Origin of the sequence: Micromonospora sp. NPDC006766 (genome assembly GCF_040636055.1) — a bacterium.
Lineage (GTDB): Bacteria > Actinomycetota > Actinomycetes > Mycobacteriales > Micromonosporaceae > Micromonospora.
Genome location: NZ_JBEYIX010000051.1, coordinates 1 through 43,275, shown reverse-complemented (window position 1 = coordinate 43,275; position 43,275 = coordinate 1). Strand labels below are relative to the sequence as shown.

Sequence of the window (43,275 nt, the reverse complement as noted above, 5' to 3'; positions counted from 1 at the left end):
TGGCGTTCTACCCAGGTAAGGGTGGTGTGCCGCAGCCAGTGGGTGGAGATGCCCTGCGCGGCGACCCATGGCAGGCGCTCGCCGATGCGTCTCCACAGGTGGTCGTAGCGGCGGCTGCTGATCGGCTGGCCGTTGCGGTAGCGCAACAGCCGGTCGGTGGGCAGGACCGCGCCCCGAGCCTGGGCGTGCTCCTGAAGGCGGACGGCCAGGATCGGGGTGATGGGTTGCCACCGCAGGGTGCCGCCCTTCTCCGTGAGGCGGACCAGGCAGTGACGAGTGTCGAGGTCGACCAGGCGCAGCGCGAGGGCACCGCCGCGTCGGCAGGCGGTTTCGGTGTGCAGCCGCAGCAGCAGCGCGTCGAGGATGACGTCGTTGCCGCTGGTACGCGCCACGAGGTCGATGTCCTGCAGTTCCTCGGGCGTGAGCGCACGGCGGGGATTGGGCAGCCGGCGCGGCTTGGCGATCCGATGGGCCGGGCTGTCCGCAGCAGTGAGGTAGCCGTCGGCGATAGTACGGCGGTAGACGGCACGGGCGGCCGCGATGAGGTGCTCCCCCGCGTGCCGGCCCTGCCGGCCGGTGCGCCGGGACCGGGCGGTGGCGGTGACCTGCCGCATGAGGGCCTCGATGTCGCTGGCAGTCACCTCGTCCAACTGCAGATGGCCAAGCACAGCGACCATCCGATCCCAGTAGGTGCCGTAGGTGCGCCGAGTGCCCGGGCTGGCCGCAGCCGCAACGCGAGGCACGTACCCGGCGACTGTCGGCATCGTGCGGCCGGAGGTATCGGGGTAGCCGGCGAGGTCGGCCGGGGTGAGGCCGAGATGGGCGAGCATCTGCTGGGCGGTGACGATGCGTGACGGATCAGCCGGCATGAGAGGTGCCTCCGAGGGCGGTGGCGTGCAGGTCCGCGAGGAGCCGCGTGATGGTGTTCGAGGGGTGCACGACGAGCAGATCGCGCGCGGGGATCGCTGCCAGCAGCACCACCTGGTGCGAGGTGATGCCGCACATCTGCCGGGCCGCGGCGGGCAGCGGTAGTGCCCCGCGGGCGCCCACGACGTGCGCCCCGTCGGATGCGGCGGTGATCAGGAGCAGGCCGTCGGTGGCGTCGATGTGGAGGCGGTGACCGGACGGCCAGCGCAGCGCCCGCAGCAACGCCCGGGCGGCCACCCGGCCGTCGGCGTCCGGGCGGGCCACGTCGAAGACGAGGTCGTCGACCGGTTCCCGCGCAGGTAGGCGGGCTGCGGGCAGCGCCGGCATCGGAGCCGAGGGCGGTGCCGGGCGAGAAAGCGGGGTCGGGATGACCGCGCCGATGAGCTGCTCGTCGAGGCGTCGGCGGGGCGGTTGCCGGGCGGCCGTCATGGTGACCGCCGCAGCCGTTCGCGCGGCCTCAGCGCGTCGCGCTGAGAGCCCTGATCGTCGATGTGTGCACGGCTGCTACGCGGCGCCTTCATCGGGAGCCACCAGAGTGGTCAGCTCCCGTGACCTCGCACGAAGACTGGTGTCCGAGGGGGGATGAACACAAATTTGCAGCACCCATGCTCAGCATGGGTGCTCATGCCGTGATTTTAGCAGTGTGGCATCAGGGAGAAGGGCGCGTCGATGGCAACCCCCGACGCGGCGCTGAATCTCGGCAAGGGTGGGTCGTCGAGGTGGCGAGTGACCATACGGTTCGCCCGCCAGGAAATCCTCATCGAACTGCCCAGCCCACCGGCCCCCGATGACCTCAACCCGCTGATCTGGCGCCGCGGCGCGGAGGTCCGCCACCAGGACCGCCGCCAGGCCGCCGTCGTTACAGATGTCCGGGCCACCCCCACCAAAGCACGAAGGCGGCCAATCCGGTCGATTGACCTGTTCCCGCAGCCAGTAGGCAGCGACCTCGCGGACCTCTGCGGCTGGGTCGTTAAGCGCCTCGCGCACCACGTTCGCGTGCCGGTGGGAGTCCTTGCGCCACCACCGCAGCGACAGGATCGCCAGCCTCCGCACGGTGGTCCTGGCTGACGGTCTGTCCGAGAAGCGGAAGGACCCGCCGGGCGACGGCGGCACCGAGACGCCGTTCGCCGAGTACGCACACCGCGTGCCGACGGATGACGATGTGCAACGTGGTCAGCCCGGGGATCGCTTCGTCCACCTCGTCGAGAGTGATGTCGCAGTACCCCCGCCCCGGCTTGAGCTCTTCGGCCAGCGCCGGAACGTACGCCGGCCAGCGCTCGATGACGTCCTGCAGGGGCCGGTAGTCCAACCGCGGCGCGGCGACCGCCTGGTTGCGGAAGCTGGTATACGGTGCGGCGACGGCGCTGACCACGACCTCCCGCGGAAGACGATCGATCTTGTCCAGCACGAGGTCCAGCCGGCCCAGCCGCGCCAGCGCACAAGCAACCCACGACTGGTCCGGCCCCTCGCACCAGGTCAGCGCCACGTGCAGCGCGCGCACGTCGTCGTCGGGTCGGCCGATGTCGGCCAGCAGTTTGGCGGTCTTCCACGCCCGCCCCTTCTGAGCCTCGATCCACCGATGAATGTCGGGTCGGCGGGACCCCGGAGATAGAAAGTGCCCTCTGAGCTGGAAGGATAGGAGTTCTCACGCTTCTACCGTCTGGCTCGAGAGGGCACCTCGCCGGTGAGATTACGCCATGACGCGCCGGTGACGCGCGTCTCGTTCGATGATCCGAATCTGGTGTCGTGTGCCGGCCTCGCCCCGGTGATGCGCCTGGCCCAGCAGGCCGGTCTGCATGACGCGGTCACTGACCGGGTGCGGCTACCGACGGACAAGGGCGTCAACCCTGCCGGGAAGGTCGCCACGATCGTGGCCGGGATGCTCGCCGGCGCGGACAGCATCGACGACCTCGACATCGCCCGACACGGTGGCATGCCGTCGCTGTTCACGAGTGTGTACGCGCCGTCGACGCTCGGGTCGTTCCTACGCACGTTCACCCACGGACACGTGCGGCAGTTGCAGGCCGCCGCCCGTGACACCCTGATCGGCCTGGCCCGCCGGGCCCCGATCCTCGACGGCGCCGACACGCTGTGCTTTGTGGATATCGACTCGATGCTGCGTCGTGTCTACGGCAAGCAGAAGCAGGGCATCGGGTTCGGCCACACCAAGGTCGGCGGCTGCAACGTCTACCTACGCGGCTACAACCCGCTCGTCGCCACGCTGTCCACACCGCTGTCGGCGCCGGTGATCGCCGCGACCAGGCTACGTTCGGGTAACGCCGGGTCCGCCCGCGGCGCGGCGAGCATGATCGCCGAAGCGATCACGACCGCCCGATCGTGTGGCGCGGCCGGGGAGATCGTGGCGCGGGCCGACTCGGCGTTCTACGCCAAGACCGTCATCGGCACGTGCCGGCGCCGCAACGTCAGGTTCTCGGTCACCACACGTGTCGACGCGAAGATCCGCGCCGCATGCGACAGCATCACCGAACAGCAGTGGGTCGACATCAAGCACCCGCAGGCCGTCTGGGACGAAGACACCGGGCGGTGGATCTCCGACGCGCAGATCGCCGAAACCACCTACACCGCCTTCGAAAACACCCGGCACGCGGTGACCGCCCGACTGATCGTGCGGCGGGTCCGCCGCGACGACCCCGCCCAGGTCACCGGCCAGGAAGAACTGATCCCGGCCTACCGGTATCACGCGGTGTTCACCGACAGCCCGTACACCCTGGTGCAGGCCGAAGCCCAGCACCGCGGCCACGCGATCATCGAACAGGTCAACGCGGACCTGATCGCCGGGCCTCTGGCGCATCTGCCCTCCGGCCGATTCAGCGCGAACGACGCCTGGCTGACCTGCGCCGCGATCGCCCACAACCTCACCCGCACCGCCGGACACCTGGCCGCAGCACCTACCGCACCGCCCGGCCCGCCACGATCCGCACCCGCATCATCAACGTCGCCGCCCGCCTCGCGCACCGAGCCCGCACCATCCACCTGCACCTACCCGACCACTGGCCCTGGCAAGCCGCGTTCGACAACCTGTTCACCGCCGTCCAGACCGCCCCCGGCTGACCACACCCACCAGCAGAACCAGGCGGCCCGACCACGGGCCACAATCCCCATTCACCGCACAATCGCAACCGGAGCAAGCCGACCACCCGATCGGCGGCTACCGCACACCCACCGACTCACCCCACCCAGAAATGATCAACCGGTGATCGCAGCCAACCGCGGCGGTGGATCAAGGCTCAGCCAGGTAGCGGTACACGGTGGCTCGGGAGACCCCGAACCCGGCGCCGAGCAGGGTCGCGTCCTCGCCTTTGCGGAACCAGACGAGGACCAGGAGCGCCTGGTAGAAGCAGGTCAACGCGCGGGTGTCGCGCCGTGTCCCCTTGGCTCGGCGTTCCGTTGCAAGCAGCCGACCGAGGTACTGCACGAGTTCCCTGGGGACGTCGACCATTGCACGATATGCGATCACGTGGGGTCCTCACCGTGTGGGTGATCTTGTGGTGAGAACTACCTACCGAGGACCTTCCGCCCACTTCCAGCACCGTCCGATCTCATCACTTTCGCCCGTGCGCGCCAATCAACACTTTCGCGTCGCTGAGATCACCTCAGTGACAAATACGTGTATACCGGGATGCTCGTACTGGATTTCCTAAAGAGCATCGGAATCTCCGCCGCGTCCTGGATCATCGGTGGCGCCATCCTCGGGTACGCCCCAACCCGCAATCGTCGCAGTTGCCGGCAAACAACAGCAGCCGGCGTCAGCCGAGTCCGCCATCCAGCTACTGATCCCCGCTGCGCCGACGACGTCAGCAAGGCGCTCACCGTCGTTTCGGCCTTGTCCTAGTGGGCTGGTAGGACGATACCGTCTGGCTGTACTGATCATTATCGTTCGGATGTTGGAAGAGTCTTTTTGTTGGTCGGCTGTTCCGGGAGGAGTTCAGTGACGACTGCGGAGTCAGTGCTGTCGGCTGGAAAATGGCGCCGCCGCAAGCTCATTCAGCGGTGGGTGAGCGCATTGTCGGCATCGGACCCCGACATTTCGTTGGTGGAAGAGGTCTACCTGACCGCAGCCACGCCGATGCTGCCACCGCGCGACGGCCTCGACGCGGCGGACGCTGGCGACGAGATGCTCACGGCGGTCGAGCAGTGGTTCCTGCCGCGTTGTGCCCCATCGATCTTGGACGGCGTCAAGCGGCTGATCGAGCTCGGCCGAATCGAATGTCAAACCGCTCGCGGCACGATCTATCAGCGTTTGACGAGGGACGATGATGCCAGGGTCATTTGGGAGGACAACATCGAGCGATATCAGCGGCTCGGCTGCCCGAACCAAGCGGCGGTGCAGCGGATCAACTTGGGCAGCCAGCTAGCGCGCCTCGGTGACCGGAGGGGTGCGCTCGCGGTGCTGCGATCGGTGTACATGGGCCCGGATGTTGTCACCGAGCTGCGCCGCGAGGCGATGTACCATGCGGCATCCGCTGTGGCCGTGACGACGACTTCGCTGTCCGGCTCCGATCGCGCTGAGGCCCGCCGGCTGATTGCCGAGGCCGATTCGCTGACGGCCGCAGGCGACGAGCCAGGCAGGTTCGGCGCGATGCTGCGCGAGCAGGGGCGACCGGACGACCCGTGGGTCTCGGTCATGGAACTGATGGCTTCCGCTCACCTTGGCGCCATCCGCTTGATGGCCGTGGCGGCGGTCGAGGGAAAGAGGATGCCGCCGATCCCGCTCGTCGACAACCCGATCCGCGACGAGGTTATGCGCGGCGTGTACCTCGCCGAGCACGGGGACGAGCAGGAGGCCCTCGAAGTGCTGCGGGCGTCGGGCGATGCTGCGGCCAAGCAGGGACAACTGTGGTGGTATATCGCCGCGCGGAGTCAGATGGCCTGGCTGCTCATGGACACCGATCTCGCCGAGGCGGCAAAGGCGGCGTACGAGGCGGTCGACGCAGCCGAGTCGATGCGGGGCGGCCTCGCGGATGAGCAGGCGCGGATGCACGTCGGCGGCGTCATGGGGCCTTATGACGTCGCGATCGCGGTCACGGCCGCCATCGCGCGGGCCACAAACGCCAAGCTCCGAGCAGTGGCCCTGCCCCGCCTCTACGAGCTGAGCGAACGCGCCCGTTCCCGCCGGTTCCTCGAGATGCTTGGCGACACCGTACCGCCGCTGCCAGGCTCATCGCTCGCCGCAACCGAGGCCGAGCTCCGCGGCCACCTCGTCGACCAGGTGCGTATCTTGGCTGAGTCCGGCGGCGGCGCCCGGCGGCGCGCCCTCGCCGAGGTTCGCACCACTGAGCGGAAACTCGAACGCGTGGTTCGGCGCCTGTCGCGGGGTGGCCCGGCCGAGGCGGAGTACGCCGAAATGCGCCACGGGACCCCGCGCTCCTACCACACCGTCCGGGCGCTGCTGGCCTCGTCACCGGAGCGCGCCACGCTGTTCTCGTACTACCAGCTTCACGAGGAGCTGATGCTCCTACTCGTCGGCCGCGCTGACCTGGCCGTGCCAGCGTCGATCCCGATCAGGCTACCTAAGGGTCTTCTGGCCACGGTTTCGACCCGACTCGCTGGCGACAAGCTGCGTCCCGAGGCCGTTGCACGGACCAGTTGGCAGGATGAACTCGCGCCGCTGGTCGCACCAATCGCCGACTGGACCGATCCGGGCGACGTGGCCTGGATCGTTCCGCACGGGCAGCTGCATCCTGTCCCAATGCATGCGCTGACGCTGGGCGACGCGCCTGTGCTGCAACGCAATCCGGTCTGCTATACCCCGAGCGCGTCAACGATGTCCTACTGCCAGGGGCGCCGAACGGGACGCTTCGAACGGGCGACCGTCCTAGCCGACGCCGATCCGACTGCGCCGCTCGCGTACTCTCGAACCCAGGCTCGGGCGATCGCTCGGCTTTTCGCAACAAGTATGGTCCGGATCGGACCCGAGGCCACCGCCGCCGCGCTCATCGAGGCGGCCCGCGACGCCGATGTCGTGCATGTCGCCTGCCACGGACAGTTCGACGTCAGCGACCCACAGCGCTCCGGCGTCTGGCTCGCCGGCGCCGAGCCGGACCGTCCCGAACTGTTCGACGTGAGCCAGTTGATGCGTGTCCGGCTGGACACCGATCTGGTGACCCTGACCGCTTGCCGGAGCGGCATGAGCGCGCACCGACCGGGTGACGAGCTGCTCGGCCTGGCCCGCGCCGTGCTCTACAGCGGTGCCGCGGCCACGGTGCTGAGCCTCTGGTCGGTCGAGGACGTGTCCACCGGGCTGCTGATGACCGACTTCTACCGCCGCCTCAGCGAGGGCAGCGGGCACGCCGTCGCGCTGCGCGGCGCTGCTCTGAGCCTGCGCGACACGTCGTTCCCGGACGCGATCCGGGCCTGCGAGTCGGCACGAGACGACGCCACGGCGGCCGGCGACGAACCGGCCGAGTTGCTCCTCAACCGGGACATCGCCAACCTGTACCACCGCGTCGGCCGCTTCGACGACGCGTACACCGCCTGGGAATCTCTTAGCCGACGGCTGCCCGAGCCACAGCAGGTGATCGCGCGGGCCGGCATGACCCGCGCCCGCCATGCAGGGCGCCGTCCCCGCCCCCCGGACGACGACCTCAAACCGTTCTCTCACCCCTACTACTGGGCGGGATTCGCCCTGACCGGAGACTGGCGTTGAACACACTCGCGGCCCACGCGCAGCCGCTGCCGCCGGCGGTCGCGGCCACCGCCACCCGAGAAGACGCGATGCAGGTGGCCGGGCTGTCCCAACACGTCCTCCTCAAGAGCGGGGATACCACCATCGCGATCGTGGCTCCCCGTAACACCAGCACACCGCTGCCGGCCACGAGCGCGACCAGTCGCGCCCAACTGCCACCGCTATTGGTCTTTCCCGCCACCATGACGATGGATGAACTCGTCGAATCGGCGGCCGTCACGCTCCTGGACCTCGGCGCCACCAACGCGCTGCTGGTCGCGGACGACGGCAGCCCAGTCGGGCTCCTCCCAGTCGACGTGGTCGTCGATCATCTGGCATCGCCCGCATATCTGCCCACGCAGCGCACGTTCAGCCCACTCGGTACCGAGACGGACGCGATGTGGCCAGGCTTCGAACAGGCGCCCCTCGCCCGATTGGTATGCGCGGCGACCGGCTGCGGTTTCCTCAACGAACTGCTCGAATATTCGGCCGACCCGCCGACGGTCTGCGCGAATCCGGCCCCGCCGGCCCATCCGTTGATGATCGGCCGGCGGTAGCCCGTGTTCGGCACCATCACGGGCGTACTCGACCGGCGGTTCGTCGTCAACGCGCTGCTGCCAGCGGTCGCCTTCCTCGGTCTCGTCGTCGCCGTGCCGATCAGCCGGTATGGCGCGAGCGTCGGTCTGGCATGGTGGAACCGGCAGAGCGGCAGTGCCCAGGCCGTGCTCGGCGCGGCGTTCGTCCTCGCGGCCCTCGTCCTCGCGTACGTCCTCGACGCCGCAGGCGCGTTCAGTTTGACGGTCGCTCAAGGACGATGGGGTAGCCGGGGACCGGGGCGGGTATTGGCCCAACGGGCTGCCGCGTGGCATCACCGGAAGGCGCAGCGAGCGGCCGATGACCCTGAGCTCACTCCCGGGCGCCGCGACGCGATGCGGCTGCGGTACCCGCCAGCCAGCGCCGCCGACGAGTTCCAGGCAACGACACTCGGTAACGTCCTGCACGTCGCCGCCCGATACCCCCATACCAGGTATGGCATCAATGCCGCGATCGTGTGGCCACGCCTGTACACGGTGCTGCCCGACTCATGGGCTGGCACCCTCGGCACCATACGATCAACCCTGGCCCTCCACATGACATTCGCGACGCTCTTGGCACTGCTCGGCCCAGCCGCAGCGGTCTACCTGCTCCTCGTCGGTGGGCAATGGTGGCTGGTCCTCGCCTGGTATTGGGGCTGCGCCGCCGCTGCCTGGGCCGCATACCGCGCGGCGTTGGCCAGCGCCCAACTGTACGCCACGTACACTGCTGTAACATTCGACGCCCACCGGCTGCAGCTGCGCACCAAGCTTGGTATCGACGGCCCGGAGACCCCGGAGCAGTGGGCTGCGCTGGCCCGGTTCTGGCATCGCAACATCCCCCTAGACGCCGAAGTCGCCGAGCCGCCTACTGCCACGCCTCGTGCATCCAGGGGCGGGCGGACGCTACGTCCGTCGACCGCGTGGGCGGTATTCACGCTGCTAGCCGGAGTCGCGGGTGCCCTGCTCGCCATGTCCATGTGACGAGCAGAAGCACCGGATCGAATCAAGCTACTCAACGACACCTTCGCCCAGCAGCACCCTGACCATGTGTTCCACCACTACCTGGCATTCCTGGCGCAATGCCGCGTAGCCTAAGTTGATCATGATGGTGAGTGGGGTTGGAGCCGCCAGAGATGTGCGCCGCCCAGCAGACCCGGGAACACATTCGTGCCGACTGGCGACGCAGGCGCAGGCCATGCTGCCCGCATTAGCCCTCCGCAGTGTTGAAAGATCGCCGCGTACGGCGAGTCCGTCGCGACGACGTGTTCGCATGTCTTGGGTGCGATAATGCCAACGCACGGTCCACATGCGACGGAGGCCTAGGGATGGCCGCTCCTGATCCGACTCAAATGGTCGTGTACTGCCGCGACGTGCTGCCCGGCATGCTGATTGAGGCGTGCGACGTGGATGAGGACCTGGCCCGCCGGATCGGCGACGACGTGTTGCAGCGGGCTGAGGCGCTGGCCGCCCTGCCGAAGCGTGAGCAGGACGTGCTGATCGCGCCGTTCGTCGAGGAGGTGTTCGACCACAAGCCACTGGAGTCGCCGCTGGACCTGAAGGCCAAGGTCACCCTCGTGGTCCGTAACAGCCTGCTCGAGCAGGCACACCACGACGGCCCGCTCGACGACGGGATCATCCCGGCGACGCAGTACGCGGCCGGCCCGCTATCGCATCTGCTGGCCGCGCGCCGCCGCCAGCCCGTCGACGATCAGAGTCCGAACCCGTTCGCCGGGCTGGCCGAGCGCTACCCGCGTGCATGGGCTCGTCTGGACGCGCTGACCGACACCTTCGCCGACGGCGGCCGCGGTTCACTGCGCCTGCCTTCGGCATCCGTGCCCAGCCTGCCTGACGGCGACGAGGTGGCCGCGGCGCCGCCGTCTGACGATGACATGGTGACCGTGTTCAGCGCGATCGACCCGCGCTTCGACCAGAGACTGGTGGACCTGCCCGGAAAGGCCGCAGAAGGCGACCTCGTGCTGTACACGTCCGCGCTCAGCCGGTACTCGCGCAACAGTGAGAAACTGCACCGGATCCTCGAATTCCTCCTCGCGCACAGGGCGACAATCCTGACCACCAATTACCTGAGCCGCCCCACCGACGTCTGGGTGCGCCGCGGCGCGCTCGTCAAACCAGACAGCAGCAAGCCCCTCGCCGGTGTGCTCGACACCCGGGGACTCGTCGGCACTCTGGGGCAGGTTGGCGAGAGCTGTCAACGCGAGCTCGCTGCTTTCGACCCCACCGAACGTGCCGGGCGCGTTGGTTACGACAGCCTGACGACCGGCTGTTGGTCGAGCACCCACGATCGCCGCTCAAGGTCGAAAGCAGAAACGGTGAGTCGCTTCTGAGCATCGACCCGGAAGTCGAGCCGGAACCGGTCGGCACCGGCGCGCGCAGGTGGTTCGGCCTCAAGGAACGTCGGGCTGTCCTCGTTGAGCCAGAGGCTCGAGCGCTCCTGCCGCTGTTGGCTGGTGATGGCCACAGCACGAGCGCCGCCGGCTGCATCGAACATGATCTCCAGGTCCGCACTTGCGTCGCGGTAGGTGGCGTGGGCGCGTTCGTAAATGGCCAAACCGAGGTTGCGCTGTCCGTCACGGACCGCCTTGATTGTCATGCTCTTAATCGGCGCTGGCGTAGGGTACTCGGTACCGGCAGGCACGAGCTGCTCGAACTCGTACACTCCCGTGTCTCGGTTGACGTGGCGGATCACGTAGTCATGCTGGATGTGGTCGTGCAGTTCGTAACCGCCTGCGATCCCGGCCGCGCCGGCGGCGACCGCTTCAAGTGGCCGGTCGACGTGCACTCGATCGCGGGAAAACTGCATGTAAATGACATCTTGGATGGCAGGAATGAGGCTCGTGCCACCCACGAGAAAGACGTGCCGGATCTCGTCGGCGAGAAACCCGGCTGCAGCTGCTTTGTCCAAGGCGGCGCGCAGGGCGCGGCCCACCCGACCGGTGACGTCCCGGTCGCGCAGCAGCGAGTCAAACTCGCCTCGCGTGATGTCGGCGGCATACTCGATGCCTGTGTCCGGATCGGCCGCTCGGATGGTGGCCTGGGCCGCCGACGTAAGGGCCACCTTCGCCGCCTCGGCCGAGCGGAGGAGCTGACCGAATAGCTGGTTGTAGAGGTGGGTGTCGCCGAACGGCAGCCGAGCGCTGGCGGCGACATGCTCGGCTAGCAGCAGGTCGATGTTGTCGCCGCCGAAATCGATGCCGGACTTCCCGACCACTCGCACGCCAGCGCCACCGCTCTGGCTCGCCTCGGGGTCCTGTACGCGCACCACGGAGATGTCGAGGGTGCCGGCGCCGAAGTCGAAGACGAGGAACGTGTCCCCCGGATTCAATCGGGCGCTATAGCCGACCGCCGCCGCCGTGGCCTCGTCCACGACACGTAGCCGGGCGAGGCCTACCTCATCGCCGACCTCCCGGACGAGCCAGTCGCGGTACGTGTCGAACGCCTCCACTGGCGCGGTAGCGACGATCTCCAGATCAGCCGCATCGACGGCGAACATGGTGGCTGCGACCACATCGCTGAGGAACCGGGTGGCGGCCTCCCGCGGGCTGATCGAACGTGCCCCGATGGCCCGCGAGATGTCCTTGATCCGGCCGGTGATAACGCTCTTGGTAGATCGAAACACCGCGTAGCGCGGATCGGTGAACATTTCCTCGGTCACGTTCGCACCGACCGCCCGGGCCTGCGAATCCACCGCGTACGCGATGCGTGATGGCACCACCCGCTGGCTGATTCCAGCTGCGGCCGGGCGCAGCAGGTCCAGACCGTCCAGGGCGATCGGTTCACCTCGGTCGAGCGTGGGGTCCCAGTGGGCCACCACCGTGTTCGCGGTGCCGAAGTCGATCCCGATCCGTGTCGCCATGCGCGCTCCTCTAGGCCAGAGCGATGTCGTACTCGCCGGCGGCGAGCGTAACGGTGTCGCTGATTTCGATGTCGAACCGGAACCGGTGCTCCAGGCACGCCTGGAGCAGATCGAGCACCAGGGAGGGCGACTTGCTGGCCGCCCGGGCCTTCCGGGCAGCGGTGAGCACGCCGAGGTGGGCCGGCACCATGCCCGCCAGCGGTCGCGTGACGAGCGACGGCACATCTCCGACCCGCAGGTCGTAAACGTCGGTGTACCCGGCGGCGTATCCGACGGCGAGGAAGTCTCCGCGCGCGTCGACATGCAAGCTCGTCGCCTGTCCGAGACCGGGGCCTGGCACGTGGCCCACCGGGGCGAGCGTGGCTTCGTCATGGAACAGCAGGTCCCCCGCGCGGTTGGCGACGACGATCTGCTTCCTGGAGCCGACCGCCGCCAGACCGCCCAGTCCCGGCACGGACATCTGCGCGACCGGCCGCAGGACTCTGTTCGCGCGCCGGAGCACGTTGACGTTGCCGCTCTGGTCGGAGGTGGCGAGCAGGTCTGGGCCAAGCAGCAGCGCCCGGGCCACCACGGTCTGCTGGTAGCCCCGGGCCAGCACGCGCGAGGCGTCAGCGTCCGCGAGCACGAGGCTGCGGCCGAGCACCGACAGCCTCTCCCCGGCAGGGTCCGCCGCCACCGTACGAGGCCAGTCATCGTAGCGGTCGAGGCCCAAACGGGACACCGGCACCGACGTTGGCGGCTCACCCACGATCGGCCCCAGCAACAGGTCTCCGGCGCGGGTTCCGGCGACGAACCGGTCAGCACCCACCGGCGCCAGCGACGTCACCGTGCCCCGCACCCGCGCAACGATTTCCGATCGGCGGTTGGCGCACCGCAGCACCCGGCACTCGTTGATTGCGTTGTTGGTGCGCTCTCCGGCCAGAAACATGCCGCCGCCCACATGCAGAACCCGGCCCACCGAGGCACCAAACCCCTCGTACCGCTCGACTAGCCGCCCCCGGGTGAGGTCCACGACGCCAGCGATGCGGGCCGAGCCGGCCACCGCCAGAAGCGGTGCGTCGGGCGCAAACGAGACGTCGTTCACGCGCCCCTGGAAGGTAATCCGCGCCTGCTGGACCGCGAGCGGCCAGATCTTCCGCATCTTCTTCACGCCGCGTTCGAGCGCGGCCGGATCCACGGTGGCCAGCCGGTGGAACAGCTCCCGGGAGTCTTCGTCGCCGGGTCGCCACCCGTCGCTGAAGAGCGCCATCATCTGCGTCGCACGCAGCAGGGGCAGGTCCAGGACGATCCTCCACAGGTCCGACCAGGCGCCGCGTTCAGCGAGCTGCTCGGCCAGGTACCGGACCTCGGCCTCGGCCATCGTCTGGATGCGTCCGCGCCGGTCCTCGCCGACAAGAACCCGCACCAGGTCCAGCTCGCCGCTGGACAACATCTCCTTCCGTAGGCGGCTGCGGGTCGCCTTGTCCGCGCTGGTGTAGGCCAGCGACAGCAATGCGCCGTCTGGGTCGAGCGCCTGTAGCTGCTCCGGCTGGCCGGTCAGGACGAAGAACATCGAACGGCGGACGGGGTCCGCAGGCGCGAGCTTGTGTGCCCTGCAGAACGCTGCCAGCTCGGGCTTGGCCAGTGCCGCCTCGCAGACCGCGTCCACCAGGCCCTGGTCGTCCGCTGCGACGATCTTGTCCTGGGCGATAGCCGCGAGCGGGTGGTCACCCCAGGCCGCCGCATCCAGCAGCGTCGGCCGCAGGTCGTCCGCGGCCAGCCGGCGGGCGTCGGGTTCGATCGCGACCAGGCTCAGGCCTCGCACGTCGTCGGACGAGCCGGGCACCTGCCAGGTGCTCAACGCCTTCCAGAGGACCGGGTTCGGAGTGACCAGCCACTCCATCCAGAGCGCGTCCAGGGCCGACGCCGGAGGAGGCGCCGAGTGGGCCAGCAGCGTCGCGGTCAGCGGCGCCTGCCATCGTGGCCGCGACTCGTCGGGGGGCTCGTCACCGGCGACCCGCCACAGTGAGGCGAGCAGCTCGCCGGGGGTGCGCATCGCGGCGACGACGTCGGCGCGCGCCTTCGGACTCAGCTCCCGGGACCGTTCGGTGTCGTCGGTGAGCAGGCGGAACATCGATCGACGCAGGGGATCGACGGGAGCGAGCCGGTTCGTCCGGCAGAATGACGCGAGCACGGGCTGGGTCAGCGCCGCGTCGCAGACCGCGTCCACCAGCGGCTTGTCCCGCGCCGCGAGAATCCGTGCCTGGGCAATCGCAGCGATTGGATGCCCACCCCTACCGGCGGCGTCCAGCAGCGCCGGCCGCATGCCCGGCGAGTCGAGCCTGAGGGGATCCGGGTCGACGCTTATGCGGCTCAACGCCTGGACGTCGTCGGCGGAGCCGGGCACCCGCCAGCGGCTCAATGCCCGCCACAGCACGTCGTCCGGCGCGGCCAGCCAGGTGCGCCACAGCGCGTCCAGTGAGGGCGGCGGCGGAGGGGACGGGTTTGCCAGCAGGGCCATGGGCAGTGGCCCGGTCCACCAGGGGGCGGCGGCACCGTCGGGGGTTCGCCGCGTCTCGTCCTCCACGGCACCCCACAGCGCGGCGAGCAGGTCGATCGTCGCCGCCTGCAGCGCGGTCACCGTACCCGCTTGTACCTGCCCGTCGGGGTCGGCCAGCAGCGCAGCGGCGTCGGGCGCGTCGGCGGGCGACCAGTATTCGAGCAACCGGTTGTGAAGCGCGGCGGTGACCAGGCCCGCTCTGCCGTCGGCGAGGGCGCCGGTCCTGACCACCACCGCACGGAGGTCGGGGTCCCGGGTGGCGACCCAGACGCCGGCGATCGTCGCCTGTGCATCCCGCTGCCGGGGGGAGGCAGGGGCCTCCGACAGCCCGCGCAGCATGGACAGCGCGACCGGATCCCCGCTCGTAGCGGCCTTGGCCAGCCGCCGCCACGCCCGGCGTGCGCGGAAGCCGAACATGCCGTCCTTCCGGCTGCGCGTCGCGCGCCGAGTCCATCTGCGCGCGCGGTGCTCACTCACCATTGCCGCATCCCACCAGTGCCGCGTGTCCTAAGCGAGTTCCAGTTGGACCTGCGTCTGCGCCGCGACGGAGGCCTCGGCGAACGACGCCGACTGGGCCCGCCCGTCGCGTAGCCATGCCCGCAGGTTGCCGATCGTCTCGCGCTGCGAGCGGCTCAGCGGCACCATGCGGCGGATCGCGGCGGCGATGTCGTCCGTGGTGATGTCCCGCCCGCCCTCGGAGAACGCTCGATACATCGCGTCGATGACCGCCTGCTCCAGTTCGGCGCCGACGTACCCGTCGGACACCCGGGCGAGCAGCGGCACGTCGAACGCTCGCGGTTCACGGCCGCGCTTGCGCAGGTGCACGGCGATGATCTCGCGCCGCTCCGCCTCTGTCGGCAGGTCGAGAAAGAAGATCTCGTCGAACCGGCCGCGGCGTAGCATCTCCGGCGGCAGGGCGCTCACGTCGTTCGCCGTGGCGACGACGAAGACGGGTTTGGTCTTCTCCTGCATCCAGGTGAGGATCGTGCCGAAGACGCGTTGGCTGGTGCCGCCGTCGTTGCCGCCGTTCGCCAGCGATTTCTCCAGCTCGTCGATCCACAGCACGCACGGCGCCACGGTCTCGGCTAGGTCCAGCGCCCGGCGGACTCGTTCCTCGGACTCGCCGACCAGCGAGCCGAACAGCGCGCCCACGTCCAGCCGCAGCAGCGGCAGTCGCCATAGGCCGCCGACCATCTTGGCGGTCAGGCTCTTGCCGGTACCCGGGATGCCGATCAGCGCAACTCCCTTCGGTGCGGGCAGGCCGTACGCGGCGGCCTCCTCCCCGAATGCCCGTTCCCGCAGTGTCAGCCAGTGTTTCAGCATCTCCAGGCCGCCGACGTCGTCGGGCGTCTCGTCCGCCGAGTAGAACTCCAGCGCCTGTGACTGGCGGATGACCGCCTTCTTCTCCTCCAGCACGGCCTGGATATCGCGCTCGTCAAGCACCTGATCACGCACGATCGCCTTTGCGAATGCCCGAGTGGCTTGGGTCGACGTCAGGCCCAGCGCCGCCTGGGCCAGTCGCGTCCGGCCATGCGCCGTCAGGTCGGCGCGGACACCGCTGGTATTGCTGATCAGATCGTCGAGCTGCATTCGCAGCGCCGCGGCATCCGGCAGCGGCATGTCGACCACGACCACGTCATCGCGCAGCTCTGCCGGCACGTCCCGGGCGGGGGTCGTCACCACCAGCGACGCGCCGCTGTACACGAGCCGGTGGGAGAGATTGCGCAGCTTGCGCTTCACGTTCGGGTTCTTCGCCCAGAATTCGTGGAAGTCCTTGAGCACATAAAGGTCGCGCCGATCCGGGGCGGCATCGACCAGCCCCCGGATCTTGTCGAGCGCCCCATCGGGGTTAGCTGCGTCCGGCAACTGCCGGCCGCTAGCCGATCGGAACCGGTCGGCGACGTCCCACGTGACGAGGTCCGCGTTCGAGTCCCGGTCTCGGCGCACGCGATCCAGCACGTCCAGCGCCCGCTGCTCCTCCACAGTGACCAGGACGATCAGGGGAACCCGCGCCCGCAGGTACAGCCGGATCTCCTCGTTGATTGTCATTGCCCACCCCCGCCCGGTGCCGCCACCATCCCAGTCACCGTCACCGTCCCATCCCGCCCAATCAACACCTCAACCTCGGGTACGGCCGAGAGCATTGCCGCCGAGTACCGGCCCGTCCGGTCCCAGTACTCCTTGTTGCTCGACCCGCGCAGCCCAGCACCGAGGTGAAGACGTCGGTTATACCGGCCGGCGATCACCAGATCTACACCTGCCACCGCCGCCGTGAGCGCCGGGTCCGTCGCGATCTCCGCACGGCTGAACCCGGTCAACACGACGACGCCCAGCCCGGCGCGGCGTACCCCGGCCACAAAAGCGGCCAGCGCCTCCGGCTGCTCCAGCGGCTCGCCGCCGGTGACGGTCACGCCCTCGATCCCCGGCGTCGCCAACACCTCGCGGACCACGTTCGCAACTTCACGCGCGACGCTGCCAGCCGGGTGCGTCTCCGGATTGAAACAGCCGGCGCAGCCCAATGAACAGCCCTGGGTCCAGACCACGAACCGCTCCCCTGGGCCGTTGGCCCGCGAGCGGGGAAGGGTCGCGTGGATCCGCCAGGGCACGGACGCGCTCAGTGCCACACCTGGTCCTGCAGTTCCCCCTCGACCTCGACGTAGGCCTCGGCGGTCAGCTCTTGGCTCTCGACGTCGCCGCCGAGCAGGTCGACCAGCTGCTGGGTCATGGCGAGGCAGGCCATCCCCTCCACGCCACGCATGTGCATCTCCACCTTGCCCTGAGGGCTGATGGTCACCTCGAGAATCTCCTCGGCCATGTCTCAGGCACCCACCCGGCGCAGCACCACCCGGATCTCCCCCGACTCCTTCTCCACCTGCTCCTGCACCTCGAAGCCCTGCTCGGCCAGCGCGGAAACGGTGCCGACCAGCGCGTACTCGCGGGTCAGGCGCTGCATGAACGCGTCCTTGGGCAACACGTCCACGCCCCACCAGTCCGCGACGACGGTAAACCCCCGGCCTGACTCCGGCACGAAGCCGATTTCATACTTCGTCCCGGCCGGGCGCACCTTGAAGGCCGCGTCTGCCTTCTGACCCCGCCAGCCGTGGACACCGTTGCCTGGTGGGAGAACCTCGTAGCCCATCCGAGCCAGTGCCCCCCGGATCGTTCGCTCGTCCACCAGCCGCGTCCGAACCCGCGTGAAATGCGACATCCACATCCTCTCAGCGCAGAGACGATATCAGTCAAGATCGCCGCCCGGCTGCCCGCCTGGCCAGGGACAGAACCCTTTCAGCCGCGCCGTTTCCTTGCAACATACGGGAAGGTACGTCGCTGCGCCGTTCGGCCGATCATCGCCGAGCGCATCGGGGGCGACGTGCAATACGCGACACTCTCGCATTGATGTCGGCATATTCGACGGGTGTGCCGCCAGCCCGGAGTAAATGAGCAAGAAGTCCTCTTGCCCCCCAATAACGGTGGGTATCGGACCGGCACCGGGTGAGGGCCTACGCGTCGGCGTAGGTGTGCTGCTGTAAGCGCCAGGGCTCACGCGGGTTGGGCCGCCGGGCCTCGGTGCCTGGTGGCATCGCGGCCAGTTCGGCGATCCTGCCGTCCGCCGCGACCAGATGCTCCATGCAGACCAGGACGGCGTTCCCCGAACCGTCAAGGCGATCGACACCGCCGAACTCATCCGGCTGGACGCCGAGGCGATTGCATACGGGTTCAACCGCAACCACGGCGCCGGCTGGCTCGCCGAATACGCCGCCCTTGAGGCCGTGCACTACCTACGCCCCGTGTTCGTGCACTGGGCCGGGCGGCGGCCTGAGTTATCCCCGCACTGGCGGTGCATGCTGCTGCTGACGATGCGAGACGGCCAGGAAGTCTTCTCGCTGCTGGATGTCTGGCCCGCCTCGTTCGACCACCTGCCCGAGACCCTGGATTCGGCCGCCAAGCGCGCGATTGCCCACCGACTGGACCACGGATGGCTGCCGGCCTCCGCGCAATGGGCAAACCTCAACACCTGGCATGTCCGTACGCAGACACACGAGCAGATCCGCCGGCCCGGGATCGGTCACGGACCATAGTCAGGCGGGGCGCACTCATGCGCCGGGGCGGGTACGCGCCAGCCAGGTGGTGAGCAGCCGGCTGGTGTCCTCGCCGAGTGCCGCCGCAGCTCGTGCCGCCAACGCGGCAAGCTCGCCGTGCTGCGCGGCGGTGACTGGCAGCTCGGGTAATGGAGTGCGGCGCCAAGTGGTTCGTGCGCCGTCCCGGGCGAGGCGGGTCACGTCGGCCTTGCCACGTTCGGCTAGGCGAGGGTCCGGGTCGAGGGTAAGCATCAGGGCAGCGCGCAACTGGACGTCGACGCCGTGGCCACGCAGGAGGCGGTAGCCGGCCCGACGCAACTCCACCCGGGCGTCCCCGAGCAGCTGCCACGGAAGGCCCGGCGGCAGGGCACCGGTCAAGGGCCGCAGCGCGGTGGTCACCTCCCGGACCACCGCCGGCGACGGATCCCGCAGCAGCGCAAGCACCTCCTGCGCGACAACCGCATCGAGCAGGCGCAGGCCTCGTACCGCCTGGGCACGGACCCTGGCTTGCGAGTGGGTCAGCAGCGGCCGCAGCAACGGGGCGTCCGCTGCCGAGCCGGTCTCGGCAAGCCCAACGATCGCACCCAACGCCGGTTCTCCGGCGCTGACCGCGGTCCGGTAATGCTCCCGAGCGTCGATGCCGAGCCGGCGAGCCGCGTCCCGGCCCACAGCCCGGACCAACGGCGCACCATCATCCAGATACGCGGCAACGTCGCTGTCCTGACCGACCCGGACCAGCCCGGTCAACGCCAACACCCGCACCTCCGCACGAACCGACCGGGCCAGGCGACGCAGAACGTCATGCCGGCGGGTCCAGACCGCCTCACGGCAGGCCGCCTCAGCCGACCGGACCCGAATCCCCACATCCGAGTCAGCCTCGGCGCAGGTCACGAGGTCGGGCAGACGCAGCCAGCCCTGAGCCAGGACAATGTCGAACACGAACCGCCGCTGCCTGCGACCACCCGATCCCAGCAGCCCACGCCACACCTCCGCCGGCGCCGACAGCAACACCGCCCGTATCTGCGTGACGGCGAAGCCACCCCGCAGTCGCGCGTCGAGGCGCAACGCCATCGGCAGCACCGCCGGCAGACAGCCACCCGGATCGTCGGCGAGCAACAACGCCAGCCCGGCCCGCGCCCGATCCCGTACCGGCTTGACCCAATCACCGCCACGAAGCACGAGGAACGGCATCACCTCCGGGCACGGCCGATCGACCATCGCCGCGACCGCGCGTGCCCGGATCCGCCCGTCACCATGCATGCTCGCCAGCGCCATCGCGACAGGCCCCGACGTCGCGACCGAGAAACGCGCCCCGACCCGCCGCAATGCGGACTCCTGGTACGGGCCATACCACGCTGCCTGCCGCGCGTGCCGGTCCAACCGGGCCACCAAACCCGCAACGCCTGCCACCAGCCTCAACGCCGATCGCGCCGCTACCTCATCACCGGCAGCATCGACCTCGATCAGCACCTCGACCAGATGGTCCAACGCCTCCCACCGCCCCGCGGCGGCATCGTCGACCGCGACGTGCACCGCCCCGAGCGGCCCGACCTCCCCCACCGCTGGCCGCTGAACCCCGCTGCTCCGTCTCCCCCAGATCACCCCGCCATCCTGCCCGAGCCAACAACCCCGATCGAACTCGATTCGGCCCAGTCATCGACCCCGCAGCGCAGCACGGGCTGGACATGCACCAGAGCCACTCGACGGCTTCGCTGCTCTCACCCGCTGCGCCAGGCACGCGTTGAGGCACCGGTCTCGCCTCAGCACAATCCCTGCGAGAACAGGCCACCAGCTGGCTGGACGGTCACGGCTACCAGATCATCCAACTCGACGCGTCACACTGGGAGACCGAGGACGGTCTGCACCGGGGCGTGACACCGGCACTCGACTTCCCTGCCCAGTGGATGCTGGACCCTCGCCGGCCGTCCGACGAGTCCACGCCGGTTACGCACGCCTGATCAGCTGCCGGGCCGGAACTCGTGGACAACTTCGATCAGCCCGACGATGTGCTGGTTGAACTCGTCGAGCTCCTCAGCGGGCACCCTCAGCTCAAGGATGTCGCGCCCGCCTACTTGCTGGACGGGGTACCGAGAGGCGAACTCACGGTCGGCCGCGAACCTGGTGACGTAGCCGACGCCGGAGGCGGGAACGTTCCAGTCCCTGGCGATCATGATTGCGTACTACTCGTTGAGGGCCGGGTAGAAGATCGGCTGGTCGGGCAGTCGCGGCGGCCACGCCTTCCAGCCGGAAGCACGCACGAGGTCGAGCTCCTCGGGGCCGGTCGGCCGCCACAGAGTCATCGTCTCGACCACCGCGGCGCTTCTTTCTGGCCGGCGCAGACTACCGGCTGGCCCACGACGTGGACCAGCCGGTTTCCGCCTTCAGTGTCGTACCGGCCAGTCGAAGCCGAACTGCCGGACGGCTTCCGCGCTGCCGCCGGTCAGGCGCCGCCGGTGGCGCACCGAAAACCCGCCGAGGCGGTCACCGCACAGCTGCACCCCAGGCGACCAGCCGGCCCCGCCTCGCACGGTTGAGCCAACAGATGTTGCGAGTGGCCGAACCCCCACGGACCACAGCATCGTTAGCCATCTATATCGAGATGGGCGGCTGTAGCGCCGTGTTTGGATAGGGGTCCTGATGCACTACGCGCCGGAACTCAACGGCCCCGACCTGCTCGGCTGGTGGATACGGCAGCCGAACCAGCGAGGCCGCAATCGCGCGCGACGCCCGACAACATCACCTCCACCCGGCATCCGCTTCGTCTTCTACGGCCGGATGTCCACCGTCGACTTCCAGGACCGGGCGTCGTCGTGTCGATGGCAGCGCAACTACGCCGAGGACCTGATCGCCGGCCACGGTCGGATCGTGGCCGAGTTCTTCGACGAGGGTGTCTCCCGCCGGATCGCTTGGCCGGATCGGCCGCAGGCGGCACGGCTGCTCGCCGCGGTGACGGACCCGGCGCGCGGGTTCGACGCGATCGTCGTGGGCGAGTACGAACGCGCCTTCCACGGCCAGCAGGTCGAACAGCTGACCCCCAGCTTACTCAGGCATGGTGTGCAGCTGTGGCTGCCGGAGACCTACGGGCCGGTGGACTTCGACAACCCCCGACAGTTGGCGTTGCTGGACCTGCTGGGCGTGCACTCCCAGCGGGAAGTGTCCCGGGCCCGGCACCGCACCGTCGCGGCGATGCGCGCCCAAGCCGAGCTGCAGGGGCGGCACCTCGGCGGCCGGCCGCCCTACGGCTACCGGCTGGTTGACGCCGGCCCTCACCCGAACCGCGCCCACGCCGCCTGGGGACGACGCCTGCACCGCCTGGAACCCGACCCGGCGACCGCACCCTGGGTGAGGTGGATCTTCGAGCAGCGCCTCGCTGGTCGCAGCGTGGCCAGTATCGCTCGCAGGCTCAACGACACCGGGGTGCCGTGTCCGTCCGGCGCCGACCCGGCCCGCAACCGGCACCGCAGCGGCCAACGCTGGATGCTGACCACCGTCGCTGCGATACTGGCCAACCCCCGCTACACCGGCCGCCAAGTGTGGAACCGGCAACGCACCGACCACAACGACATCGACCCCGACGGCACCATCACCCGACACCACGAGATCCAACGCTGGAACGCCGCCCGCACTGGGTCATCTCCCGCCAGATCGCCCACCCACCGCTGGTCACCGAGGAACAGTTCGTCGCAGCCCAAGCCATCCACACCGCACCCACCCCCGCTGACGGCGCTCCTCGCCACTACTCCCTGGCCGGCCTGGTCTACTGCGGCGTCTGCGGCAGAGTCATGGACTCCCACTGGGTCCACGGCCGTCCCGGTTACCGCTGCCGCCACGGCCACACGAGCACCCGCACCAAGACCTCTGCCCGACCGAAGATCCTCTACATCCGCGAAGACCACCTCCTGGACCGCGTCCAGCACGACCGGGAGCTCCACAGAGCCCACCCGGCGCTATGCAGCCCCGACCCGGACAAGGTCGCCGCCTACCTGCACACCAGCAACATGATCATCGTGTGTGATCACCGCGCCTGGACCGTCGAAGCCGAGACCGCGATCTACACGCTCACCCCGCCGGGGAGCTTCCTCGCCACCACAGCGAAAATCCCCGCCCAACGGGACGGGGATCAGACAAAACACGAAGAACCATCACGCTTCGTGTGGAAATAACGTGTCCGAACACAAATTTGCAGCACCCATGCTTAGCATGGGTGCGCATGCCGTAATTCTATAGCAGTCAGCGGGCACGCAGCCCCTGGACGTGGGGCAGGGCTCTCTGCTCGGTGGGCAAATTGTGAGGGAGGCATCCCCCACCGCTTGGTCGCGCGATGGTTCACTGTGCGGTGAGTGCTTGGGCCAGCAGCCTGGCCAGCTTGGCGGCCCTCGCGGGGTGGTGGTAGGCGATCCAGGCGACGCGTCCGGTGAAGTGCTCGGCGAAGGCCGGGTGGCCGGAATGGTTCTGCGCCTCGAGGCCGGTGCGGGTGGCGTTGTGGAGGATGGCGCGGAGCCGGTCGTATTCCTCGCGGGCGCGGCCGGCCGGCGGTTGACGACGAGTCCAGCGAGGAATTGCCGGTCGGCTTGCCCACGGATACGGATCTTGTCGGGGTTAATCCGGAAGCCCTCGTCACGCACGATCCCGGTGACGGCGGCGATGAGGTCCCTGGCGCGCTGGGTGGTGAAGTCGCCGGAGAAGGCGAGATCGTCATCGGCTGGCCGTTGCGGTAGCGCAACAGCCGGTCGATGCGGCTAGCCGGCGCCGCGCAGGAGTCCGGTGAGCCCGCCGAAGAGTTTCGCCGGCGCGATCACCCGCACCAGCATCGCCCCTATGGCAGTAACGCCAGTCTAGGGAAGTGTCGATGAATTACACCCGCGCGCCGATGCCGACGGCACGCGGGCATGATGCACGTCATGGACGGGACTTCAGATGCGTGCCCGCAGCGCTTCCCGTCGGAGGTCGGAGATGTCGACGTCCTGCTCTTCCAAAGCATCGTAGAGCTGCTCCGGTCCCCGAGATGCCAGGAGATCGGCCTCCACCTCATAGGCGGGTACCAGCAGGCAGAAGTTCGTCTCTCCAGCCGGGCCAGTCACGAACTAGAAGTCCTCATCGAACAAGGCCGCAGGGGTCGGCAGCAGGAACCGCATCCCGGCGCTGAGCGGCACCTCGACGTCCAGGCGGACCGGCTCCTCCCAGGAGAGCAACCGCCCCTGCTCGGCGTAGCGCACCGCGCAAGACATCACAAAGTCGAGTAACTCCGGCCCCATGAACCGGCCGTCAACGACGAAGAGCAACTCCTGGGCGTAGCCGTCCGGACGGGCCCAGGCACGCTGCCGGGCAAATTCGGCCAGACCATCGGTTGTCAGGGTCACCTGACCCTCGAACGGAACCTCGGCGAAGCCGTGCAGGCGGACCGGTGCACCCTCGGGCAGTTCCTCGTCGAGGGGTGCTGAAGGGCTTGCCGAGAAACCTGCGGAGGTGCCTGTTGACCTCCCCCGACGTCGCTCCCGGTCGGCTGAACTTCCCCATGATCGCCCCACTCTGAGCTCGTTGGGCGAGGCTACCGCACCCCACGCCGAAAATCGGAGGGCCGGCCGCGCGGACCGGCCATCTGCGCCCCATGGCGCTGGTCGAGCTGTTGCTGACGGCGCGCGAGCACGGCGCAATCGACCTGGCCACAGGCACGCCGTCGCTGCCCGCCCCGACTCCCGAGCTGCTCGTCACGGTGGACGGGGGGCTTCACCGTCCGCTGATCCCGCCCGGCTTGACCCTCGACCTGATCGAGGGTCGAGACTGCGCCGGGTCGCACAAGCCACGAGAGACGGATCAGAAGAGCATGACTGTCTCCTACGAGGACGAGGCAGCCCAGGCTCAGCGGACGGGGGTACCCCGCAGATACTGGGTCTGGCTGGCCGGCGTCACCCTGTCGCTGCTGGGCTCGCAGATCATGGCGTTCGCCATGACGTGGACGGCGGCCGGGTGGGGTGGGGCCTTCGCGGGTACGGTGCTTACCGCGATCAACCTGCCGCGGGTCGTGCTCCTGCTGTTCGGCGGCGCGCTGGCCGACCGGATCGGGGCCTGGCACGTCATGATCACCTCGGACGTGACCATGGCCGCCGCGACGGTGCTGCTGGGCGGCGCCGTCCTGGTGCTCGGCGTCCAGCCGTACCTCCTGCTCGCGGCGGCTCTGATCATCGGCGTCGTGGACGCGTTCTACCTGCCCAGCTCGGGATCGATGCCGCGGCGGCTGGTGTCCGGGGCCGGCCTGGCGCGGGCCATGTCGGCACGGCAGGCGATCGGGCAGCTCTCCACGTTCGCCGACCCCTCGGCCGGGGGCCTGGTCGTGGCCACCGCCGGGCTCGCCGCGGCGGCGTTCATGAACGCCGGCACGTTCGTGGTCATGGCGGCCATCCTCATCGGGCTGCGGCCCCGCTCGTCGGCAACGCCCACGCCGCCGGCGGCGGGAACGCGCTGCGCCGCTCGGCCGACGGTCTGCGGGTCGCGTGGTCCGATCCGCTGCTGCGATCGGCCCTGGGTCTCATCGCCGTCGCCGCGGGGTTCCTGCTTCCGGTGTCCGGGCTGCTGATCCCTCTGCTCGCACAGCAGCGCGGCTGGAACGCTGATACGGGCGGCCTCCTCGCCGGAGCGGTCGCGCTGGGCATCGTCGCCGTGGCCCTCACCGTCACCGCCACCAGGGCGTTCGCGCGGCCAGGGGTGGCCGCTGCTGGAGGGCTCGCGCTCGCAGCCGCCGCGATCCTCGCGCTGGCGTTCCTGCCCGACATCATCCCTGCCGTGGCGGCCGCAGCGGTGGCCGGGGCCGGGTCAGGCCTGTTCACCACGCACGTCGGCCCGCTGATCTTGGGCGGCGCTCCGTCCACGCACCTAGCGCGGGTACAGTCGGTACTCGTCCTGGCGCAGAGCCTGCCGCTGGTGATCACCAACAACGCGCTGGGCTCCCTCAACGACCTCTTCAGCGCAAGCGTCATCCTGGTGGTCTGTGCGACGTTCCTGCTGGCCGCTGCCGCGCGCTCGGGCTTCGCTCACCGGCCCTGCGTACGGCGATGTCAGCGTCCTCGCCGAAGTGACTGCAGGCGTGGGGGGCTGCGCGGTGAGGAGAGGGACGGGTACTACCCGCGACCCAGTGGCTGCGGCACCGGGCTGCGATAACCTACAGCCCGACGAGCGGACTGACTGAACCCGCCGATTCCTGGAGCCGATGAAGCTGCACCCAGCGCGATCCCTCGGTCTGCTGGCCCGAACCAGAGCAAGATCCGTACGCGCACATCGACACGATGCAGGTAATCCCTGTCAAGCTGATCACGATGCGCGCCGATCGATGCGAGCGGGGACGCACACTCGGACGCCCAAACGTTGCTGCCTCGCGCACTGTCGGACCATCACGCTTCGTGTGGAAATAACGTGTCCGAGAATTAGCCGGCGGTCGGAGTGGGCAGGACTCCGGATTACCATTTCATGACGGAGCATTGAATGTCTGCCAGGTAAGCTTCTCCCGCCTTGACGGAGCGGCGGTTATCTGCCGCCGCTCCGTGCAGGGGTGGCGGTAGCTGGCTCAGCCAGGTCGTTCTGCCGGGTGCCAGGCGGTCTTGTGCTCGTCGGGACTACTTTTGCAGGTCGGACAAGAGCAGCTTCCGGTCGACCACGCGAAGACTCCAGCCGCCGCGTACGAGGCACTGCCCTCCGTTAAGCCAAGAAGTTGCCAGTAGCGACTACAGGAGGTTGTGCTTACGGGCGAAGCCCGGGAACTCCGCTCCGGAGCAGGGCAAACGAGCACCGGTTGCTCTCAGTGCCTCAATGAGGTTCCCCGCAGCCGGAAGGGTTTGCTTGCCATCCCGGCAGGCCCCCGCGAGAAGCCAGATGGTGCCGTGAACACGGGCGTCGTGGGCACGGGCAACCTGCGTCGCGTTCCTGTCGTCCGTGATGGCCACGCCTCCCCGCAGTTCGGCGGCCGCGAGGACGGACGCTTCCCCGAGGTCGCGCTCACCCGAGCCGAGCCGCGCGGCCCATTTGGTAAAGCACCGCACCTCATCGAGCGTGTCCAGTTGGGCAGTGGCCAACCAGTCCGCCTCGCAAGCGACGGCCAGTTCACGATGATCCTCAGATCCCGCCCGCAACTCCTCCCGAACCACCTGAGTCGTCCAACAATCGGCATCGAGCAGCAGATCCTGCAAGACGTCTAGCCGGTCAGCGAGAGTGAAGTGGCTGAGAACCATCGTGTCGAGCACAAGGACAGACGTGGCTTGCGCCGACAGGGTCACGGCGCGATCTCCAGGTCGTCGTCCTGCGGTAGATCCGCCTCGGCGATGTGGCCATGCATCAACTCCAGAGCCCTGGCCCGGGTGATTCGCCTGTTCCGCAACGCTTCCATCACGGCCTGTGCGTAGGCGGGCGATACCCGCACCGACGCAAGGTCGGGCTGCGGTGCCCAGCCCAACGCCTCCATGAACTCCACGTGGGTAGGCCGAACCTGGCTCCAGGACCTACGCGTCTCTGAGTCGATGGCCCCTGCCTGCTCAGCCTGCCGCAACGCCAACAACCAAGAGGTACGGTATCGAGCCGCAAAGCTCACAATCTGATCCCGGCTCACCATCCCGCGGGCTCCGGTAGCGGCAATCGCTTGCACGGGCAGCAGCAGTTCCGCGGCGAAGGCGTCAATCACCGCCTCCCGTTCTGCACGCGAGGCACTCACGCCGAGGTCGGCGGAGTACTCATCACCAATGATGAGATGCCCCAACTCATGTGCAGCGGTAGCCCGACGGCGGCCGGGATCGCCCGTAGTGCTCACGACAGCAACGGCGATGTCGCCCTCGATCAGCGATGCGCCGTCGCCTGGCAGGTCGGTGACCAGAACCCACTGACCTGCGCACTCACAGACGTCCATGATGCTGCCGATCGGTTCATCACCAAGCCCGAACCGCTGTCGCAACCACCGGGCTGTCTGACGCGCGTCATCCTCGGATGCCACCGGGTGCGGGTAGCGAAGCAGAGGACGGGCACGCAACACGCCAATGTCCAGCAACTGCTGGACATTGCGCAGCCACTCAACCATGGCGATTTCGAGGCGTTCCGACGACCGTGCTGCCTCAGTGTCCGTTTCCTCGGTCAGCGGCGCCGCCCGTCGGGACAACACCGCTGGCGGCGGCTGAATCAAGTACTCCATCGACACCTTCAGTGCCTTGGAAAGCCGAGCCAGCTCCAAGCCGTCCAAACGGCGGCTGCCAGCCTCAACCTTGGCCAGCATGGTGCGGTCCAACCCCACCATCGCCGCGAGATCCTGCTGCGAGATCCCCAACGACAAGCGGGCTTGCCGTACCTGCTCACCGACGAGGGGCCAGTCCCAGCCATCAGCCATGGTGCGATAATCGCACACTCAGCGCCGGAATGGGTCAACACTCGGAAGATCAGGGTTCGCGCGGCCAAGTCTGGGGGTCGGTGACGACGACACCCTTGCCCTGCTGACGCCGGATGACCCCGCCGGGCCGTCTGGTCGAGCGCGGCTTGGGCGGCCAACATCCAAAGCCGCGGGCCGAGCCGGCGAAGCTCGTCGTCCGGCTGCACGGGTACGGGGCCACCAGGCGCTCGACCTACACCGTCCTCGTTCCCAGCGCCCACGCGAGCGCGAACGCATCGACTGCCGCACACATGCGGGAGGCTTCCTCGCCGCCACAGCAAAATCCCCGCCCAACGGGACGGGGATCACGCAAAACACGAAGAACTATCACGCTTCGTGTGGAAATAACGTGTCCGAGGGGAGTTGAACTCTCCTACGTAGCACCCGTTATACAAACGGGTGCTCATGCGTTAAGTCTAGCACTTTACGATGCGTAAACACTACGCCCGAGCTGCCTATGAGCATCAACAATTACCCAAGGAAGCCGATTCAATGCGCCTGCAGAGACGACAGCAGCGTAGTCAGTCCAGGCAGGAAGAATTGGGCCGCCGTCAGGCAGACTCAGTGCTGGAGTTCACGCGGTAGCAACAGGGACGGCGCGGCGGTAAGGCCATGGCAGAGGGGCTATGGAGCGCTGGGCTCGGCCAGCGGCTCGGCCTGTCGTGGTGCCGCCAGTCGGGCGACACCCTGGGTGGTGAGCAGGATCAGAAGCGCGCCGAAGCTTGGGGCGCAAGGCGGGCCCAACAAGGCCTGCCCCGCCGGTGAACGGGTGGCCCTCAGGGCTACTGACTTACTGGCGTCGGCAGTAGCGAACGGCGGAAGCGCCCCAGCCAAGATTGAGCTCTTTCTCGGCCAGCCGGGGCAGGAGGCTCCCGAGGCCCGGGAACTGTCCGGACGTCAATCGGCCGAAGTCTTGAGGGCATCGCTTATCGCTGGGTACCGGATGTGTTCCTGCTCTAGCCGGAGGGACGGTGCGAATGTGTCATTGACGAGGTCGTCAACAAGTGCCCGCTCTTGTTCCGTAAGCTGCGGAAGTGATCGGCGGGTGGGGGCCGGTTCGCGACCCCAGTGTGCGCGGTGGGCGAGCAGGGTTTCGCGGTCCATGAGAATCGAGCGTGTGTGTGAGAAGGCGGCGCGTAGGCGATCGAGAATTGCGAAGCCGTGCGTGTCGATGTCGCCCCAGTAGATGAGGTTGCGGTCGCGGAGCCATGTCAGGGGCTCCAGTTTCGCGACGGCGTAGCCGCTGCCGAGGATCACGGCAGCGCCGTGGACGGGCGGGAAGGCGAGGAAGGTGGTTTCGTTCTCGACGACATAGACGGTCGCCACAGGCGGGGGTGTGGTAGCCAGTTCGCTCGCGCGGACGGTGAGGTCGCTGTACGGCATGGGGCGGTGGTGGTTGTCGAGGAAGCGCATTCGAACGAGCAGAGGCTTGGGCCGTAGTCCGTAGCGTTCAGCGAAGGCTGACGGCGGGTGAGCGACGTTGACTCGATCAGCGGGAAGGTGTCGGTCGAGTAGCTCGGCGAGGATGCTGCGGCGGGTCTCGACGAATTTGGTGTCGACGTCGCGGGCGTCGATCTGTCGCAGGTAGGTGGCGGGATCGGCGTGATGGTCGATCCACGCGACCGTGTCGAGCAGGCGAGTCCAGTCCTGTTCGTGGGTGAGGAGCTTCATCGGGCGCTCGGCGGCCCACGCGGCTATCGGAGGTGAGACGGCGCGGGTTAGGTCGAGGAGGGTTTGATAGCGGTCGACCTGAGCCTGGACGCCGAGCGTTCGCCAGAGGCCGTCTGGCGTGTCTATCCATGCCTTGTGCGGGAGTTGGTTGGTGCCGATGAGCCGGCCGCCGACGCTGCGGTACTCGACACGCAGGGATCGGCCGTCGACTTCGCGCCAGCGGGTGGCCCACTGTTGGACATCCCCGAAGTTGTCGGCGGTTTCGGCGGCGGTCGGTCCTTTCAGCAACACGGCGAGCGGTGTTGGCGATGTGCCGTGGGCAACGTCGCGCAGGAAGTCGCCGCGTTCCCAGCGCCGTCGCAAGACGGCGATGACGTCCTCGACGGTGGCCCATGAGGCTCGTTGGCTGCTGCGGCTGCGCGGCATGGTTATGCCTCCGGGTCGGCGCCGGTGTGGGCCTGCCGCCGGCGGTGGTATTCGTCGATGGTCAGGGTCTGCAGCCGGGAGAAGTTGTCGGTGGGGTTGTCGACGAAGCCGACTGCGGATACGTATGGCTCGATGACGTGGATCTTCTGCAGGGGCGTGACGATCAGCAGTTGCAGGCCGAGACGCTGGAACAGGGCGAGCGCGAAGCGGGTGGAGTCGTCGGAGCCACGGCCGAAGGCTTCGTCGATGACGACGAACCGGAATGTGCCGGTGTTCTCGGCGTCGAGACGGAACTGGTAGGCCAGGGACGCGGCCAGGATGGTGTAGGCGAGCTTCTCTTTCTGCCCTCCGGACTTGCCTCCGGAGTCGGCGTAGGTCTCGTATTCGGTGTCGTCGTCTCGCCAGCGCTCCGTGGCTGTGAAGGTGAACCAGTTGCGGACGTCGGTGACGCGTCTGGTCCAGGCGCGGTCGGTCTCTGTCTGGCCTTCCCGGCCGCGGAAGCGCTCGATGAGGGCTTTGACCTGGAGGAATTTACGTTCCGAGTATTGCTCGGAGTCATCGTGGCCGAGGGCGTCGTCCGTGCAGGCGCGCAGCTCGGTTCGGAACTCGCGGACCTCGACGTTCGGGCTCGGGTTGCCGTCGAGCCGGATGTAGCGGCCTGGGTTGTAGTCGATCCCGACGAGGGATTCGTTGATCGTGGCGATGCGGTTCTTGATGAGGGCGGCCTGTTGGCGCAGCTGGGAGTGGAAGGTGGCGATGTCGCGGATGGCGTTGGTGTTGAGGTAGGTCTTGAACTCGGCTTCGAAGCGAGGTAGGTCATCGTGGATGAGGCGCTGGTGCATGGTGCGGTACTCGGCGGCGGCCGCGAGTGAGGCGTCCATCTCCGCGGTGTCGAGGGGGTAGGTGCTGCGGAAGGCGGCCATCAGGCTGACCGCCTTGTTGCTCTCCTGGTTCTGCTTCTTCGTGGTGTCGTCCCGCTGGCGCGCGAGTGTCGTCATGAGTGATTCGCGGAGGCGGTCCCAGCCCTCGGGCGTGACCGGTTGGACCGGGATGAGCGTCATGAGCTGCGGGAAGTGGGCACTTGCCGCTTCATGACGTGGGTCGTCGAGAAGCTCGTCGGCCTCTTGGCGGCGAGTCTTGGCAGCTTTCAACGCGTTCTCGGTGACGGCGATCTTGTTGCTGTGCTCGTCACGACGGCGTCTCGCGCCCTGCAGCAGTTGCGTGAGGCGGTCCAGTTCGGTGGTGAGTTCGGCGATACCTTGGGTGCCGGACTCGATGCGACGTTTCTCGTCCTGCAGGCGTTCTATCGTGTGGGTGGCTGCTTCCCAGTCGAGGTCGGCGAAGTCCTGGTAGACGGTGATCTTGTGGAGCTCGCCCAGCCGCTGGCTTCGGGCTTTGATCTTGCTCGCAAGCTCACTTTCGGTCTTGCGGGCGGCGTCTAGGAGGCGGTCGATTCGTTGGCCCTGTTCGACGAGGGCGTGGATCTTCGACTCATTGGACCAGCCAAGGACGTACTGGCTGCGGTCGTCGATGCGTCTGCGGTCGTCTTTCTCGTGGCGTCCAGAAGGGTCCTTAAGCTGGCCGGTCCGGGTGATCGCCTTGGGAGCGCGACGGAAGTCGACCATGGTGGTGACGCATTGGTGTGCCGCGCGGTCGCGAAGTTCCCGTTGCAGCCACGGGGTGAGCGGTGAGTCTTTGAGGTCGAGGGTGTCAAACAGTTGGAGGCCGGCGTTGAGCGGCGGCGTCTCGACGGTCTTGGGCACGGTGGCTGGTACCCGGTAATAGACGAGTCTGCCGTCCAGGTGGTGTCCGTCGACCCAGTCGGCAACTGCCCGGTAATGCTCATCGGGGACGAGCAGCGACAGCGCGAAGCCTCGCAGGACGCGTTCGGCGGCGCCTTCCCACTCGACGTGTTCGGCGCGGACTTGGACGAGTTCGCCGACGAAGGGTAGTTCGGTTTCGGGTAGGTCGAGGCCAGCGCAGAGACGTTGCCGCAGGGCGAGGTTGTGGCGTGGGATGTTGCTCGGTCGGCCGCTCAGGCTGCGCAGCTCGGCGTTGATCTCGGCTGCGTCCTTTTCCAGGTCACGGACGTGGACGCCTGCATCGGTGGCGGCGGTGTGAAGGTCGGCGATCGCGTTGTCATATCGCTGGATTTCCTCGGCGACTGCCATCTGGCGGGTCGCGAAGGTGGTGGCGTCGGCGACGCGGGCGAGTCCGACTGCGTCGAGCAGTGCGTTCAGGCCTATCATGCGGCCCCTGCGCAGGTCGCGGGTTGCGGAGAGGTCATTGATCTGTCGCTCGAGTTCCCAGATGCGTCCGCCGCCGAGGCCCTCTCGTGCGAGGTCCGCGCGGCGGTGTTCTTCTTCCAGGGCTCCGATCTCCCCGTCGACCTGACCGAGCAGTGTCCGGTTTGTGGTGAGCTCGTCGGTCAGGTTCGTGATCTGTGCGTCGAGGAGATCGGCGCTGCGGCGGGCGACGAGGTGCGGTAGGGCGGCGCGTTGTTCGTCGAGGGTTTGCAGCGTTTGGCCGTGCTGGTCGTGTGCGTCGCAGGCCGCGAGAATCGGGGTGAGCCCGGCGATCTGTTCTCGGGCGCGAAGGACCGCGTCATGAGCTCGGTTGAGGTCGTCGAAGTGGTCGATGAGCTGGCGGATCACCGATGCGGCGTCGAAGGGTTCGAGCATGTGGCTGCGGACGAAGTCGTTGAGGTTGCCGACTGCCTTCATCGATACGGTCTGGTGGAACAGGTCCATTGCCTGCTCGGAGGCGATGCCGAGTCTCCTGCGGAAGTCTTGGCCGTACTCGGGGAAGTGATCGGCGATCTTGGCTCCGCGTTGGCGTAGCCGTCGACGTAGTTGGGAGATCTCCGAGCCGAAGTCGAGGAAATCTTCGTTGATCGACAGGGGGGTGCCGGCGGTGACGTAGAAGCGTTCGGGTTGGCCGGTGTTGGCATCGTTGAGCCAGAACACTTGGGCGAGGGTGACTGTCGTTCCTTGCGTCTCGTCAGCGAAGACGCCGAGGATCACCGAGAAGCAACTGCCGCTGCGCAATCCGACTGGCTTGGAGGTGCCGGTGGCGTCATTGCTCTCGGATTTGTAGTAGCCGAGAACGTAGGAGCGCAGCGACCGCTCGCGGGTGTCCGCTCCGGCCGCCTTGTTGTAAGAGATCTTGTTGGCTGGTAGCAGCAGCGTCGTTACTGCGTCGACAAGGGTGGACTTGCCGGAGCCGATGTCGCCGGTGAGGAGGCTGTCCGCTCCGTCGAGGTGGAAGGTCCAGACCCGCTGATCAAAGGTGCCCCAGTTGCGGACTTCCAACCGGTGCAGGCGGTAGCCGTGGCGGGTCATGCAGCATCTTCCTCATCTTCGGTGAGTTCGGCGGCGTACTCCGCAAGGCGGGAGTCGAAGTCCGCCAGCCACTGGGCATCGACGAACGCCTTGAGGATGCGGCGCACCTCGAAGCTGGGCTCCTTGTCCTTCGTCCGGCGCAGGAATCCCAGCTCGACGACCTTCGTCAGGTGAGCGTCGATCTGGTCGACCAGGCGGGCGTCGTTGGCGCCAAGGGGCATGAATACCGTCAGCATGTCGATGATCTGGCGGCGGGTCAGCACGAGCCGGGGATCCGCACCACTGGCGTCGGTCTCGGCCAGCTTGCGGCGCAGTAGGGCGAGCAACAGGCTGACGTGGAACGACAAGGACCGACGCGGCACCAGCCGCGGCACAGGCGGGAGATCGGGATCCTCGGGCCGGGATTTCAGATAGGCGTATCCCTCAGACTCGTCGATGACGACGACTAACCCGAGCACAGCGACGTAATCACGGACTTGGGGCTGCAGCGCCGCCAAATGCTGCCAGGCCGCCGCATGTGTGTCTCGGTAGACCACACCCTTCATGAGCTGCGTTACCGCCACGGAAAGCGACGGCTCACTCCGTGTGTCCGGCGCGTTCATTCGCTCTCCCCTCCCTCGTCCGGACGAACGTCACCGACGGGGCGGTGACGGTACGGCGGCTGCCCTCGGAATCGGTCCAGGTGATCGACTCGCGGCGTGACTCGTTGAACACCACCTCGAAGGAGGCGTCATTCAGGGACAGGTAGCCCACCAGCTCGGCGAGCCCGTCCGTCGGTGGGTGAGCGCCGATGATGTCCCGCAGCGACGCCTGCGATGCTCCGCGAAGCACGTCGCGCACTGCCGCGACCAGACGCGTGGGGTCGACATACACCTGCTGGAACAGCGCCGACATGTCAACGTCGACTACAGGGTCGGCGGTGCTGGTGCTGTTGACGGCGTGCCGAGCACGGGGTTGGTACAGCGGCCGCTCCATTGGCAGCACGACCTCGACCCGTGTGTCGTCCAGTGACATCCTCACCCTCGACGTGTCCACATCTCGTAGAGCGAGTGCGCGTGCCTCAATGCTGCGGAGAACGTCCATGACCCGGCGGTTTTCCAGCCACGCCTGATCGTCAAGGAACCGACGAAGCTGCTCCGACAACAGTCGCACGGTGGCCTGTGTCCGGCCGGCTGCCTCCAGCCAGTCGTACTGCACACGGTTCATGCGCGGGTCTGCATGGCCGATGGCGTCGAGGGCCTGCACCCGTTCCAGCAGATCGGTGAACTCCTCCTGGCGGCGTAGCGAGAGCAGGAAGTCGTAGAACGCGTCGAAGCTGCGGCCCTGATCGGACCCGGAGATGGCCTGCCGACTACCGACGATCTCATCGAGTAGTTCGCCCTTGGATCCCTGCCACGCCGCGATCCGCTCACGCACCCGCCGATCGAGGGCCCGAAAGTTGTCCTCCACCTCCCGTAGATCCCCGAGCAGGCTCCGCGCCGTCGCCACGAACTGCTGATAACGGTCGCGCTGGGCGGTGTCATCAAGCACGGTGAAGTCACCGGCGCGGACCCGAGCGATCTCCGCGTCGACCTCCGAGCGGCGTCGCTGTAGGACCTCAAGGCGTGCGTCAGGGTCGGTCTCCGCGCCGAAGGCCATCTGCCGTAGCAGGTCCACGGCGATGTTGAGGCGGGACTCTGTTCCCACGAACTCGCGTGCTTGCAGGCTGCGTACCCATGCCAGCGCGCGTTCCACGGCCGGGGTTGCGTCGAAGTGAACCTCGTCGGAGTCCGGCGGGTAGTACCGGCGTAGCCAGCCCGCGTCTACCCAGTCACCGAGGTAGGCACGGGCGCTCTTCGGGAACGTCCCCTCGCCGTACTGGTCATTCAGTGCGAACAGCAGGTCGTCGAGACGCTCAGCGAGCCGATCCCCCGAGATTGACCTGACGTTGTCGTCGACGAACACCTGGCCGAGGAACCGCAGCACCAGCGGTGCATGGTCGGCACGGAGCAGCCGCCATGCAGGGTCCTGGCGGCGCAACCAATCGATTTCGTCGTACTCCACGGGCACCTTCCCTCTCGGGTTCGCTCGGCCGGCGTCAGGCTACCCGCACAGTGCGACGAAGCCATCGCACGATGTGATCATTTGCTGTCCGTCGACCGCCGCAAGGCTATGCGGTGAAGCGCCACCAACCGATCCATGGAGGGACGCGCTCTGGTGTTGTTGTCGCCCAACCCGCAATCCTTAACCTGCCTTGCCGTGCTGCGGCGCGATGGGGAGCCACTCCCCCACCGCGCCGCCTAGGGCAAGTCAGATTGGCCGGTCAGGGCAAGGTTCCTGTCGCCGGACCGTTGGAGGTCTCGCGCGTCGTGACGAGTGGGTGCGGCTGTCCGGTCATCGCCGACAGGGCGTCGGCGACGTCCTGGAGGTCGGCTTTGATGTAGGTGGTGGTGGAAGATCCTGGGCTGTCTGTATGCCCGGCGTAGGCGCGGGCTACCCCGTAGCCGAAGTTGCGTTCCACCCAGGTGAGGGTGGTGTGGCGCAGCCAGTGGGTGGAGATGCCCTGCGCGGCGACCCAGGGCAGGCGCTCGCCGATGCGTTTCCACAGATTGTCGTAGCGGCGGCTGCTGATCGGCTGGCCGTCGCGGTAGCGCAACAAGCGGTCGGTGGGCAGAACGGCGCCGCGGACGCGGGCGCGTTCGTGCAGATGCTCGGCGAGGTCGAGGCTGATCGGCTGCCACCGCACGGTGCCTTTCTCTGCCAGGCGCACGAGCCCGTTGGCGCGATCCAGGTCGACAAGCCGCAGGGCGAGGGCACCGCCGCGCCGGCAGGCGCTTTCGGTGTGCAGGCGCAGCAGGAGGGCGTCGAGGATGACGTCGTTGCCGCTGGTCCGCGCCACCGCGTTGATCTCTTCCAGTTCGTGTGGCGTCAAGGCGCGGCGGGTGCTCGGGAGGCGGCGGGGTTTGGCGACGCGGTGGGCGGGACTGGCCGAGGCGTCGATCAGGCCATCAGCGACAGCCCGGGAGTAGAAGGCGCGGGCGGCGGCGATGACATGCTCGCCAGCGTGCCGGCCGTTGCGGCTGTTACGCCGCGACCGGGCCCTGGCGATCCTCTGCTGTTTCATCGCCTCGATGTCGCTCGCTGCGACGTGGTTTAGAGGCCAATCACCCCACGCTGCGGCCATCCGCTCCCAGTACGTGCCGTACGTCCGTCTCGCACCCGGGCCCGCCGCCGCAAGGACGCGAGGCAGGTACTCGGCGACCGTCGGCAGAGAGAGTGACATGCCGGCGCTGGACTGGAGGTCGGCCAGGGTGACACCGAGATGCGCGAGGACCTGCCGGGCCGCGGCAACAGTGGCAGGGTCAGCAGACATGGCCGCCTCCTGCCACCTCGACATGCAGATCGGCGAGCAGCCGAGCGACGGCGCCGATCGGATGCACAACGATCAGGTCATGGATGACAAGAGCGGCCAGCAGCACCGGCTGGCCCTGCTCGATCCGGCACATACGTCGCGCATACGCCGGCAGTGGCAGCTGCCCTCGGCTACCCACCTTGTGCCGACCATCGCCGGCCGAGGCGATGATGAGCACCCCTCGGTGCGGCTGGATGTCGAGGTGATGTCCCGGCTGCCAGCCCAGCGCGCGCAGGATGTGCTGCGCGGCCACTCGGCCACAGCGGGATGGAAGGGCCGTCCCCAGCAGAAGTTCAGCAGGATTGACGGCCGCGGGTAGTTGAACTCGGGCGGGTAGTGCCGGCATCGATACCGGACGGGGACGCGGACGAGCGGGCAGGGCGGCAGGAACAAGCGGAGATACAAGCTGCTCACCGCCCGGTCGGAGGGAAGGTCGTGTCATGGCGGTGACAACGGGAGACGGCATCCTGGGCCTCGTCGTTCCCGACGGTCGGGAGCCATCGGTGGCCGACGACGCGTACCGCTTCGCGCGGGAACCTGACACCAGTCAAGTGAGACATTTTCATGGTCAGGTGTTCTCTAGATCTGCGGGTTGAGCTGCTGGTTTGTTGAACCACACGGTGTCGGGCAGGGCCGGGGTCGGGGGCGGAGGGTGAACCGGTCCGGTGGGCTTGCCAGGCGGCGTCGAGGATGCGTTGCCGCTGGTCGTGCACGTCGCCAGCGGTGCCGTAGTGCAGCAAGGCGGGGGTGTGCAGACCAATCCCGGAGAACAGCAGATTATGTGCGGGTCTGGGTCCGGCGCATCGCCGCAGCGGCGTGGGCCGAGGGGGCCCACGCGAAGCCACAACAGGCGAAAGCAGACATCAGGGCATAAAAAAGAGGGGCAGTAGCCTTACGGCGGGTGCCCCTCTGTGTCTGCCAAAAACAATACACGGCCTGGCCGGCCACCACCGGGACGGTGGCTGTCGGGGTCTCCCACTACCGTTCATACGTGACCACGCCCACCGCGCCGGCAGCCACCGCGACCTACGACCGGCACGTGATCGCCCGAATGATCGACTTCTTCACAATCGACGGCACCCCCTGGCCGCGGCGGCTGTGGGACGTCGGCTCGTTGCTGGCCTTGGAGGAGTTATGGGAGGCTAGCGCCTGGGCGGCGCAGAAGGTGCTCTCTGCCACGGCGTGCGACTGGCAGCGCAACCAGCTGCGCGCCGTTGTCGGCCCCGACGTCGGCCTTGGCGAAAAAGAGCTGCGCAAGGAGCTGACAGCCTTACTCAATGCGCCGCTGCCCGACCCGAGCCCGGCCCGGCGACGCCTCAAAGAGCTCATCGAGCACGCCCGTCCCGGCTACGTCGACCGGTGGGCCGCCGCGGTCGCCAAGAACCTCGCCGAGCGACCCAAGCCCGAGCGGCTCGCACGGACGGTCGCCGGGCACCTGCTGGACCTGGGATACGACGCAAACCACCTCGCGGTCTGGGCCAACGAGCTCAATGCCGGCCAGGCCACGGCGATCGAGGTCATCGAAGCCGCTGCCACACTGGCACGTGCGCCCAAGCGGTCTTTCGACGTCGTTGTGGTGCTGCTGGCCGCACCAGAGCGGCCGCTAGCGGAACAGCAACCGAACTGGATGACCAAAGGGCAGGTCATCGAATGGCTCAAAGCGCGTGGCTTCACCACCCGCGGTCTTCGCGCCGGCGGTGGCTTTCGATACGAGGTCAGAGCATTGGACGCCTACGGCGCTGCCGACCATGCCCGCCAGCTTGTGGAACGGATGGTGGCCCGCTCGTCGTTCCAGCGAAGCAACCGCGGCGGCATCACCGCCGCCCCGTCCATCTGGGTCGACGGCCACTCCGAACCGATACCGCTGCTCACCCCGGCGCGCGGGGCCAACATCCTCGCGCTCGTACACGAAGGCCACCTCTACCGCGTTGACGGCGAGCGCAGCCTGATCGACGACGCGCTGGAACTGGCGGCACCACTCAACCAGGGCGCGCTCGGCCCGGCGGTCGCCGGCGGCTGGGCCGCTGTGGAGTCGCTGCTGACCCACCCCGACGATCCTCAGGAGGAGGAGCGCTCCGGCAAGGCCGTCGCCGCCGACCGGCTCGCCGCGATCATCGCCTGCTCGTGGCCCCGAGCCGAGCTCACCGCGTTGGCACACCGCCACGATCCGCCCCAGCCGGACACGCTCAGCGCGGCCCTGGCGTCGTGCACGACCAACATCGAGCGTGCCCGGGCGGTGGCCGACGGCATGATCGCCAGAAGGGCGCTGCCCTACCTGTCTGGACGCAAGCTGCAGCGCCACAGCGACATGGCCGCCGTCGAGCGGATGGTCCGTTTGGTCGCCGAACCCCGCGCCGAGCTGAACAAAGCGGTCACGACCTTCAAGATCGCGTTGCGGAGGTTGTACCGGACCCGCAACATCGTGCTGCATGGCGGGTCGACCAAGGGGGTGGCGCTGCAGGCAGCCTTGCGCATCGGCGCGCCGCTGGTCGGTGCCGGGCTCGACCGGCTGGCCCATGCGGCCCTAACCGAGGGCATTCACCCGCTCGACCTGGCCGCCCGGGCAGAGCTGGCTCTTCAGTTGGTCGATGGGGAGACCGGCCTGTCGGTCGTCGAGCTGCTCGAGCCTAGGCGCCGATAGCACTTTCGCCGGAAAAGGAAGAGGGGCAGCGACCGAACTTGTCGGTGGGTGCCCCTTCAATCCTGGGGTGAAGCCTACCATCGGCAGGCCTCACGTTGACGTGCGCTGCAGACGGGCGTGGCGCGGCTGCTGGCGATCGTTTGACAATGTTGACCAGGCGATCAGTCGTCGGCGTTCGTTGGGCGGATCGACTGGAGCCAGACTCGAGGGCCGCCGTTGTCGATCTGCCAGAAGCTCCAGCCGTTGCGGTTGTCGTTCACCCTCGGGTTGTAGTGGCGAACAATCGCGCGGGCCGCGCCGGTGGGAGTCTTGAAGGACTTGCCCTTGAGTGGGCCGTCGACGATCTGAACTCGGGCTGGTGCGAAATACAGTGCTCGCGTCCGGTGCCCCTCGTAGTCGGCGTAAATCGGTACGCCGTTCTCTCTTTCGGTTGGGTCTTCGCCAGCCAATGAGCTGTCGGCGATCAGCCGTCGCACGATCTCACCTTCCGTGACGTTCGCCATCCGCGCGGCGAAGGACACGGTTCGCTTGGTGCCGTCGTCAACCTCAATCGTGGCCATACATCATCCTCCGCTCGCGTTGACAAGACCTTAGCGCAGACCGAAGCGTAAACCAAGTAGTCTGAAACGCACCTCCGGCGCAAGCTGGCAAGTGATCTTCACCGAGAACGTCATCCGCGGTCGGCTGCTACACAAGCCCGCCCGATCACGCCACGCTGAACCGGACCGGCCTGCACACCCGCAGGTCGTACCGCTGCTCGTAGGCCCGCAGATAGTCCACGACGTGCCCGGCGGTCCCCTGTCCTCGCCCTCCTGCCGAGGCATCCCCCACCCCGGCAGCGGGCCGTACTCCGCTGGCGAGAACAACCGCAACGAGTCCCGAGCGGGTAGGCACACGGACAGTGACGGGCGCTGACGGTCAGCGCCCGCCTTGTTGGTGGCATGAGCGCGCATCGCCGCCGAGGTCCCGCGAACGCCTGGCGGCACGTGACAATGTTGGTGTTGTGTCGGCGTAGGTTCCCGAGGTGACTGTGTACGACATTGCCGCCAAGCTGCCTTCCCTCGGCGTGCTGCGGGACCGCTGCAAGGCACTCGCCGTGCTGGAGTGCATCCTCGACGGTGGAGAGCCCCACTACGCCTACACCCGCGCCTGGGGTGACGACGAGGCGGCGTTGATGAACAACGGCAGCGGCGACGAGTGGGCGGTCGTGTTCACCGCCGAGGGCGCGTTCATCCGTGTGTACGACCACGGGTCAGCAATGACGCCCTACCGCAGCCCGGACCGCGAGCTGTGGCCCGGACTGCTCGACGGCATCCCGGCGGTGTTCCGTCCGCAGATCGAGCAACCAGCGTTCGGCGACGAGGAAGGACAGTTCCTCGCCACCGCGGTACTGTGGCGGCTCTGCGGTGACGACCGCTGGCAGGCCGGCGAAGGCATCACGTTCCCTCCGCTCCGCGGGCCGGACAACGTCCCGGACGGCTCTGGACTGCTCGAGATCCTGCTCGACGACATCGTCGACCGATACGTCACGTTCGCCGAGGACTACTACGAGACCGAACTGGACCCGGCGGATGTCGAGCACGTCGTCACGCACCGCCCGCTCACCGACGTCGTCGTGCAGGCTTTGAACCCAGAGATGACCGTTGCCAGGCTGCACGAGGACATCGCCGCGATTGGGTATCCGATCGCGACCGCGTGACGTCAGTCCCGTACCTGGACCGTCTCAGCACGCTGGTCACCCAACGGCAGTACCGGAAGCTGAAGCACCTGACTGATTGGTCACGGCCTGTGACGCGCGATCAGCGGCAAATGAGTAAGGCAGTGGCCACCGCACCGCGAGGTGCATTGCCAAGTCCACCGTCCCGGACCACCACTGCTGCCTACGAGCGCGCGGTTGCCGGGCCCGGCGGATAAGGTGCGGAACATGCAATCGCTGATTACGGCCATCGTCGAACACGACGAGGCCGCCAGCTTCCTGGCCTGGCCGGGCGACTTCGAGCTCGACCGGAAAGACCACGTTGAGGACGTCCACCTCGCATCAGGCGCGGCACTCGAGGGCTTCGCGGGTGATGGTGCCGGGGGCACTTACTTCTTCTGCGGTAGCGGTGGCGAGGAACGGCCAGTCCTGTATGCGGACTCGGAAGGCAGCGCGGCCCTCGTAGCGATCGGCCTAGAGCAGTTGCTGCAGCTCCTGCTGGTGGCGCCTTGGTGGCGCGACTGCCGCGCGTTCACCGAGGAGGAGAGTCGCGAGCTGGCCGCCGAGTATCTGGAAGACATGCCGGATCTGGCAGCTCGGCGCAATCGTGCGGCCACGGCTCTCGGCCTTGACCTTCCCACAGAGGCCGAAGCTTTGGCTGCCCTCCGCAGGGTCGCTACCGAGGCAGGCAAGGACTTCATCCTCATCTTTACGCCAGAGGATACGCCGTACGACAGGCTGATCAACGACTGAGTGGCATGGCTCTACTGCAGTCTTGATCACCCATAGTAGTTGATCCGGAGCCTTGAGCGTCCACCTGGTGGCAGATCCGCGCACGTGATCAACGCACCTCGTGGTTGACCGGGACGCGCGCAGCAACAGCAACACTTTCCGCAGGTTGAGTCACCCCAGCCAATCGCGGGAGACCGTCGACACGCAATCGAAGTGACCGTTGGTGTGACTCTTGACCAAGGTGAAGAAGGGGTGTGTAGTGTGTACCCATGACACGCGTTGACTTTCGGTACCTCGCGGACCTCCTCACCCCACGCCACGCTGCCACAGTCGACGACCCGGCCGTACGGAACCGCCTTGCCGGCCTAGTCGACACCGGCACATCCGAGTACATCGCCGGCTTCATCTCTCAAGCTGGCCGGGTCCTCGGTGAAGCGGTGAAATCGGGCGAGACCGTCCTATACGAGAGCGACATCACGCTGGACGCTGACGGTGGCTGGGAGCCCGGAACCCCGTCCCGAATGTGGATAGCGACAGCGGGCACCCGACGGGAGGACGTATTCGACGACGCCGCCCGCATCTTCCTGGCCCAAAGCCTGCGCACCGGGGCCGCCAGCCAGTTCTGTGGATGGCGGGACCGGGTCGTCGCAATCGTGCCCGAGGAAGTCGGCCCCAAGGAGTCGAAGATCATCCGTACCCTGGCTGGCGGGGGTATCGAGGTCGTACACACGTACACCGTTCTCGATGCGTACGGCACCTACGCCCGATGGGTCACCGACCTTGCCCTGGAGTATGGAAGCGGTGACCAGGCAATTGCTTCCGACACGCCACGACCGCCCGGCATGGCGCAATCGGTCGTGAGCGCATGGCTGATGCGCGAGGCGGGCGAGGCACAGCTCCAGCAAGCCCGCCACTCCCTGAAGTTCGGCTTAGCGGGGTACGCGCGGGTGCCGAGTGAGGAGCTGCCGATCGCCGAACTCGCCCGCTCCCTCTACACCGACCGCGCGAACTTGACGAAGGTCATTAAGGCGGCCGAGAAGGATGCCAGGATCACCGGGATCCTCGACGCGATCGCGTCCGGGGACACCGACCGGATCATCACAACTCTTCGCAACGGGTAGAACGGCCGGGCCTCTGTCGACCTCGGATGGCAGCCCGGGCCGGAAAGCCGCCATGGGCGGACCTGTGTGGAGCAGCCACAGACGTCTGATTTGACCAAGTAGTTCTGGCCCCACTGGGCGAACTTGTTTTGGCCCCACCCCGGTCCCGTGGCGCGGTGTACCAACTTGTTTGGCTCCACA

35 protein-coding genes and 3 pseudogenes are annotated in these 43,275 nt (G+C 67.9%); 15 read left to right on the top strand and 23 right to left on the bottom strand.

Annotated elements, in window-relative coordinates; genetic code table 11:
• The 3 genes from ABZ671_RS27305 to ABZ671_RS27295 all read right to left on the bottom strand — a co-directional run.
• Positions 1-869 (bottom strand): site-specific integrase (locus tag ABZ671_RS27305; RefSeq protein WP_357863403.1); only part of this gene is annotated, 869 nt, incomplete at its 3' end.
• Positions 859-1,356, bottom strand: coding sequence for a hypothetical protein (locus ABZ671_RS27300; RefSeq protein ID WP_357863400.1), 498 nt, complete (start codon positions 1,354-1,356; stop codon positions 859-861). The genes ABZ671_RS27305 and ABZ671_RS27300, both read right to left, overlap by 11 nt.
• Positions 1,357-1,897: 541 nt before the next feature.
• Positions 1,898-2,413: a hypothetical protein gene (locus tag ABZ671_RS27295; protein WP_357863397.1), complete on the bottom strand. Its 516-nt coding sequence runs from the start codon at positions 2,411-2,413 to the stop codon at positions 1,898-1,900.
• Between the two features lie 198 nt (positions 2,414-2,611).
• Between ABZ671_RS27295 and ABZ671_RS27290 the strand changes: the two are divergent.
• Positions 2,612-3,999: pseudogene (locus tag ABZ671_RS27290) on the top strand (IS1380 family transposase).
• Positions 4,000-4,168: 169 nt separating this feature from the next.
• Here ABZ671_RS27290 and ABZ671_RS27285 read toward each other — a convergent pair.
• Positions 4,169-4,387, bottom strand: coding sequence for a transposase family protein (locus ABZ671_RS27285; RefSeq protein ID WP_357863406.1), 219 nt, complete (start codon positions 4,385-4,387; stop codon positions 4,169-4,171).
• Between the two features lie 489 nt (positions 4,388-4,876).
• Here ABZ671_RS27285 and ABZ671_RS27280 point away from each other — a divergent pair, with 489 nt between their 5' ends.
• From ABZ671_RS27280 to ABZ671_RS27265, 4 genes are all read left to right on the top strand, one after another.
• Entirely contained in the window at positions 4,877-7,594 is a 2,718-nt protein-coding gene (locus ABZ671_RS27280) for a CHAT domain-containing protein (RefSeq protein ID WP_357863395.1), read from the top strand.
• Positions 7,595-7,662: 68 nt separating this feature from the next.
• On the top strand, positions 7,663-8,169 hold the full coding sequence (locus tag ABZ671_RS27275) for a hypothetical protein (protein ID WP_357863392.1): 507 nt from the start codon (positions 7,663-7,665) through the stop codon (positions 8,167-8,169).
• Positions 8,170-8,172: 3 nt separating this feature from the next.
• The gene (locus ABZ671_RS27270) at positions 8,173-9,168 is read left to right on the top strand and encodes a hypothetical protein (RefSeq protein WP_357863389.1); all 996 of its coding nucleotides are present in this window, start codon (positions 8,173-8,175) and stop codon (positions 9,166-9,168) included.
• A gap of 344 nt (positions 9,169-9,512) precedes the next feature.
• The gene (locus ABZ671_RS27265) at positions 9,513-10,532 is read left to right on the top strand and encodes a hypothetical protein (RefSeq protein WP_357863387.1); all 1,020 of its coding nucleotides are present in this window, start codon (positions 9,513-9,515) and stop codon (positions 10,530-10,532) included.
• Here ABZ671_RS27265 and ABZ671_RS27260 read toward each other — a convergent pair.
• From ABZ671_RS27260 to ABZ671_RS27230, 7 genes are all read right to left on the bottom strand, one after another.
• Positions 10,448-12,061: an Hsp70 family protein gene (locus tag ABZ671_RS27260; RefSeq protein WP_357863384.1), complete on the bottom strand. Its 1,614-nt coding sequence runs from the start codon at positions 12,059-12,061 to the stop codon at positions 10,448-10,450. The two genes, ABZ671_RS27265 and ABZ671_RS27260, sit on opposite strands and share 85 nt — an antisense overlap.
• A 10-nt stretch (positions 12,062-12,071) precedes the next feature.
• Positions 12,072-15,017 (bottom strand): hypothetical protein, encoded by a 2,946-nt coding sequence (locus tag ABZ671_RS27255; RefSeq protein WP_357863382.1) that lies wholly within the window; start codon positions 15,015-15,017, stop codon positions 12,072-12,074.
• Between the two features lie 90 nt (positions 15,018-15,107).
• Positions 15,108-16,649, bottom strand: coding sequence for an AAA family ATPase (locus tag ABZ671_RS27250; RefSeq protein ID WP_357863380.1), 1,542 nt, complete (start codon positions 16,647-16,649; stop codon positions 15,108-15,110).
• Positions 16,646-17,224 carry a 4Fe-4S single cluster domain-containing protein gene (locus ABZ671_RS27245; RefSeq protein WP_357863377.1) on the bottom strand — a complete coding sequence of 193 codons (579 nt, stop codon included), beginning with the start codon at positions 17,222-17,224 and terminating at the stop codon, positions 16,646-16,648. Before ABZ671_RS27245 ends, ABZ671_RS27250 begins: the two co-directional genes overlap by 4 nt.
• Positions 17,215-17,415, bottom strand: coding sequence for a DUF2997 domain-containing protein (locus ABZ671_RS27240; protein ID WP_357863375.1), 201 nt, complete (start codon positions 17,413-17,415; stop codon positions 17,215-17,217). The genes ABZ671_RS27245 and ABZ671_RS27240 overlap by 10 nt, the downstream gene beginning before the upstream one ends.
• Before the next feature lie 3 nt (positions 17,416-17,418).
• Positions 17,419-17,808, bottom strand: a complete 390-nt coding sequence (locus tag ABZ671_RS27235; protein ID WP_357863372.1) for a DUF1257 domain-containing protein — start codon at positions 17,806-17,808, stop codon at positions 17,419-17,421.
• A 292-nt stretch (positions 17,809-18,100) separates the two neighbouring features.
• Complete coding sequence (locus ABZ671_RS27230; RefSeq protein ID WP_357863370.1) at positions 18,101-18,229, bottom strand: hypothetical protein; 129 nt, start codon at positions 18,227-18,229, stop codon at positions 18,101-18,103.
• Between ABZ671_RS27230 and ABZ671_RS27225 the strand changes: the two genes are divergently transcribed.
• Positions 18,221-18,679 (top strand): hypothetical protein, encoded by a 459-nt coding sequence (locus tag ABZ671_RS27225; RefSeq protein ID WP_357863367.1) that lies wholly within the window; start codon positions 18,221-18,223, stop codon positions 18,677-18,679. The genes ABZ671_RS27230 and ABZ671_RS27225 overlap by 9 nt on opposite strands.
• A 15-nt stretch (positions 18,680-18,694) precedes the next feature.
• On the opposite strand, the gene ABZ671_RS27220 is transcribed toward ABZ671_RS27225, so the two are convergent.
• Complete coding sequence (locus ABZ671_RS27220; protein ID WP_357863364.1) at positions 18,695-20,239, bottom strand: hypothetical protein; 1,545 nt, start codon at positions 20,237-20,239, stop codon at positions 18,695-18,697.
• Positions 20,240-20,637: 398 nt separating this feature from the next.
• Positions 20,638-20,991 (bottom strand): annotated as a pseudogene (locus tag ABZ671_RS27215) (ADP-ribosylation/crystallin J1).
• A 325-nt stretch (positions 20,992-21,316) separates the two neighbouring features.
• Between ABZ671_RS27215 and ABZ671_RS27210 the strand changes: the two are divergent.
• Together ABZ671_RS27210 and ABZ671_RS27205 are read left to right on the top strand one after the other, a co-directional pair.
• A pseudogene (locus ABZ671_RS27210) lies at positions 21,317-22,213 on the top strand (recombinase family protein); the annotation flags it as partial.
• A 248-nt stretch (positions 22,214-22,461) separates the two neighbouring features.
• Positions 22,462-22,842 (top strand): hypothetical protein, encoded by a 381-nt coding sequence (locus ABZ671_RS27205; protein WP_357863361.1) that lies wholly within the window; start codon positions 22,462-22,464, stop codon positions 22,840-22,842.
• A gap of 750 nt (positions 22,843-23,592) precedes the next feature.
• On the opposite strand, the gene ABZ671_RS27200 is transcribed toward ABZ671_RS27205, so the two are convergent.
• The gene (locus tag ABZ671_RS27200; protein WP_357863358.1) at positions 23,593-23,760 is read right to left on the bottom strand and encodes a suppressor of fused domain protein; all 168 of its coding nucleotides are present in this window, start codon (positions 23,758-23,760) and stop codon (positions 23,593-23,595) included.
• Positions 23,761-23,763: 3 nt separating this feature from the next.
• Positions 23,764-24,039 carry a hypothetical protein gene (locus ABZ671_RS27195; protein ID WP_357863355.1) on the bottom strand — a complete coding sequence of 92 codons (276 nt, stop codon included), beginning with the start codon at positions 24,037-24,039 and terminating at the stop codon, positions 23,764-23,766.
• Positions 24,040-24,287: 248 nt separating this feature from the next.
• Between ABZ671_RS27195 and ABZ671_RS27190 the strand changes: the two genes are divergently transcribed.
• Both ABZ671_RS27190 and ABZ671_RS27185 read left to right on the top strand, forming a co-directional pair.
• Positions 24,288-25,253, top strand: coding sequence for an MFS transporter (locus ABZ671_RS27190; RefSeq protein ID WP_357863353.1), 966 nt, complete (start codon positions 24,288-24,290; stop codon positions 25,251-25,253).
• Positions 25,238-25,834, top strand: coding sequence for a hypothetical protein (locus tag ABZ671_RS27185; protein WP_357863349.1), 597 nt, complete (start codon positions 25,238-25,240; stop codon positions 25,832-25,834). The genes ABZ671_RS27190 and ABZ671_RS27185 overlap by 16 nt, the downstream gene beginning before the upstream one ends.
• Before the next feature lie 560 nt (positions 25,835-26,394).
• On the opposite strand, the gene ABZ671_RS27180 is transcribed toward ABZ671_RS27185, so the two are convergent.
• From ABZ671_RS27180 to ABZ671_RS27150, 7 genes are all read right to left on the bottom strand, one after another.
• A complete protein-coding gene (locus ABZ671_RS27180) occupies positions 26,395-26,943 on the bottom strand; it encodes a PIN domain-containing protein (RefSeq protein WP_357863346.1) in 549 nt (182 codons plus the stop codon).
• Positions 26,940-28,037 carry an XRE family transcriptional regulator gene (locus ABZ671_RS27175; protein WP_357863343.1) on the bottom strand — a complete coding sequence of 366 codons (1,098 nt, stop codon included), beginning with the start codon at positions 28,035-28,037 and terminating at the stop codon, positions 26,940-26,942. Before ABZ671_RS27175 ends, ABZ671_RS27180 begins: the two co-directional genes overlap by 4 nt.
• A gap of 936 nt (positions 28,038-28,973) precedes the next feature.
• Entirely contained in the window at positions 28,974-30,173 is a 1,200-nt protein-coding gene (locus tag ABZ671_RS27170) for a Wadjet anti-phage system protein JetD domain-containing protein (protein WP_357863340.1), read from the bottom strand.
• A 2-nt stretch (positions 30,174-30,175) separates the two neighbouring features.
• Positions 30,176-33,514: an SbcC/MukB-like Walker B domain-containing protein gene (locus ABZ671_RS27165; protein WP_357863337.1), complete on the bottom strand. Its 3,339-nt coding sequence runs from the start codon at positions 33,512-33,514 to the stop codon at positions 30,176-30,178.
• The gene (locus ABZ671_RS27160) at positions 33,511-34,116 is read right to left on the bottom strand and encodes a DUF4194 domain-containing protein (protein WP_357863334.1); all 606 of its coding nucleotides are present in this window, start codon (positions 34,114-34,116) and stop codon (positions 33,511-33,513) included. Before ABZ671_RS27160 ends, ABZ671_RS27165 begins: the two co-directional genes overlap by 4 nt.
• Complete coding sequence (locus ABZ671_RS27155) at positions 34,091-35,557, bottom strand: DUF3375 domain-containing protein (protein ID WP_357863331.1); 1,467 nt, start codon at positions 35,555-35,557, stop codon at positions 34,091-34,093. The genes ABZ671_RS27160 and ABZ671_RS27155 overlap by 26 nt, the downstream gene beginning before the upstream one ends.
• Positions 35,558-35,816: 259 nt before the next feature.
• Entirely contained in the window at positions 35,817-36,866 is a 1,050-nt protein-coding gene (locus ABZ671_RS27150; RefSeq protein ID WP_357863328.1) for a site-specific integrase, read from the bottom strand.
• Here ABZ671_RS27150 and ABZ671_RS27145 point away from each other — a divergent pair.
• On the top strand, positions 36,865-37,224 hold the full coding sequence (locus ABZ671_RS27145; RefSeq protein WP_357863325.1) for a hypothetical protein: 360 nt from the start codon (positions 36,865-36,867) through the stop codon (positions 37,222-37,224). The genes ABZ671_RS27150 and ABZ671_RS27145 overlap by 2 nt on opposite strands.
• 672 nt (positions 37,225-37,896) lie before the next feature.
• Positions 37,897-39,546 (top strand): integrase, encoded by a 1,650-nt coding sequence (locus ABZ671_RS27140; protein WP_357863322.1) that lies wholly within the window; start codon positions 37,897-37,899, stop codon positions 39,544-39,546.
• Between the two features lie 161 nt (positions 39,547-39,707).
• On the opposite strand, the gene ABZ671_RS27135 is transcribed toward ABZ671_RS27140, so the two are convergent.
• Positions 39,708-40,106, bottom strand: a complete 399-nt coding sequence (locus ABZ671_RS27135) for a hypothetical protein (protein ID WP_357863319.1) — start codon at positions 40,104-40,106, stop codon at positions 39,708-39,710.
• Between the two features lie 464 nt (positions 40,107-40,570).
• Between ABZ671_RS27135 and ABZ671_RS27130 the strand changes: the two genes are divergently transcribed.
• From ABZ671_RS27130 to ABZ671_RS27120, 3 genes are all read left to right on the top strand, one after another.
• Entirely contained in the window at positions 40,571-41,245 is a 675-nt protein-coding gene (locus ABZ671_RS27130; protein WP_357863316.1) for a hypothetical protein, read from the top strand.
• A gap of 225 nt (positions 41,246-41,470) precedes the next feature.
• Entirely contained in the window at positions 41,471-41,995 is a 525-nt protein-coding gene (locus ABZ671_RS27125; protein WP_357863313.1) for a hypothetical protein, read from the top strand.
• A 248-nt stretch (positions 41,996-42,243) separates the two neighbouring features.
• A complete protein-coding gene (locus tag ABZ671_RS27120) occupies positions 42,244-43,095 on the top strand; it encodes a hypothetical protein (protein WP_357863311.1) in 852 nt (283 codons plus the stop codon).
• Positions 43,096-43,275: the final 180 nt, after the last annotated feature.

Bases quoted from the DNA above. Each gene is read 5' to 3' on its own strand.
- ABZ671_RS27300 (WP_357863400.1), bottom strand. From the start codon at position 1,356: ATGACGGCCGCCCGGCAACCGCCCCGCCGACGCCTCGACGAGCAGCTC.
- ABZ671_RS27135 (WP_357863319.1), bottom strand. From the start codon at position 40,106: ATGGCCACGATTGAGGTTGACGACGGCACCAAGCGAACCGTGTCCTTC.
- ABZ671_RS27225 (WP_357863367.1), top strand. From the start codon at position 18,221: ATGCTCCATGCAGACCAGGACGGCGTTCCCCGAACCGTCAAGGCGATC.
- ABZ671_RS27230 (WP_357863370.1), bottom strand. From the start codon at position 18,229: ATGGAGCATCTGGTCGCGGCGGACGGCAGGATCGCCGAACTGGCCGCG.
- ABZ671_RS27190 (WP_357863353.1), top strand. From the start codon at position 24,288: ATGGCGCTGGTCGAGCTGTTGCTGACGGCGCGCGAGCACGGCGCAATC.
- ABZ671_RS27285 (WP_357863406.1), bottom strand. From the start codon at position 4,387: ATGGTCGACGTCCCCAGGGAACTCGTGCAGTACCTCGGTCGGCTGCTT.
- ABZ671_RS27160 (WP_357863334.1), bottom strand. From the start codon at position 34,116: ATGAACGCGCCGGACACACGGAGTGAGCCGTCGCTTTCCGTGGCGGTA.
- ABZ671_RS27250 (WP_357863380.1), bottom strand. From the start codon at position 16,649: ATGACAATCAACGAGGAGATCCGGCTGTACCTGCGGGCGCGGGTTCCC.
- ABZ671_RS27265 (WP_357863387.1), top strand. From the start codon at position 9,513: ATGGCCGCTCCTGATCCGACTCAAATGGTCGTGTACTGCCGCGACGTG.
- ABZ671_RS27165 (WP_357863337.1), bottom strand. From the start codon at position 33,514: ATGACCCGCCACGGCTACCGCCTGCACCGGTTGGAAGTCCGCAACTGG.
- ABZ671_RS27260 (WP_357863384.1), bottom strand. From the start codon at position 12,061: ATGGCGACACGGATCGGGATCGACTTCGGCACCGCGAACACGGTGGTG.
- ABZ671_RS27175 (WP_357863343.1), bottom strand. From the start codon at position 28,037: ATGGCTGATGGCTGGGACTGGCCCCTCGTCGGTGAGCAGGTACGGCAA.
- ABZ671_RS27205 (WP_357863361.1), top strand. From the start codon at position 22,462: ATGGACTCCCACTGGGTCCACGGCCGTCCCGGTTACCGCTGCCGCCAC.
- ABZ671_RS27125 (WP_357863313.1), top strand. From the start codon at position 41,471: ATGCAATCGCTGATTACGGCCATCGTCGAACACGACGAGGCCGCCAGC.
- ABZ671_RS27150 (WP_357863328.1), bottom strand. From the start codon at position 36,866: ATGTCTGCTGACCCTGCCACTGTTGCCGCGGCCCGGCAGGTCCTCGCG.
- ABZ671_RS27120 (WP_357863311.1), top strand. From the start codon at position 42,244: ATGACACGCGTTGACTTTCGGTACCTCGCGGACCTCCTCACCCCACGC.
- ABZ671_RS27170 (WP_357863340.1), bottom strand. From the start codon at position 30,173: ATGCCGCGCAGCCGCAGCAGCCAACGAGCCTCATGGGCCACCGTCGAG.
- ABZ671_RS27235 (WP_357863372.1), bottom strand. From the start codon at position 17,808: ATGTCGCATTTCACGCGGGTTCGGACGCGGCTGGTGGACGAGCGAACG.
- ABZ671_RS27240 (WP_357863375.1), bottom strand. From the start codon at position 17,415: ATGGCCGAGGAGATTCTCGAGGTGACCATCAGCCCTCAGGGCAAGGTG.
- ABZ671_RS27255 (WP_357863382.1), bottom strand. From the start codon at position 15,017: ATGTTCGGCTTCCGCGCACGCCGGGCGTGGCGGCGGCTGGCCAAGGCC.
- ABZ671_RS27275 (WP_357863392.1), top strand. From the start codon at position 7,663: ATGCAGGTGGCCGGGCTGTCCCAACACGTCCTCCTCAAGAGCGGGGAT.
- ABZ671_RS27145 (WP_357863325.1), top strand. From the start codon at position 36,865: ATGGCCGCCTCCTGCCACCTCGACATGCAGATCGGCGAGCAGCCGAGC.